This is a genomic window from Cupriavidus taiwanensis (genome assembly GCF_900250075.1).
In the GTDB taxonomy this organism is placed as follows: domain Bacteria; phylum Pseudomonadota; class Gammaproteobacteria; order Burkholderiales; family Burkholderiaceae; genus Cupriavidus; species Cupriavidus taiwanensis_C.
Map to the genome: position 1 here is coordinate 1,014,570 of NZ_LT977071.1, position 57,671 is coordinate 1,072,240.

Annotated in this window: 46 protein-coding genes (2 of these 46 cut by a window edge); 22 read left to right on the forward strand and 24 right to left on the reverse strand. The window is 67.6% G+C overall.

Annotation, left to right across the window (positions count from 1 at the left end; all coding sequences use genetic code 11):
- The 4 genes from nhaA to CBM2588_RS21045 form a co-directional block, all read right to left on the reverse strand.
- Positions 1 to 113: the 5' end (the start) of a Na+/H+ antiporter NhaA gene (nhaA, locus tag CBM2588_RS21030; protein ID WP_115682306.1), read on the reverse strand. The gene continues 1,246 nt to the left of window position 1, outside the view; 113 of the gene's 1,359 nt are visible here — the first part of the coding sequence; it begins with the start codon at positions 111 to 113; its stop codon lies beyond the left edge, outside the window.
- 56 nt (positions 114 to 169) lie between these two features.
- The gene (locus tag CBM2588_RS21035; RefSeq protein WP_197717969.1) at positions 170 to 817 is read right to left on the reverse strand and encodes a potassium channel family protein; all 648 of its coding nucleotides are present in this window, start codon (positions 815 to 817) and stop codon (positions 170 to 172) included.
- Between the two features lie 40 nt (positions 818 to 857).
- Positions 858 to 2,117, reverse strand: a complete 1,260-nt coding sequence (locus CBM2588_RS21040; RefSeq protein ID WP_231942223.1) for a TrkH family potassium uptake protein — start codon at positions 2,115 to 2,117, stop codon at positions 858 to 860.
- A 210-nt stretch (positions 2,118 to 2,327) separates the two neighbouring features.
- Positions 2,328 to 3,350, reverse strand: a complete 1,023-nt coding sequence (locus tag CBM2588_RS21045) for a class I fructose-bisphosphate aldolase (protein WP_115682309.1) — start codon at positions 3,348 to 3,350, stop codon at positions 2,328 to 2,330.
- Positions 3,351 to 3,632: 282 nt separating this feature from the next.
- Here CBM2588_RS21045 and ilvD point away from each other — a divergent pair, with 282 nt between their 5' ends.
- From ilvD to CBM2588_RS21070, 5 genes are all read left to right on the forward strand, one after another.
- Entirely contained in the window at positions 3,633 to 5,492 is a 1,860-nt protein-coding gene (gene ilvD / locus CBM2588_RS21050; protein ID WP_115682310.1) for a dihydroxy-acid dehydratase, read from the forward strand.
- A 225-nt stretch (positions 5,493 to 5,717) separates the two neighbouring features.
- Positions 5,718 to 8,630 carry a type VI secretion system Vgr family protein gene (locus CBM2588_RS21055; RefSeq protein ID WP_115682311.1) on the forward strand — a complete coding sequence of 971 codons (2,913 nt, stop codon included), beginning with the start codon at positions 5,718 to 5,720 and terminating at the stop codon, positions 8,628 to 8,630.
- 8 nt (positions 8,631 to 8,638) lie between these two features.
- The gene (locus CBM2588_RS21060) at positions 8,639 to 9,586 is read left to right on the forward strand and encodes a DUF4123 domain-containing protein (RefSeq protein ID WP_172583647.1); all 948 of its coding nucleotides are present in this window, start codon (positions 8,639 to 8,641) and stop codon (positions 9,584 to 9,586) included.
- Between the two features lie 69 nt (positions 9,587 to 9,655).
- Positions 9,656 to 10,282, forward strand: coding sequence for a DUF3304 domain-containing protein (locus CBM2588_RS21065; RefSeq protein ID WP_081610667.1), 627 nt, complete (start codon positions 9,656 to 9,658; stop codon positions 10,280 to 10,282).
- Positions 10,279 to 12,405, forward strand: a complete 2,127-nt coding sequence (locus CBM2588_RS21070) for a phospholipase effector Tle1 domain-containing protein (RefSeq protein WP_115682313.1) — start codon at positions 10,279 to 10,281, stop codon at positions 12,403 to 12,405. The genes CBM2588_RS21065 and CBM2588_RS21070 overlap by 4 nt, the downstream gene beginning before the upstream one ends.
- A 77-nt stretch (positions 12,406 to 12,482) precedes the next feature.
- Here CBM2588_RS21070 and CBM2588_RS21075 read toward each other — a convergent pair whose 3' ends face one another.
- The 3 genes from CBM2588_RS21075 to CBM2588_RS21085 form a co-directional block, all read right to left on the reverse strand.
- The gene (locus CBM2588_RS21075) at positions 12,483 to 14,189 is read right to left on the reverse strand and encodes a diguanylate cyclase (RefSeq protein ID WP_115682314.1); all 1,707 of its coding nucleotides are present in this window, start codon (positions 14,187 to 14,189) and stop codon (positions 12,483 to 12,485) included.
- 111 nt (positions 14,190 to 14,300) lie between these two features.
- A complete protein-coding gene (locus CBM2588_RS21080; protein WP_231942224.1) occupies positions 14,301 to 15,944 on the reverse strand; it encodes a mechanosensitive ion channel family protein in 1,644 nt (547 codons plus the stop codon).
- 252 nt (positions 15,945 to 16,196) lie between these two features.
- Complete coding sequence (locus CBM2588_RS21085) at positions 16,197 to 17,150, reverse strand: GlxA family transcriptional regulator (RefSeq protein ID WP_115682315.1); 954 nt, start codon at positions 17,148 to 17,150, stop codon at positions 16,197 to 16,199.
- A gap of 199 nt (positions 17,151 to 17,349) precedes the next feature.
- Here CBM2588_RS21085 and CBM2588_RS21090 point away from each other — a divergent pair, with 199 nt between their 5' ends.
- The gene (locus CBM2588_RS21090; protein WP_115682316.1) at positions 17,350 to 18,555 is read left to right on the forward strand and encodes an MFS transporter; all 1,206 of its coding nucleotides are present in this window, start codon (positions 17,350 to 17,352) and stop codon (positions 18,553 to 18,555) included.
- 113 nt (positions 18,556 to 18,668) lie between these two features.
- On the forward strand, positions 18,669 to 19,826 hold the full coding sequence (locus CBM2588_RS21095) for a CBASS cGAMP-activated phospholipase (protein ID WP_231942225.1): 1,158 nt from the start codon (positions 18,669 to 18,671) through the stop codon (positions 19,824 to 19,826).
- 17 nt (positions 19,827 to 19,843) lie between these two features.
- Here the strand turns inward: CBM2588_RS21095 and CBM2588_RS21100 are convergent, their stop codons facing one another.
- From CBM2588_RS21100 to CBM2588_RS21110, 3 genes are all read right to left on the reverse strand, one after another.
- On the reverse strand, positions 19,844 to 20,338 hold the full coding sequence (locus CBM2588_RS21100) for a DNA-binding response regulator (RefSeq protein WP_115682318.1): 495 nt from the start codon (positions 20,336 to 20,338) through the stop codon (positions 19,844 to 19,846).
- Positions 20,339 to 20,590: 252 nt separating this feature from the next.
- Entirely contained in the window at positions 20,591 to 21,364 is a 774-nt protein-coding gene (locus tag CBM2588_RS21105; RefSeq protein ID WP_115682319.1) for a 4'-phosphopantetheinyl transferase family protein, read from the reverse strand.
- Between the two features lie 20 nt (positions 21,365 to 21,384).
- Positions 21,385 to 24,480, reverse strand: a complete 3,096-nt coding sequence (locus tag CBM2588_RS21110; protein ID WP_115682320.1) for an acetoacetate--CoA ligase — start codon at positions 24,478 to 24,480, stop codon at positions 21,385 to 21,387.
- Positions 24,481 to 24,890: 410 nt separating this feature from the next.
- On the opposite strand from CBM2588_RS21110, the gene CBM2588_RS21115 reads away from it, so the two are divergent.
- On the forward strand, positions 24,891 to 25,322 hold the full coding sequence (locus tag CBM2588_RS21115; protein ID WP_115682321.1) for a hypothetical protein: 432 nt from the start codon (positions 24,891 to 24,893) through the stop codon (positions 25,320 to 25,322).
- Positions 25,323 to 25,331: 9 nt separating this feature from the next.
- On the opposite strand, the gene CBM2588_RS21120 is transcribed toward CBM2588_RS21115, so the two are convergent.
- From CBM2588_RS21120 to CBM2588_RS21140, 5 genes are all read right to left on the reverse strand, one after another.
- Positions 25,332 to 25,829, reverse strand: coding sequence for a hypothetical protein (locus CBM2588_RS21120; protein WP_115682322.1), 498 nt, complete (start codon positions 25,827 to 25,829; stop codon positions 25,332 to 25,334).
- Between the two features lie 82 nt (positions 25,830 to 25,911).
- Positions 25,912 to 28,275, reverse strand: a complete 2,364-nt coding sequence (locus tag CBM2588_RS21125) for an acetamidase/formamidase family protein (RefSeq protein WP_439897473.1) — start codon at positions 28,273 to 28,275, stop codon at positions 25,912 to 25,914.
- Between the two features lie 98 nt (positions 28,276 to 28,373).
- Positions 28,374 to 28,565, reverse strand: a complete 192-nt coding sequence (locus CBM2588_RS21130) for a DUF1427 family protein (protein WP_012355164.1) — start codon at positions 28,563 to 28,565, stop codon at positions 28,374 to 28,376.
- Positions 28,566 to 28,596: 31 nt separating this feature from the next.
- A complete protein-coding gene (locus tag CBM2588_RS21135; protein WP_115682324.1) occupies positions 28,597 to 28,806 on the reverse strand; it encodes a XapX domain-containing protein in 210 nt (69 codons plus the stop codon).
- Positions 28,807 to 28,832: 26 nt separating this feature from the next.
- On the reverse strand, positions 28,833 to 29,858 hold the full coding sequence (locus tag CBM2588_RS21140) for an acetamidase/formamidase family protein (protein ID WP_115682325.1): 1,026 nt from the start codon (positions 29,856 to 29,858) through the stop codon (positions 28,833 to 28,835).
- Between the two features lie 411 nt (positions 29,859 to 30,269).
- On the opposite strand from CBM2588_RS21140, the gene CBM2588_RS21145 reads away from it, so the two are divergent.
- Positions 30,270 to 31,484, forward strand: a complete 1,215-nt coding sequence (locus CBM2588_RS21145; RefSeq protein WP_115682326.1) for a CaiB/BaiF CoA transferase family protein — start codon at positions 30,270 to 30,272, stop codon at positions 31,482 to 31,484.
- A 39-nt stretch (positions 31,485 to 31,523) separates the two neighbouring features.
- Here CBM2588_RS21145 and CBM2588_RS21150 read toward each other — a convergent pair whose 3' ends face one another.
- The 5 genes from CBM2588_RS21150 to CBM2588_RS21170 form a co-directional block, all read right to left on the reverse strand.
- Entirely contained in the window at positions 31,524 to 32,861 is a 1,338-nt protein-coding gene (locus CBM2588_RS21150) for a sensor histidine kinase (protein WP_115682327.1), read from the reverse strand.
- Positions 32,862 to 32,912: 51 nt separating this feature from the next.
- The gene (gene cqsA / locus CBM2588_RS21155) at positions 32,913 to 34,142 is read right to left on the reverse strand and encodes an alpha-hydroxyketone-type quorum-sensing autoinducer synthase (protein WP_231942226.1); all 1,230 of its coding nucleotides are present in this window, start codon (positions 34,140 to 34,142) and stop codon (positions 32,913 to 32,915) included.
- Between the two features lie 495 nt (positions 34,143 to 34,637).
- Complete coding sequence (locus CBM2588_RS21160; protein WP_115682329.1) at positions 34,638 to 35,816, reverse strand: acyl-CoA dehydrogenase family protein; 1,179 nt, start codon at positions 35,814 to 35,816, stop codon at positions 34,638 to 34,640.
- Between the two features lie 41 nt (positions 35,817 to 35,857).
- The gene (locus tag CBM2588_RS21165; RefSeq protein ID WP_115682330.1) at positions 35,858 to 36,868 is read right to left on the reverse strand and encodes a tripartite tricarboxylate transporter substrate binding protein; all 1,011 of its coding nucleotides are present in this window, start codon (positions 36,866 to 36,868) and stop codon (positions 35,858 to 35,860) included.
- A gap of 141 nt (positions 36,869 to 37,009) precedes the next feature.
- Positions 37,010 to 37,855 (reverse strand): IclR family transcriptional regulator, encoded by an 846-nt coding sequence (locus tag CBM2588_RS21170; RefSeq protein WP_439897455.1) that lies wholly within the window; start codon positions 37,853 to 37,855, stop codon positions 37,010 to 37,012.
- A 124-nt stretch (positions 37,856 to 37,979) separates the two neighbouring features.
- On the opposite strand from CBM2588_RS21170, the gene CBM2588_RS21175 reads away from it, so the two are divergent.
- The 3 genes from CBM2588_RS21175 (at position 37,980) to CBM2588_RS21185 (ending at position 42,074) form a co-directional block, all read left to right on the forward strand.
- Positions 37,980 to 39,215: a CaiB/BaiF CoA transferase family protein gene (locus CBM2588_RS21175; RefSeq protein ID WP_115682332.1), complete on the forward strand. Its 1,236-nt coding sequence runs from the start codon at positions 37,980 to 37,982 to the stop codon at positions 39,213 to 39,215.
- Between the two features lie 299 nt (positions 39,216 to 39,514).
- Complete coding sequence (locus tag CBM2588_RS21180) at positions 39,515 to 40,189, forward strand: response regulator (RefSeq protein ID WP_115682333.1); 675 nt, start codon at positions 39,515 to 39,517, stop codon at positions 40,187 to 40,189.
- A 7-nt stretch (positions 40,190 to 40,196) separates the two neighbouring features.
- Positions 40,197 to 42,074, forward strand: a complete 1,878-nt coding sequence (locus CBM2588_RS21185; protein ID WP_115682334.1) for a sensor histidine kinase — start codon at positions 40,197 to 40,199, stop codon at positions 42,072 to 42,074.
- Positions 42,075 to 42,087: 13 nt separating this feature from the next.
- Here the strand turns inward: CBM2588_RS21185 and CBM2588_RS21190 are convergent, their stop codons facing one another.
- Positions 42,088 to 43,308 (reverse strand): MFS transporter, encoded by a 1,221-nt coding sequence (locus CBM2588_RS21190; protein WP_115682335.1) that lies wholly within the window; start codon positions 43,306 to 43,308, stop codon positions 42,088 to 42,090.
- 106 nt (positions 43,309 to 43,414) lie between these two features.
- On the opposite strand from CBM2588_RS21190, the gene CBM2588_RS21195 reads away from it, so the two are divergent.
- The 3 genes from CBM2588_RS21195 to CBM2588_RS21205 all read left to right on the forward strand — a co-directional run bounded on the left by CBM2588_RS21195 (position 43,415) and on the right by CBM2588_RS21205 (position 47,949).
- Entirely contained in the window at positions 43,415 to 44,437 is a 1,023-nt protein-coding gene (locus CBM2588_RS21195; RefSeq protein ID WP_115682336.1) for a LysR family transcriptional regulator, read from the forward strand.
- A gap of 109 nt (positions 44,438 to 44,546) precedes the next feature.
- Positions 44,547 to 45,809, forward strand: coding sequence for a phospholipase D-like domain-containing protein (locus tag CBM2588_RS21200; RefSeq protein ID WP_115682337.1), 1,263 nt, complete (start codon positions 44,547 to 44,549; stop codon positions 45,807 to 45,809).
- Between the two features lie 187 nt (positions 45,810 to 45,996).
- The gene (locus CBM2588_RS21205; protein ID WP_115682338.1) at positions 45,997 to 47,949 is read left to right on the forward strand and encodes a methyl-accepting chemotaxis protein; all 1,953 of its coding nucleotides are present in this window, start codon (positions 45,997 to 45,999) and stop codon (positions 47,947 to 47,949) included.
- Between the two features lie 16 nt (positions 47,950 to 47,965).
- Here the strand turns inward: CBM2588_RS21205 and CBM2588_RS21210 are convergent, their stop codons facing one another.
- A complete protein-coding gene (locus tag CBM2588_RS21210) occupies positions 47,966 to 48,175 on the reverse strand; it encodes a DUF2905 domain-containing protein (protein WP_115682339.1) in 210 nt (69 codons plus the stop codon).
- A gap of 441 nt (positions 48,176 to 48,616) precedes the next feature.
- Here CBM2588_RS21210 and CBM2588_RS21215 point away from each other — a divergent pair, with 441 nt between their 5' ends.
- Entirely contained in the window at positions 48,617 to 49,996 is a 1,380-nt protein-coding gene (locus CBM2588_RS21215; RefSeq protein WP_115682340.1) for an MFS transporter, read from the forward strand.
- A gap of 15 nt (positions 49,997 to 50,011) precedes the next feature.
- Here the strand turns inward: CBM2588_RS21215 and CBM2588_RS21220 are convergent, their stop codons facing one another.
- Entirely contained in the window at positions 50,012 to 50,965 is a 954-nt protein-coding gene (locus CBM2588_RS21220) for a LysR substrate-binding domain-containing protein (protein ID WP_115682341.1), read from the reverse strand.
- Between the two features lie 94 nt (positions 50,966 to 51,059).
- On the opposite strand from CBM2588_RS21220, the gene pcaH reads away from it, so the two are divergent.
- From pcaH to pcaDC, 4 genes are all read left to right on the forward strand, one after another.
- The gene (gene pcaH / locus CBM2588_RS21225; protein WP_115682342.1) at positions 51,060 to 51,761 is read left to right on the forward strand and encodes a protocatechuate 3,4-dioxygenase subunit beta; all 702 of its coding nucleotides are present in this window, start codon (positions 51,060 to 51,062) and stop codon (positions 51,759 to 51,761) included.
- Between the two features lie 4 nt (positions 51,762 to 51,765).
- Positions 51,766 to 52,347, forward strand: coding sequence for a protocatechuate 3,4-dioxygenase subunit alpha (gene pcaG / locus CBM2588_RS21230; RefSeq protein WP_115682343.1), 582 nt, complete (start codon positions 51,766 to 51,768; stop codon positions 52,345 to 52,347).
- A gap of 94 nt (positions 52,348 to 52,441) precedes the next feature.
- Positions 52,442 to 53,830 (forward strand): 3-carboxy-cis,cis-muconate cycloisomerase, encoded by a 1,389-nt coding sequence (locus CBM2588_RS21235; RefSeq protein WP_115682344.1) that lies wholly within the window; start codon positions 52,442 to 52,444, stop codon positions 53,828 to 53,830.
- A 27-nt stretch (positions 53,831 to 53,857) separates the two neighbouring features.
- Positions 53,858 to 55,033: a bifunctional 3-oxoadipate enol-lactonase/4-carboxymuconolactone decarboxylase PcaDC gene (pcaDC, locus tag CBM2588_RS21240; protein ID WP_115682345.1), complete on the forward strand. Its 1,176-nt coding sequence runs from the start codon at positions 53,858 to 53,860 to the stop codon at positions 55,031 to 55,033.
- Between the two features lie 9 nt (positions 55,034 to 55,042).
- Here the strand turns inward: pcaDC and CBM2588_RS21245 are convergent, their stop codons facing one another.
- Positions 55,043 to 55,930, reverse strand: a complete 888-nt coding sequence (locus CBM2588_RS21245) for a helix-turn-helix domain-containing protein (RefSeq protein ID WP_115683680.1) — start codon at positions 55,928 to 55,930, stop codon at positions 55,043 to 55,045.
- Positions 55,931 to 56,056: 126 nt separating this feature from the next.
- Here CBM2588_RS21245 and pobA point away from each other — a divergent pair, with 126 nt between their 5' ends.
- Together pobA and CBM2588_RS21255 are read left to right on the forward strand one after the other, a co-directional pair.
- Complete coding sequence (gene pobA, locus CBM2588_RS21250; RefSeq protein WP_115682346.1) at positions 56,057 to 57,226, forward strand: 4-hydroxybenzoate 3-monooxygenase; 1,170 nt, start codon at positions 56,057 to 56,059, stop codon at positions 57,224 to 57,226.
- Positions 57,227 to 57,464: 238 nt separating this feature from the next.
- A protein-coding gene (locus CBM2588_RS21255) for a Bug family tripartite tricarboxylate transporter substrate binding protein (protein WP_115682347.1) crosses the window boundary here: on the forward strand, positions 57,465 to 57,671 show its start. 780 nt of this gene lie beyond the right edge of the window; only the first 207 of its 987 coding nucleotides appear in the window; its start codon is at positions 57,465 to 57,467; its stop codon lies off the right edge, out of view.

Below are 57,671 nucleotides of genomic sequence, written 5' to 3' on the forward strand. Positions count from 1 at the left end.
AGCACAAGGCCACTGACCGCTTCGATATGAAGATAATGGTCGATTGCCGAGAATGCCTTTTCTGCCAGGATCTGGGCGCGGGGCACAGCTTGCCGATGGGCGGGTTTGTTCATGGTTCCATGGTTTCCCGAGACGGAGGGCTTGCCGGCGCACCAGCCGGGGAGGCCCGCTACTGCTTCCTGGTGGCGCCGGCGAAGCGCTCGATCTTGCTGGTCGCCCCGGAGACGACCAGCAGGTCGCCGGCCTCGATCATGGTGGACGCGGTCGCATGCATGAATTCCTCGTTCGCGCGCTTGACCCCCACCACGGTGACTCCAGTCTGCTCGCGCACGCGCGACTCCGTCAGGCTTTTGCCGTGCGTGAAGGACGGTGCATGAATCTTTGCAATGGCAAAGCCGTCGTCGAACTCGATGAAATCGATCATCCTGCCGGTGATCAGGTGGGCCACGCGCGCGCCCATGTCGGCTTCCGGATAGACCACGTGGTGAGCGCCGATGCGCTCGGCGATTTTGCCGTGTTCGGTGGTGAAGGCCTTGACCCAGATGTCCTTGATCTCGAGTTCGGTGAGCGCCATCAGGGTCATCAGGCTGGCAGACATCTCTGTGCCGATACCAACGATGGCGTGCGAAAAATCTGCCACGCCAAGCTGACGCATGACGCTGACATCGGTGGAATCCGCCTGGACACAGTAAGTCAGGGTGTTCGACCAGCGCTGTACCAGGTCCATGTCCTTGTCGATCCCCATGACATCGTGGCCCAGGCGCATCAGCGACTGGGCCACTGCGCTGCCGAAGCGGCCGAGCCCGATCACGACCACGCTGTCTCCTGCGGAGAAGGCGAACTGCTCGGTAAAAAGTCTAGCCAACAATGGGATGCTCCTCGGGATAGCGATAGGGCGAGCGGTGTTCGCCCATTGCCAGCGAAACCGCCAGCGTGATGGTGCCAACTCTGCCTGCATACATCAACACAATCAACGTGAGCTGGGCGCCTGGCGGCAGCTCCGGCGTGATGCCGGTCGACAAGCCAACCGTGCCGAAGGCAGAGATCACCTCGAAGATGACGCTGCCGACGGGAAGGTTGGTCAGCCGTAGTATCGCCAGTGTGCCGATCGTGATCAGCGCGCTGCCAAGCACCAGCACGGTGATCGCCTGGCGCTGCGCCGACGGACTGACGCGGCGCGCGAAGGCTTCGCTGTCAGTGCGGCCGCGGATCTCGGCAATCACCAGCAAGGCCAGGATGGCGATGGTGCCGACCTTGACGCCCCCCGCCGTGCTGGCACTGCCGCCGCCAACGAACATCAGCAGATAATGCAGGGCCAGGCTCTCCTGCGTCAGCGCGCCGATATCGATGGCATTGAATCCGGCCGTGCGGGCCGAGACGGAGGCGAATGCCGCGGCCAGCAGCTTCTGCGGCACCGGCATGGGCCCCAGGGTCCGGCTGTTGCCCCATTCGAACAGCAGCAGCCCGGCCAGGCCGAGCGCCAGCAGCAGGCCGGTACCCAGCAGGGTGAGCTTGCTGTGCAGCGACCAGCGCCGCGGCTCGCGCAGCTTGCCATGCAGGTCGTAGAGAACCGGGAAGCCGAGGCCGCCGACCACGATCGCCAGCATGACGGGCAACAGGATCGCCGGCGCGGCGGCATACCGGGTCAGGCTGTCGGCATGGATCGAAAAACCCGCATTGTTGAACGCCGAGACCGCATGGAACAGGCCGCTCCATGCCGCCTCGGGCCACGGCAGGGCGTGGCCGAAATGCAGTTCGGCCGCCAGCCACAGCGCGATCGCAAGCTCGCAGCCGAAGGTCACGATCAATACCAGCCGGGCAATGCCGGTAATGTCGCCCAGCCCCAGGGCACGTGTTTCAACCTGCGTGATCAACCGCGTCCGCAGGCGCAATGAGCGGTTGACCATCAGGCCCAGCAGCGTCGAGGCCGTCATCATGCCGAAGCCCCCCAGCTGGAACAGGGTCATGATGACTGCCTGCCCGAAGCCCGACCAGTAGGTGCCGGTATCCACGACGACCAGCCCGGTGACACAGACCGCGGACACGGCGGTAAAGAAGGCAACCAGCCACGGCGCATGGCCACCCTCGGCCCTCGACACCGGCAACATCAACAGCATGCTGCCCGCCACTATGGCCAGAAAAAATACCAGGGCCACGGTCCTGGTGGGATGCAGAGAGGATTTCATCCCGACATTGTAGGGGCGGCGTGATCCTCTCCATGCGCGGGGCACGGCGCGTCCGCCGCCGTGTCGGGGACCGGCCGTGGCGACGCGTCCTGCTGCCGCGCATCCTGCCTGAGTTCTCCCGACATCCTGGCCTGGTCGGCGTTACCCCGCGGCGCCCTCCAGTGCCGCATCATATTTCCCCAGGCAGGCCATGCCATTCAGCCGGGAGCGCAGCAGCAGCGCCTGTTGCGCCTGCGCGGCGTTGGCGGCGTCGCCGCGCCAGGCCAGCAGCGGCGGTTCCTGCAGCGCGCGCCCATAGGAGAAGGACAGCCGCCACGGCAGCGGCGCCAGGCGGTTCATGGCGTCGAGGTTTGCGGTGGCCTCGGCGGGAGTCTGTCCGCCAGACAGGAAGAAGATGCCCGGCACCGCCGCGGGCACGGTGCGCTTGAGCACCTGCACGGTGTGCATCGCGACCTCCGACGGTGGCGCCTGGCCGGCGTCCTTGCCGGGCAGCACCATGCTGGGCTTGAGCAGCATGTGTTCCAGCGCCACCCCGTAGCGATGCAGGGCGTGGAAGACTTCGTGCAGCACGGCCTCGGTCACCTGGGCGCAACGGGCCATGGAGTGGCCGCCATCCATCAGCACTTCGGGCTCGACGATCGGCACCACGCCGGCCTGCTGGCAGATCGCGGCGTAGCGGGCCAGCGCCTCGGCATTGGCCTGCACGGCGGCGCGCCCGGGCAGGGTGTCCGACACGTTGTAGACCGCGCGCCACTTGGCAAAGCGCGCGCCCTGTTGGCGATAGGCGGCCAGCCGCTTGCCCAGCCCGTCGAGGCCCTCGGTGATTTCGTCGCCGGGGGCCAGCGCGAGGGCGAGCTTGCCCTTGTCGACCTTGATGCCGGGCACGATGCCCTGGCGCGCGGCCAGTTCGGGCAAGGGCGTGCCGTCGTCCGCGCGCTGGCCCAGCGTTTCCTCGTAGAGGATCACGCCGCTGATGTACTCGCCCAGCCCCGGCGTGCCCAGCAGCAGTTGGCGCCACGCGCGCCGGTTCTCCTCGCTCGATTCCACGCCGATGCGCTCGAACCGCTTGGCAATGGTCGGACCGCTCTCGTCGGCGGCCAGCAGGCCCTTGCCCGGCTGTGCCAGCGCATCCACGGTGGCTTGCAATTCACTTGATGTGTCCATGACGTTGCTCCGCGCAGGTGACATAAGCGCAAGCATTTCCCCGAAACGGCGATCGCGCAAGGGCGTCGGGGACAAATGGCGCGCTCCCATGGTGGCCGCCCGAACATTGCGCGGCGTTTGCGCACACCGGACGCCACGGGCGGGACGGCATAACCTGCCCGGCCGGCTGTGGGATAATCGCGGCTTTGCCCATGGCGCAGCTCAAGAGGTTGTTCGCACGGGCATGCCTGGGCCCTTATTCCCGCGGCCCGCTTCCTACCGCGATACTTCTAAAGCAAGACCATGCCCACATACCGTTCCAAAACCTCCACCGCCGGCCGCAACATGGCGGGGGCGCGCTCGCTGTGGCGCGCCACCGGCATGAAAGACGAAGACTTCTCCAAGCCCATCATCGCCGTGGTCAACTCCTTCACGCAGTTCGTGCCGGGGCACGTGCACCTGAAGGACCTGGGCCAGCTGGTCGCGCGCGAGATCGAGGCCGCGGGCGGCGTCGCCAAGGAGTTCAATACCATCGCGGTCGACGACGGCATCGCCATGGGCCATGACGGCATGCTGTATTCGCTGCCCAGCCGCGACATCATCGCCGACTCGGTGGAATACATGGTCAACGCGCACTGCGCCGACGCCATGGTGTGCATCTCCAACTGCGACAAGATCACCCCCGGCATGCTGATGGCCGCGATGCGCCTGAACATCCCGGTGATCTTCGTCTCGGGCGGGCCGATGGAAGCCGGCAAGACGCGCCTGGCCAACCCCGTCACCAAGGCCATGGAGTTCAAGAAGCTGGACCTGGTCGACGCCATGGTGATCGCCGCCGACAGCGCGTATTCCGACGCCGACGTGGCCGAGGTGGAGCGTTCCGCCTGCCCGACCTGCGGCTCGTGCTCGGGCATGTTCACCGCCAATTCCATGAACTGCCTGACCGAGGCGCTGGGCCTGTCGCTGCCCGGCAACGGCACGGTGGTGGCCACGCATGCGGACCGCGAGCAGCTGTTCAAGCGCGCCGGCCGCCGCATCGTGGAACTGGCGCGCCAGTATTACGAGCAGGAAGACGCGCGCGTGCTGCCGCGCGCGGTGGGCTTCAAGGCGTTCGAGAACGCCATGACGCTGGACATCGCCATGGGCGGTTCGACCAACACCATCCTGCACCTGCTGGCGATCGCGCGCGAGGCGGAAATCGACTTCGACATGACCGACATCGACCGCCTGTCGCGCGTGGTGCCGCAGTTGTGCAAGGTCGCGCCCAACACCAACAAGTACCACATCGAGGATGTGCACCGCGCCGGCGGCATCATGGCCATCCTGGGCGAGCTCGAGCGCGCCGGCAAGCTGCACACCGACGTGCCGACGGTGCACGCGCCCACGCTGAAGGACGCCCTGGCGCAGTGGGACATCACCCGCACCGAGGACGAGGCCGTCAGGCAGTTCTACCTGGCCGGCCCGGCCGGCATTCCCACCCAGGTGGCGTTCAGCCAGAACACGCGCTGGCCCAGCCTGGACCTGGACCGCGCCGAAGGCTGCATCCGCTCCTACGAGCACGCCTTCTCCAAGGAAGGCGGCCTGGCGGTGCTGACCGGCAACATCGCGCTCGACGGCTGCGTGGTGAAGACCGCCGGCGTCGACGAAAGCATCCTGGTGTTCGAGGGCACCGCCCACGTCACCGAATCGCAGGACGAAGCGGTCGAGAACATCCTCAACGACAAGGTCAAGGCCGGCGACGTGGTGATCGTGCGCTACGAAGGCCCCAAGGGCGGCCCCGGCATGCAGGAAATGCTCTACCCCACCAGCTACATCAAGTCCAAGGGGCTGGGCAAGGCCTGCGCACTGCTGACCGACGGCCGCTTCTCCGGCGGCACCTCGGGCCTGTCCATCGGCCACTGCTCGCCCGAGGCCGCGGCCGGCGGCGCCATCGGCCTGGTGCAGGACGGCGACAAGATCCGCATCGACATCCCTAACCGCACCATCAACGTGCTGGTGTCCGACGAAGAACTGGCGCGCCGCCGCGAAGCGCAGAACGCCAAGGGCTGGAAGCCCGCCAAGCCGCGCCCGCGCAAGGTGTCGGCGGCGCTGAAGGCGTATGCCAAGCTGGTGATGTCGGCGGACAAGGGCGCGGTGAGGGATTTGTCGTTGTTGGACGATTGATGCGAAGGCGGGCTGGGTGTCCGCTTGCGTCAAGGGGAAAGCCGCTCTTTTGAGCGGCTTTTTTTGTTAACCGAAGCGGGCAGAGGCCCGCATGACGGTTTCTTTAATCTGATAAAAATAGATATAAATATCATTTAATACATTTCTGATGGACTTCCGTACGGTTTCGCGGCAAATTCGCATGTTCCGCCCATCGGTGATTGCGCTGCCCTGGTTGTACGGAAAATGGACCTTGCCACGCTCTATCAGCATCTTTTTTCATCGCACCACCGTCTGTACAGGCTGGACGGCAGCTCGCCGCTCGAGGAGCTTGCCGTCGAGGCATGGATCGGCCGCGAAGGTATCTCGATGCTTGCGGAATCACGCATCATCGCGCTCAGCGCCAATGCAGGCATCCCGCTCGACAGCTTGCTTGGGCAGCGCGTCACGCTACTTACCGCACTTGCAGATGGCAGGGAGTCGCGCCGTACCGGCCTGATCCGGCAGGCCGAGAAGCTCGGCGCGGATGGCAGCCTGGCGCGCTATCGGCTGACCGTAGTGCCGTGGCTGTGGCTGACCACGCAGCAGCGCAACAGCCAGGTCTTTCAGAACCGTCGCCTCGACAGCATCATCGAGGCGATCCTGCAGCCATATTCGCCCTACGCGCAGTGGCGCTATGCCGCCGGCGCCGAGGCCCGCATCGCAGCGATCGGCGAGCGCACCCACGTAGCGCAGTTCCGCGAGACCGACTACCAGTTCCTGTCGCGCCTGCTGGCCGAGGCCGGTTTGGGCTACACGGTGGTGGAAGACAACGAAGCGGCCGGTGGGCACGCGGTAGTGATCTTTGCCGACAGCGCGCAACTGCCCGAAGACGCCGAGTCGGCGGATGGCGGCGGCATCCGTTTCCACCGTGCGCATAGCCAGGAAGCTCGGGACGCGATCCAGCAGTTGGCATGTGAAACATCGGTCGGCGTGGGAGGCGTCGCCGTGTCCGCGTGGGACACAGAAGCCAAACGCACGATCCGGGCTCACGCCCCGGCGCGCTTCGCTGGCCATGTGAACCGCGCCGCGAGCCCGGATCCCTATCTGTCGGTGAGTCTGTCGCTGGCGCCGGACGCAGCCAGCGCCCAGCGGGTCGCCGAGCAGGTCATGGAAGCGATCGAAGTCCGGTCGCTGCGCTTCACCGGACGCGCCTCGGTGCGCTCGCTGCGTAGCGGCACGCGGCTGACCGTCAAGGGCTGCCCGCACCTGCCGCCGCTGGATGACGATGCCTTCGGCTATCCGCTGCTGGTCGACGCCGTCGAGCACTGCGGCATCAACAACCTCGCCGCCGACAGGCGTGCGGCGCTGGCCGACCGGTTGGGACCGCTGGACGCGGCACTGTGCTTCGACACACCGCTACCGGCCCCCGATATTGCCGAGCTCACGCTTGGCTTGCCCGACCCCTTTCCGCTGTCCGAGGCTGACCGGCTCAGCCCTAGCTCGGAGCTGAAGGCGGTAGCGCAACAGCAGGGCTACGCGTGCCTGTTCCGCGCCTACGACGCGCGGCGGCCATGGCGCGCGCGCGTCCTGGGCGCTGATTGTCCGCGCCTTTACAGCCGCGCCACCCCGCTCGGCGTTCATGCGGCGATCGTGGTCGGCCCCGACGGGCAGATGCAGCCGGACGGCAATGCCGAACATCACGCCAGCCCGCGCGGGCACATCCGCGTGCGCTTTCCCTGGCAGCGTGGCGAGCGCGCCGACGACCGCAGCAGTCGCTGGGTGCGCGTGGCGCAACGGCAGGCTGGGGCCGGCATGGGCTGGCAATGGCTACCTCGCATCGGCCAGGAGGTGCTAGTCAAGTTCGCGGATGATGACATCGACCAGCCGTTCGTCATCGGCGCGCTTTACAACGGCCAAGGCGAAGCCGGCATCCCACCCACGCCGGGCGGCAAGTCCATGAACGGCAGCACGTTCTCCCAACCCTATGACGCCAGTGGCATCTATGCGCTTGGCTCTGACAGCCAGTCGAGCGCGCAAGGCAACCTGGCCGGTGGCAACAGCCCCGCGTGGCATGGCATGGGCGCCGACCCAGACGGACACCGTAATGCCGCGGCGCTGACCGGTTTCAAGAGCCAGGAACACGGCGGCACGGGCTACAACCAGTTGGTGCTTGACGACAGCGACGGGCAGCTGCGCACGCAACTGGCTACGACGGAACAAGCTACCCAGCTTAACCTCGGCCATCTAATTCATCAGCAGGACAACCGCCGCGGCAGCTTCCGAGGCCAGGGATTCGAGTTGCGGACCGATGGCTACGCCGCGGTACGCGGCCGGGCCGGGCTGTTGTTGACGACCTATCGCGATGCCGCCACGGGCCACGTACTGCCAACGGGTGACAACGCTGCAGGCATCGCACTGCTGCGGCAGGCAGGCGATCTGGTCAGGACGCTGAGTGATGGCGCTACCACCCATCAAAGCCACGCCCTTTCGACCGCGAAGGATGACGATTCACCGCTGGTGAGGCAAGCAACGGCCACGGCAGGCATGGTAGATGGACAATCGCTCGAAGCAGCAAAGGAGGACGCGGCTAGCGGCAATACCAGCACGCCGGGAATGGTGCCGCACCAAATCGAGCCGATGGTCCACCTCAACGGCCGGGCTGGCGTGGCCGTCGTCGCGGGACAGGACTTGCAGATCGCTAATGGGGAAAGCGTTGTAATGGCCAGCGGGCAGGACAGCAATGTCGCCGTCGCAGGGCAGGGGCGCATCCATGCGGGTCAGGCGATAGGCGTGGCGGCGGGACTCTCAGTTGCCGGCGACGGAAACGTCGGCCTGCAACTGACGGCAGGTCAGGGCGATATCGATTTCCAGGCGCAGCAGGATCTGCTTAAGTTGGCGGCGCGTGAGGACCTGACCATTGTGTCGGCCAACATGAATGTGGACTTTGCCGCGGCCAAGCGGATTCACATTGCGACGGCTGGCGGGGCTGCCATCACGATTGAGGGCGGCAATATTACCTTCGAATGTCCCGGCCCGATTACCTACAAGGCGGCGCAGAGGAAGTTCGAGGGGCCGGTGAGTCAGTCTTATGGCATTCCGCTATTCCCTTCCAGTGTTTGCGTTGAGTGCGCATTGGAGGCCGCCAAGCGCGGAGCGCCGTTCTCGATGTTGCAATGAGGAAGGCCGTGGACTTTGCTGTCGACGTCCTGAAGCCTGAAGCTGCGGCGGCACAAATTGCGCAGTGGCAGTTGGCACAAGACGGTCTTTCACAGTGGCTATTGATCGATGCGATGCTCGTCGATTTTGCGAGAATCTGCTCCATTGCGCGAAAGGATGCCTGGCCAATCCATAATGTGCTGGCTCACTCTAGGCTCGCGGCATTTGGCGATGTGGCACCGCACTTAGTCGAGTTGCCCGCCAGCGATGCAAGCGCGAAAGCGCGTGTCAGTCAAATCATTGCGGCAGGGGCTTCCGCTCCTGCGTTCAGTTGGCTGTCTTCCTCAAAGTGCGCCGAGGAGGTATGTCAAACGCTTTCTTACCTGGCGATGGCTCAGATCGACGGCGACATGGAACTCCACTGTCGGTTTGCCGACACGCGCATATTGCCCGAGTTGTGGCGATTGTTGACGGATTCCCAACGTCTCAGGGTGGCGCAAGACATAGCATCGTGGAGTTGCTTGGACCGGACAAATGCGCCTTGTCGGCTGAACCCTGTCGTCACGAACAGTTATGAAGTTGCCGATCAGCATGAATTTCTACATCTCACCGGTGGCCAGTTTGCCGCAATGCTTGATGCCAGTGAGGGCGACACCATGTTCAGCCTCCTTCTCGACACAACGCCTGAATTGGTTCCTGTCGAACAACGGGGGGAGTTCCATGCAACTCTAATGGATCATATCGATCGTGCCACGAAGCTAGGAATAGGAGCGCCGGCAGACAAGCTTCAGTTCATAGTACTAAGTCTGACCTGTACTGAGGCGTTTTATCGATTGCCGGAACTGGCGGATACCTGGAGACGGGTGGCTGGTGGAGAAAGTCTCAAGGACTGCATGACGCAATGGTCTGATGCCATATGGAACGTACTGGAAGGGAAGGTGGCGGGTAGTACTGCTATGAGTCCGGCAATACGGTGAAATCCCCGGAATAGTGCGTAGGTGAGCAATGCGTGGACATAAGACAAAACGGTGAAGGACGGAAATGGTATGAAGCTGAAGCGCACGACATTGATGACGGTTATCCTGGCAGCGCTGACCATGATGATTGCGGCATGCAGCAAGAGTGAAGGGCGGGCGGATGATATGGCTGCTTCAAGTATCACTGCTTACAATCATACGCCCGACTATATCCATCAGTTCTACGTCAACGACGCGTGGGGAGGCAATTCCTTCGCCTATGGCGGTGGGGGAGGCTTTGTTTGTTGTGTGACCTACCCAAGGAAGTGGCATGAAGGACTGACTGCAACGGTACGCTGGACGACCTCGAGTTCGGATCCGAATGCGACCGGGGACGCGGCAGTAGGTAAATGGCACGAAGCGATCGTTTCAATCGAAAAGTACGACAAGCCCGGCAACGTTAACGTCCATTTTCTACCGAACGGGAAAGTCAGGATCATCATCTCAAGCAAGGGGGCAGGCCATCCCGACTATCCCGGGCCAGATTATCCGGTAATGCCACCGGACTTTCATTTCGAACCGTGGCGTGGTGCGGCAAGCGAGGCCGAAGCTCGTGCCCGATCTCGGGAGGCACACCGTGCGCTGCAGGTTAGTCCTGACGATTCGCCATCACTTCCCCCGGAGCAGATGCCCCTATACCCGAAGGAGCGACAATGAGCGCTTTTCAGCCCGGCTGGTATGAACTTGATTTCAATGCCACGACGCGTGATGTGCGGTGTGGATACTTTAAGACCGCGACAACGTTGACAGCCGAATGCCTGGTCCAGAGTAGCGGTCATCAAACTCTGTTATGGCTCGATTCATCTGGATTGAATGGGAATGGCAGGCCTTCGGTATGGTCACCACATTTTCGTCGGCTTACCCCTGCAGCGACCACCGATTGGTGGAATGAACCACCGGGTGGTGCAACGTTTCGGCCTTTGCTGCCGATCGCAGGGCCACGGGCAACGCGTGCTCCCACGCCGCGCGAGTTTTGCCAACGTGTGGGCACCGCCGCCGTCAATGAAGGCATTCTAAGCTGTACGCGGGAAATTCACGTTGGTCTTTTTTTTGATGGCACTAATAACAACATGGTGCGAGATATGCCTACGAACAGCCACTCCAATATCGTAGCCCTCCACAATGTTCACCTTAATGATCGTGTGGAGGGATTTCGTTACTATATGCCTGGCGTCGGAACAAAATTCCCTCAGATCGGTGAGAATTCGGAATCTGGCGGGGGCAAAGCTTTTGCCAGCGGCGGAGAGGCGCGCATCCATTGGGCGATGTTACAGGTCTTCAATGCACTGCATCGCTCCGTGACAGACGATGACTTGCTCGATGAGCAGGAGATGCTTACGCTCACGACAAGTGCAATGCATGGCCTTCGCACGAGCTGGCGCTTGGGCGATGGGAAAATGATCGGTATTTTCGGCGGTCTTCAAAATCGCTTGCTAAAAGCAATCGAAGGAAAGCGCCCAAGAATCACCGCCGTCCGTCTTTCGGTTTTTGGCTTTTCACGCGGCGCAGCAGAAGCCCGTACGTTCTGCCAATGGATTCGCAAGGCAACCGGCATGAAGGTCGGCAACGCCACGCTCGATCTCCGTTTCCTGGGGATTTTTGACACCGTCGCCTCGGTTGGGGTGGCCGATTCAATGCCTATTGCCAAGGGCTTGATGGACTGGGCTGACGGCACTATGGATATCGAGAATGTTGGCAAGGTTGTCCACTACGTGGCGGCTCACGAAATCCGACAATCCTTTCCACTGTCCACCGCGCGCATCGGTGCCAGGGCCTACCCATCCAACACAAAAGAGTTCATCTATCCTGGCGCCCACTCGGACCTGGGGGGTGGATATGGGCCAGGAGATCAGGGCAAGTCAGTCAGTGGTAGATCGGCACTGCTGTCGCAGATAGCCTTGAATGACATGTACTTTGAAGCGCGCAATGCAGGCGTCAAGTTGTTGCCTAAAGACAAGATGTTGCCTGAAGCGCGTGTGGACTTCGATATCGCTCCAGAGCTGGACAATGCATTCAATGCATATTGCGACTGGACCAGATTCGTCGAGAAGGAAAGCGTAAGCGCTGGAAATGGTCCTCCATGCGAGAACCGCATGCAATATCACATGCAACTCTATTGGCGTTGGCGTGCGCAGGTATCTCCTGATTCAAAGTTCAAAGGTCTGTCCAGCTATCGAAATTCCAGCGCCCAGGACAAGACGGATCTGTGGGAATCGGAGTTGGACTGGCGCAAGGATGTCGCACGCGCCCAGGAGGCAAGCAAGCCGCGAAGGGTTTTCAATCCCAGAATCGGTTATGTTGACCTACCGCCGCCAGCGGACGCTGTGCAACGACAGATAGTGGCGGAAGTGAACGCGGCGTCCAGGGTCCCTGCCGCGGTGAGTGAGTTCTTCGACAAGTTCGTGCACGATTCACATGGGGGGTTCTGGCTCCTCGGTCCGATTACCAAGGACGACAGAGCAATATTCATCGCTGAGGTCAGGAAGAAGAAGGCGATGTATGACAAATTGATGGAGAGCGCGGAGAAGTCGGGCAATCCAGGGTACGCCAACAATATGCGCCGTAGAGCGTTGGCTTATGAATTGAATGCCTTTGAACGGCGCGTTCTCGAAGAAAATAAAAAGACCCCAGGTGGCGTTCCCCTGATGACGGATGCTGATGCAGCGGATCTTCGGGCAATCGCGGGAATGAGTACGGAAGCGGTACTTGCAGTAATGGGAACAGCGACGCGCCGCGAGCCCAAAGGTCACGGACGTTATCGTAGGGTTTTCGACAGTTAGGAGGATCTCGTAATGTCTCGGCCCAGCGTCTCGACCGCAAGCTCTCTTTAAGTCTGGCGATTCGCACACGCTGCCCGCTACCGCGCCACCACCTGGTTGCGGCCGTTGGCCTTGGCTTCATACAAGCGCCGGTCGGCAGCCATCAGCAGCGCATCGAGGTTGGCACGATCCCCGGGCGCGGCCCCGGCCACGCCAAACGAGGCGGTAAAGCGGATGGGTTCGGTACTGCCCGCGTCGGGCGCCGGCTCGCAGCGCAGGCCTTCCAGTCGCTGTCGCAGGTGCTCGGCCACCGCGGCGGCATCATCGACGCCGGTGCCCGGCAGCAATACCGCGAATTCCTCGCCGCCAAGCCGCGCGGGCAGGTCGTCCTGGCGCACGCCGCCGCGCAACGCATCCGCTACCCCGCGCAGCACCACGTCACCGCTGGCATGTCCCCAGCGATCGTTGATGGACTTGAAGTGGTCGATGTCCAGCATGACCACGGCGATCGGCCGCTGCTCCGCCGCGCAGCGCGCCGATTCCGCCTCGAACCGCGCGGCGAAGACACGGCGGTTGGCCAGGCCGGTCAGCGCGTCGGTTTCCGCCAGGGTGCGCAGCGCCTCGCCGCGCGCCAGGTAGTGCCGGAACAGGCTGTGGACCACCGCCAGCGTGGCACACAGCAGAATGCCCAGCGCGGCCGCGCCCGCGCCAACCACGCCGCTCAGCCGTGCGGCACTGGCCCGCCACAGCTGGTTCACCGGAATCTCGTCGACCAGCGCCAGGCCGCCATTGCCCAGCCGGCGGAACATCAGGTCGTTGCCACCGCCGTTGCCGCCGCTCACCAGGCCCGAATCCGCATGGAAGACCGTGTTCAGTGTCGCGGCCGGCCATGGCCCCGACAGCGCTGTCTGCATGGTTTCGCCGGCGCGCACATTGCGCGTGCTGGCGCCGACCAGCCTGCCTTCCCGATCGACCAGGTAGCTGCTGGCTTGGTGGAAGGGGGCGGTGCCGAGCTGGTCATCGAGACTGCGCTGGGGCAGCTCGAGGATGGCCACGCCCCGGAGATCCCCACCGGCATAGACCGGCACGCTCAGGAAAAGAGAGACCTGGTCGCGCTCGGCCGTGGCCTGGGCGATGCGCCATTGCATCCGTCGGCCGGGATTGCGCGCGGGCAGGCTGTCAAGGAAATAGGGGGCAGCGGCAAGGCGGTGCACGGCGGACGAGACCTCTTGTGGCGGAATCGAGGGATACGCCGTCAGCACGCCGTTGCGCGAGACATAGGCGATGCGCCGCCGTATCCCGGATCCCTGTGGCGCCGCGCTCAGCAGATGGCTGAGCGAGCGCGCCACGATCACGTCGGCCCCCAGCCGCGCGTCGTTCCGGTCGAAGCCCTCCAGCCCGCGCAGCGCCGCGGCGCCGACGCCGTAGACCGCCGCTGCGTCGTGCGCGGGCACCGGCCACACCGGCTCGTCGCGACGCGCCAGCGCGGCGCGCAGGTCTGCATCCGGCCTGGCCGGCGCGGTAGCCTGGATCTGCAGCAGGTGTTCCGCGAAATTCCTCACGCTGAGCAGACGTTCGGCCTCGCGTTGCAGCAGCGCATCCATGCTCTGCGCGCGCACCGCCTGCATATGCCGCAGCGTTTCGATCTCGCGGCCTTGCGACAGCTGAAGCCCGCGCCACAGCAGCAGCACGAGCAGCATGACGGACAGCGAGAACGACACCACGACGAAGCGATGCGGCCGGCTGGCAAGCCGTTGCCAGGCCCGCGCGGACAACCGATGGAGCGTCGGGATGGGTCGGGTCATGATGGCGTGGCCCCGAGCCGCAGCCTTGTCCACCGCGGCGTGGCCAGCATCGGCTTTTGCCGCGGCCGCGCGGACGCTGGCATCAGCATCCGACCGCAGTGCGCAGGCGATTCAGCCGTCGCTGCGCTGCTGCGCGGGGGGCGCATGCCATTGTTCGGCCGGCACCGTCACCGGCTCCTTCGGTTGCAGCACGAAATGCGGCGACATGATCTGCACGTTGTGGCGATTGAACTCGTCCTGGATCGCGGCATGCAGCGTGGACAGGGCGAAGAAGCGGCGGCGCGGGTCTTCGATGGCGAAGAACAATTCATATTCCACGTAGAAGTCCGACAGTCCGCGCTGTAGCACAAAGGGTGCGGTGGCCGGGTCCAGCCCGGGCACCTGGCGCGCGGCATTGAGCAGCATCGCATGGACCTGGCGCCAGGGCGTGTCATAGCCGATCGTCACCGCCGATGACAGCAGGGCCGCGCTGCCCTGGTGGACGTCGCCGGAGCGCGAATAGTTGTGCACGGCGCTGCCGACCACCACGGCGTTCGGCAGCGTGACCTGCTCCCGGCGCAGGTTGACCAGCCTGACCGACAGCGGACCCAGGTTCTCGACCCATCCCACGGTATCGCCGATGCTGACCATGTCGCCCACGCGCAGCGCGCGCGCATACACCAGCACCATGCCGCTCATCAGCTGGTTCACGACATTGGCCGAGCCCAGCGTCAGCATGAAGCCGAGCAGCACGGACACGCCCTTGAACACGTCGCTCTGCGACCCCGGAATGTAGGGGTAGGCAAAGGTGAAGCCGAGCGCCCACACCAGCACCATGGCCAGGCGGCGCGTCGCCGGCACCGTCTCCGGATGCAGGCCGGGCACCGTGAGGTTGCCGCGTTCGGTGGCCGCGAACACGCTCGAGACCACGGCCTGAACGCCACGCGTGATGAAGAGGATGATGGCGACCACCAGCAGGCCCGGGATGGCGCCGACCACGGCGTTGCCGATGCCTTCCAGCAGCCGCCACAGGTAGGCGCCCATGCGGTCGCCGAGCGGATGCGTCAGCGGAAACTGCAGCAGCGAGAATTCCAGCCAGACAAAGGCGACCAGCGCGAACAGCGCCACCGCCAGGATGCGCACGATGCGGTCGGTCAGCTGGTAGAGCGCGGCGGTCCAGTCGAAGCCGTTGGCGGTGCGCGCCTTCAGGTGCCGCTGCAGCGAGGCGTCCACCACGCGCCCCAGCAAGCGCCGGGTCCTGGTCAACCCCCAGACCAGCAAGACCGCGACCGCCAGCGCGCCGCCCGTGCGCAAGGCGCCGCGAATCAGCGTAGGCCAATGTTGTTGCTGTCGGCGCGCGGCGACGGCCTGGCCGACATTGTCGACGGTCTGCCGGACCAGGGTCTCGAGCGAGGCGGCCTTGTCCTCGGGATCGAGGTCGCCTTCGACCACGGCCAGCAGCAGCCGCTCGCCGATATAGATGGCTTCGCCGCGCTGGCCGGCAAGCTCGCCAGGGCTGGTGCGCACGGGCTGGCGCAGGTCCGACGGGGTCATGGCTTCGAAGCGGTCGAGCGCGCGCCGCGCGCGCACTTCAGGCGTGACACCGGCCAGCGTGGCGCGCAGCACCATGATCGGGCGATTCATCAGGCGGACTTCGACCGGCACGGCCGCCGCTTCGGCGGCGGGATCCGGCGCGGCCCGGACCGCGCCGATGCCAAGCCACAGCAGGATGGCCAGCACGGGAAGCCGCCGCGTCAGCAAGAACACCATGGTCATCCGTCGCTCGCGTGATTTGGGAAACGGCGGTGCCACCGCCGCGCGCGTTCCCCATCCGTGCGGGCCGGGGACAGAGTTGGGTGCATGGTTACAGCTTGCGATTTGCAGCGGAAGTGAAACTTTTTGGGCGGCGAGCTTAGAAAAATCGGCGTGTTCCACTGCGACGCGTGAATCACCTGTCTGGCGGTCGAACTGTCCGTGCACGGCGCGAGAGCTTCCATGCGCAGCCATTCTGCACGGGCGCTGTTGCGTTCAAGCAGGTGCCAGCCCGCGCGTTTCCCTGCCGATGCGGCGGACCGCCTGAGGTGGCTGACCGGTCGTACGAAGGAATGCGCGGCGCATCCTCTCCCGATCGACAAATCCCACTTCTTTCGCGATCACGTCCAGCGAGAGCCGGCCCTTCTCCAGCATCAGCCTGGCGGCCTCCACGCGTAGAAGCTCGATGGCCTTGGCCGGCGACTGCCCGGTCTCCGCGCTGAACGCCCGACTGAACTGGCGCGGGCTCAGCCCTGCAATGCCGGCGAGTTCATCGACGGTCAATGCGTTGCGCAGGTTGGTGCTGGCGTAATCGATAGCCTTCTGGATCCGGTCGGATTTCGGATCGAGATCGAGCAAGGTGGAGAACTGCGATTGTCCGCCGGCGCGCCGGTGGTAGATCACCAGCTTGCGCGCTACCGCGCGCGAGACTTCGGCGCCGTGGTCCTTTTCAATCATGGCCAGCGCCATGTCGATGGTCGCGGTCATCCCTGCGGAAGTCCAGATCGGGCCGTCCACGATGAAAATCTGGTCTTCCTCGACCGTGACCCGCGGAAAGTGCCGCTGCAGGTCGTGCGCGAAGCGCCAATGCGTGGTTGCCCGCCGACCATCCAGCACGCCGGCGTGCGCCAGGATGAAGGCGCCCGTGCAAGGCGCGGCGATCCGTCTCGAGGTCTCCAGGGCCTGCCTGACGAAAGCTGTCAGCGCGGTGGATACCAGGTCGATCTCGACGCCGGAACCGAACATCACCGTATCGAAGGTGGTGTTGCCGAAAGGCTCTGTTTCAACGCGGATGCCTGCCGACGACATCACCAGTCCGCCGTCCTCGGACAGGACCGTCACCCCATAGGCCTGTTCTTCCAGTACGACGTTGGCCAGCTCGAACGCGGTGATTGCCGCCAGACCCATCACATAGAAGTTCGGAAAGACGACAAAGCCGATCGTGTGCATGGAATGTCCCCGGCAGAGGTGCCCTGAATTGATGTCCTGAATTGACCGTATATATGACATTTGAGACGCGGTCAACGTTGGCTATGATCGACTGGCAGTCCTCCCACTGGCCGGCCGTGGCGGTAACTGCACAGCAATTTCACGGCGCAAGCGCCAACTCAGACCCAACCTTCACCGCATTTCGCAGCGGGTTTTCTGTATGGACCGTCGACTACTGATACTGGCCCTGGGCATGTTCGCATTGGGCACCGACAACTTCGTCATCGCCGGCATTCTTCCAAGCGTGGCGGCGTCCCTGCATACCTCGGTCAGCACCGCCGGCCTGATGGTGACGTTTTACGCGTTGACCTACGCGGTGGCCGCGCCCGTGATGGCGGCAGTGGCTGGCGGCTTGCCGCGCAAGCTGCTGCTGGTGGCGGCGCTCGGCATCTTTGTGGTCGGCAACGCCGTCAGCGCGCTCGCCACGGACATGCAATGGGTGCTGCTGAGCCGCGCCCTGGCCGGATTCGGCGCAGCGCTGTTCGCGCCGACCGCGTTGGGCGTGGCTTCGGTACTTGCCGATCCGCGCAAGCGCGGGCGCGCGCTGGCCGCCGTGACGGCCGGCCTGACCGGAGCCACCGCGTTGGGTTCGCCGATCGGCACGCTGATCGGTGGCTTCGGAGGCTGGAGGACGACACTGTGGTTCGTCACTGCGCTGGGCGTCGCGGCGATGATCGGTGTCTGGGCGCTGCTGCCATCCATCGCGCCGCCTGCACCGGTCCGGCTGCGTGAGCGGCTGGCCCCGTTGCGCGACATGCGCGTCGCGCTGACCTTGATGACCTCGCTGTTCGCGTTCGGCGGCTTCCTGATGGTCTATACGTATGCTGGCGTGGTCCTGCAACCGGTGACGCGTGGCGATGGCCGCATGCTCGCGGGCATGTTGCTGCTGTGGGGCATCGCCGCCACGGTGGGCAATCTGCTGGCCGGCCGCCTGGTGGACCGGTTCGAGAGTCGCCATATCGTCAGCGCGATGCTGTGGGTGGCCATTGTTAATTTCTGCGCGCTGCCATGGACCTCCGCGCATCCGCTCAGTGCGGTTATCGCGCTGGTGGTCTGGGGGCTGTGCGGATGGGGGCTCATCGTGCCGCAACAGCATCGGCTGGTGGAACTGTCGCCGCAGGTGGCGCCGCTGCTGCTCGCGCTGAACAATACCGCCACGTACCTTGGCCTTGCGTGCTCGGGGGTGCTTGGCGGGCTCGTGCTCCGGACTACCGACGCGCAGTACCTTGGCGTGGTCGCGGCCTTGCTCATTGCACTGGCATTCGTCTTTACCGTGGCCGCGCATCGCCGTACGCAACGACCCGCTGCTGCCCACGCGTCAATGCCTGCGCTGGCAGCGGACGGTCGCGGGGGCTCTGGCGCATGACAGTGCCGTCGTGCAAATCAGAATGAAATGCCGTCTAATTGCCTGCATGATCGGGCTGCTTCGCCCGCGGCGCTTCTGTAAAAACATGCAGCCGTCGCCTAGTATGGATGCGCATGGCATTGAGGCGGGCGGCATTGCCACGAGGACCAGACGTGGGTCTCCGGCCGTGCGACGACAGTTCATACGGCAGCAGGGGAGAATCCTTGGACGAGTCGGCTCCGGACCGGTTTCAGATTCTCGCGCTCTCGGGCGGCGGCTTTCGCGGGCTGTACACGGCCAGGCTGCTTGCCGACTTCGAGGAGGAAATCGGAGCGCCGATCGCGACCCGCTTCGACCTGATTGCCGGGACCTCGATCGGCGGCGTCATTGCGCTGGCCCTGGCGCTGGAGCTGCCGGCAAGCCGCATCGTGGACCTGCTGACGCGGCACGGCGAGCAGATTTTCCAGCGGCGCTGGTCGCTTGCCGGCATCTGGCGCGCGCCGTTCGGCTCGCGCCGGCTGCTGGAACTGCTGTGTGCCGAGCATCTGTTCGGCGAGCGCCTGCTCGGCGCCTGCGCGCACCGGGTCGTCATTCCCGCGATCAATTACTCCACCGGGCGGCCGCAGATTTTCAAGACGCCGCACCACGTCAATTTCAAGCGCGACCACAAGTTCCGCATCGCGGATATCGCGATGGCGACCAGTGCCGCGCCGGCCTACTTCGCGCGCTACACCTTCAACCACAACCAGTTCGTCGATGGCGGCCTTTACGCCAATGCGCCGGGCCTGCTGGCCGTGCACGAGGCGCAGTATTCCCTGCTGCGCTCGCTCGCCGATGTACACGTCATGGCGATAGGAACAATGTCGTCGAAGTTCACCGTGAACCCGCGCCGCAATCGCGAGGGCGGCACCTATGACTGGGGCGGCATCAATCCCGCCAACATGCCCCGGCGATTGTTCGGCCTGTCGATATCGGTCCAGGAAGCGCTGAGCGATTTCATGCTGTCGCACCTGCTGCCGGGGCGCTATGTGCTGGTCGACGATGACCTGACCGACCAGCGCGCACGCGCGGTGGGCATGGACAGGGCTGACCAAGCGGCGCGGGAGGTGCTGCTTGGCGCGGCCTCGGAGCGGTCCAAGATCTGCATCGGCAGCCGCGAGTTCCAGCCGTTCCTGAGGCATCTCGCTCCCGCCCCGACCTTCTATTACGGCGAGAACGAGAACGCAGGCACGTTCGCGCGCCGCAGCGCCGGAGCCACGGCCCAGGTGCACAGGATCTCGCCGGCGCGATAGGCCCGGATAGCCGCGTCTTACGCGAACGCGTGGAAGGGACGCCGGACTCCGGTCGGCATGGCGTCCGGCCCGGGCCGGGCCGGCGCGGCGAGCGGCAGGTCCAGCAGCGCGCGCACGTCACGTTCGATCGTTGCCAGCGATGCCGAGCGGCACAGGGCGCGGGCAAAGCGCGCGTCCAGGCCGGGCGGCAGGCGCAGCCACATATTGTCCGAGATCAGCAGCAGGCGCCGCGGACGCAGCACCAGGCTGGCCAGCCGCAGCTGGTTCCAGCCTTCGGCCAGCTCCGGCGGCATGCCGAACACCAGCAGCGCCGGCGCCGGCAAGCGCGGGTTGCGCGCCGCCAGGGCCTCGGTCTCCACCGGTTCCACCCGGCCAATGCCCGGCATCTCGCCGAGCAGGCGCGCGATGCCGTGCCGGTACATCGGCATGTCGTCGATGACCACGGCATGCGCCTCGCCGCCGCATTCCAGCACCTGCGCCGGGGCCGGCGCTCCACGGTTAGTCCAGCTCATTCCTTGCTCCGGTTGGTATCCGGCATTGGCCTGGTGGCCAACGCATTTCACCGGAATCAGCAAAGGGGATGCCAACTCCGGCAGGGGCCGGGCCCGCGCGCCCGGTCAGCGCCACGACCCACGCTGGCCGCGGGTTTGCGGCAGGGCGGCCCATGCGGGCCGGCCCGCGCGCATGGCTGGCATCAGGCCGGCGGGCGTTACGTGTCACGTAACGTGTTACGTGGCCAGTCCCTTGCCGAGCCGCGGGACCGGTCAGCAACGGAACCACGTGACGCTTGCTTCCGGCAGCGATACGGCCAGCGCCGCCCTGAACCCGGCACCGGCATCCAGGTCCAGGCAGGTCCAGCCGGACATGGCTATGCCATCTCGCGAAGCCCGCCAATGGCCCGCGCCGCGCCGCCAGTCGTCTTCCGTGGTGTACGCGGTGGGATCGGCCGAGAGGCCGGTGCCGAGCGCTTTCAGCAGCGCTTCCTTGCGCGTCCAGATGCCCAGCAGCGCGTCGGCCGCAGCGGGCGGGGCACGCGCCAGGACCTGCGCTTCCTGCGCGGAAAATATGCCGCGTCCAAATCCCGGGACGGCCGCTACGTTCACGCCGCCGGCACGCCGCTCCACGTCCACGCCAAGGCGGCAATCCCGCGCGAAGGCCAGCAGCGCCAGGCCGTCGGTGTGGGACATGCTGAAGGCCAGCCCGGCCTGCGGCCATTGCAACACCGGCTGGCCGAATGGCGACACGGTCAGGCGCAGCGCTTCGGGCTGGCAGTGCAGGTAGCCGCCGACCAGCCAGCGCAGCAGCCCGCGCCGGGCGACATAGCCATTGCAGTGCCTGGCGTGCCGGTAGGCCAGGGCGCGCGCGCGCTCGTCCGGCGCAAGCGTATGGGCCAGGCGCGCGCATGCCGGGTTGACCTGCGCGTCATCCAGCCGCCATACCTGTACCGCGCCGTCCGGCAACGCCAGGCGCTCCGGTTGCGGCAGCACGAACGGCGCGGTATCCACCGCGCCCCGTGCGGCAACGCCGTCATGCTGCATGCCGTGCCATCTCCGCTGCGTCACGCGCCCGCCAGCCCTTCGTCCAGGATCGCCGCCACCGCCTGCAGGTTGGGTTCGAGCACCAGGTCGAAATGGCTGCAGGGCACCTCGGCAATGGTCAGCCCGCCCAGCGCAACGCGCCGCCACAGCGACAGCGGATCGCCGCGCTGCTGCTGCCTGACCGCGGCGCGCAGGTAGAGCACCGGGCCGGCATGGTACGGCCGCGGCCGATAGGTCGTCATGGCGCGCACCATGGTCTCGCGCACCTGCCGCAGCGCCGGCGGCAGCGATTCGGTAAACGCGTCGGGCTTGCAGGTGATGCCGCCGCGGCGCATGCCGACACCTTCCGCGGCCCGGCGCAGCGCGTATTTCAGGTAGCGCACGCGCTGTGCCGCCGGCACCGCGCGCAGCTTGCGCAGCTGCCAGCCGGGATAGTTCCAGCAGTAGCGCATCCAATTGCGCCACGGCAGGAAGTGCTCGCAGACATAGGTGTCGAGCAGGCACAGCAGCTCGACCTGCTCGCCGGCGCGGGTCAGCTGTTGCGCCATCTCGTACACCACCAGCCCGCCGAACGAGTAGCCGGCCAGCGCGTAGGGACCGCGCGGCTGCAGGCTGCGGATCTGTTCGATATAGCTGGCCGCCATGTCCTCGACACGCCGCTGCGTCGGCTGTTCGCCGTCAAGCCCGCGTGCCTGCAGCCCATAGACCGGGCGCGAGGTGCGCAGCGCGTTGATCATGCCCCAGCACTCCATCACCGAGCCGCTCGCGCCATGCACCAGGAACAGCGGCGAGCCGGTGCCGCCGCGCACGGGCACCAGGTTGGGCGAAGTCCGCGGGGACGCGGCTTCGTCGATGGCCGCGGCCAGGCCTGCAATGGTGGGCGCGAACAGCAGTGTCGCCAGAGGGATCGTGCGGCCGGTCGACTGGTGCACGTCCGCCAGCAGCCGCGCGGCCAGCAGCGAATGTCCGCCGAGGTCGAAGAAATTGTCGTCGCGGCCGATCGGGGCGAAATCGAACAAGCGCTCCCACAGGGCCTGCAGATGACGTTCGAGCTGCTCGCGCGATGTGCCGGGCGCGGGCAGTTCGCGCGCCGCCAGGTTCAGGACCGGATGATTGCGGATGGCGTCGAGGCAGTCCGGATTGCGCAACGCCGCGGCGTTGCCCGCCGGCAGGCCGTTGACCGCATTGCGCGCCGCCGCTTCGGACAGTTTGCCGTTATGCGTGGCCGGCAGCTCGGGCACGGCCAGGATGCGGTCGGGCACATGGGTGGGCGAGGCGCGGCGCGCCAGTTCGCGGCGCACGTGCGCGGCGAGCGCGCCGGTCAGCGCGACGCCGTGCTGCAAGACCAGCAGCAGCACCATGCGTTGCTCGTACCGCTGCGCGTGGGTGCGGTCGGGCGGTGCCGTTTGCGCGCGCTGCTCGACCACCATCGCCTCGCGGATCTGCGGGATATCGCGCAGCACCCGATAGATCTCGCCCGGCCCGACGTTGACGCCGCGCACATTGAGCACGCCGTCGGAACGGCCATGCAGCCGCGCCGTGCCTTCGGGCGGAAACTCGATCCGGTCGCCGTGGGTCCACACGCCCGCGTTGGCCGAAAAATACGCCTTGTGGAAGCCCTGGCCGTCGATGTCGCCATAGAAGCCCAGCGGCCGCGACGGGAACGGGTTGGCGCACACCAGCTCGCCGATGCCGCTGGTGGGCGCGCCGTGTTCCCACGCCTGCACATCGAGCGCCAGGCTCTTGCACTGCGCTTCGCCCGCATAGACCGGCAGGTTCGGATTGCCCAGCACGAAGCAGCCGAGGATGTCGGTGCCGCCGGAGATCGACTGCAACGGCAACGCCTTGACGTGATCGCGCACCCATTCGAACTGCGCATCGAACAGCACCGATCCGGTCGACATCATCGCGCGCAGTGCGCCCAGGTCGAACTGCTGGCCGGGCACCAGGCCGGCGTCCTCGCACATCTTCAGGTAGGCGGGACTGGTGCCGAACACCGTGACGCGCTCTTCCGCAACCAGCCGCCACAACGCGTCGACCGTGGCGATCGGGCCGTCATAGGTGACGATCTCGACCCCGGACGCCAGCGCCGACAGCTGCCAGTTCCACATCATCCACGCGCAGGTGGTGTGGAAGTACATGCGGTCGCCCGGCCGCAGGTCGGAGTGCAGCCGGTGCTCCTTCAGGTGCTCCAGCAGGCTGCCGCCGGCGCCGTGCACGATGCACTTGGGCTTGCCGGTGGTGCCCGACGAGAACATGATGAAAAGCGGATGGTTGAACGCAAAGCGCTGGAAGGAGAACTGCTCTGCATCGCCACGGCCGATCAGGTCCGCCAGCGCATGGACCGGCTGGCTGACGGTGGCCGGCAAGGCGCCGTCGTCGAGCTGGATGATGCCCTGCAGCGAAGGCAGCGCGGCAGCCAGGCCGGCGACGTTGTCCGCCAGCGGGATGCCGGTGTCGAAGGCGCGCTGCGCGGTGTGCGCGAGCAGCAACCGCGGTGCCAGCGGGGCGAAGCGGTCGAGCAGGGTCTCGACGCTCATCTCGGCGGCGGCGGTGGACAGCGTGGCGCCGAGCGCGGTCACGGCGAGCGCGGCGACGATGGCCTCGGCGTCGTTGCGCATCACGGCCACCACGCGATCCCCTTCGCGCAGCCCCAGTTGCGACAAGGCATGTGCCGCGCGCGCGACACGCTCGCGCAGTTCGCCCCGGGTCAGGCGCTCACGCCGGCCATCGGCGTGGCAGGCGGTCAGCGCCGGGGCGTCGGGCCCAGCGACTTCCAGCCCTAGCAGGTTGTCCGCGTAGTTCAGCAACAGGTTCGGGAAGAAGCGGGCATGTTCGCAATCGTCGCCGACGCAGACCGGTTCTGGGCTGCCCGACCACGCCAGCCCCTCTGACCACTGCAGGAAGCAGCGCCAGAAAGTCCGGTATTCCCGTACCGAGAAATCGTGCAGCGCGCCGTAGCGGTGAAACGACTGGCCAGTACACGCCTGCAGCGCCGCGGTAAACGCGGTCATCTGCGACGCCACGGCGCGCTCGGGCGAGCTGGCGTAAATGGGAGTGCGACCCTGGTTGACGCTCGGGCAGAACGAGGCGTCCAACAAATAAAATCGATCCATCCGATGCTCCTGAGAGACCGGCGCACGCCATTCGAAGTGATGGCGCGTTCATGGGGTCGAGATTAATGGCTGGCGAATTCTGGTCTGTGCGTCATCGCACGCATGACCGGCAGGCAGGCGTCGTGCAGGGCTCGCTTGCGCCGCGGCGCGCGTGCCGGCGCGGCGTTCAGGATCGTTCGCTGGCCCGTATCAGCGGATGACCTTGCCCCCGCCACTAGATTCCAGCCCGGTGGCGTGTGATGAATCCGATACCGGATAGTGCGGAGCAACGCGGATTGCCATCGCGCTTCGCTGCCCTGGAAACCGGGCAAGCGGCTTTTGTCGCTGTGGTAAGGTTGGTGAATGGTTTCAACGACATCCATGGACGAGACGCAGGCGGCACCCGTGCGGTGTCAGGAGAGTCATGCAGCGTGAGTAATGGGAAGGAAACGCCGCGGCGCGCACGGCGGACCGACCAGGTTTCGCTCAGCCGGGCCCTGCGCCTGAGCGTGCCGGCCGAAGCCAGGCCGGCGCCGGTCAACCGCAGGGACTGGCTGCGGCAGCGCAAGGAAGAACTGCAGGCGGCCCGTGCCGCCGCCAGGCAGAGACGCAACCTGCTGCGGGCCGAAATCATGTCGGCCGCGCAGGATATTGCGCGCGAGGAACGCAGCGCCGCGCGGCTGGAAGCGGAGCGGCTGAAGGCCGAAGCCAGGTCCGCGCGCACCTACGCGCGCGAAGACGAACGCGCCGCCGCCAAGTTCGAGCGCGGCCAGCCGAAGCGCCCGACTGCCAAGACCAAAACGCTGGCCAAGGAAAAAAGCAAGCTGGTCTCCTACGCCGAGCTGTTGCGGCTGCGCAAGTAACCGTCCGGGCTAGCGAATCTTGTCGAAGCCGCTGGCGGCCCAGCGCTCGGCGCTGTCGCGCGTCAGCCGGAAGTCGGGCCGCACCTTGATGCTGGCCAGCACCTCGCCGAAGGCATCCTCGGCGCTCAGCGTGCCGAAGGGCTCGAACTCGTCGGGCGTGATCGCCAGCTTCACGGTCACGCTGCCGGCTTCGGCTTCGATGCTGACCTGCTTGTTCAGCTGCGCGTGCAGCTGCTGCTCATGGCGCCGGATCACTTCCGAGGCGGTCTTGACCAGGGTCTGGTGCGCGGTGGCGTCGAGCGGCTTGGGGTCGACCTTGTTGCGTCCCATGGTCCAGGGGCCGACCAGCGCCGGCTCGGCGCTGCCGTCGCGGATCATCTCGACCGCCCAGCCTTCACCATCCTCGTTCTTGATCACGCGGGCGGTCCAGCCCTTGTCGCGCCACAGGCGCGGTTCGTGGATGGCTGAGGCTTCGTGCTCGGGAAGCGCGTCTTCGGTGTGTGGCATCAATCTCGTGGTACGGGTCGGGGAACCCGCGAGAATACTATAGGGCCCGGCAGCAGGCCCCCGCGCCCGTCATCGCAGACCCTTACGATCGCGTAAACAAGGCCTTCCTGATGATGGCGTGCACGCCCCAGTTGCCGTTCACTACCTGCGTGATGCCGAAATCCACCGCCACCGAGATCAGCGTCACCGCCTCGTCCTCGCTCAGCCCCTTGACCGTCATCAGGAAGCGGCGCGTCTTGCGGAACGCATCGCGCATGGCGTCGTCGAGCGTGGACTTCAGGTAGATGTGGCTTTGCGCCATCTGGCCCAGCTCGGTCAGGTGGTTGGGCGAGCTGAAGCCGTGCAGGATCCATTCGTCGGCGGTCTCCACCAGCGGATAGCTCAGGTCCGCGAACGGCGCGCCGCGTTCGATCATGGTGCTCTTGTGCAGGATCAGCTGGAACTCACCGGTCAGCGAGCATTCGATGGCGGTGCCGCACAGCTCGGAATCGCCCTGCGAGGCATGCGGGTCGCCGATCGACAGCAGCGCGCCCGGCACCGCCACCTTCAGGTACACGCTGGCGCCGCGCGTGACGCGCCAGTTGTCGAGGTTGCCGGCGAAGCTGGAGGGCGGGATCGAGTCGATCAGGCCGTCCTGCGCGGGCGCGACAGCGATCACGCCGAAGTGCGGCCGGATCGGGATCTCGATATCGCGCAGCACGTCGTGGTTCTTGACGATGGTGTCGTGGTCGACCGGGACGCCGGGATAGTCGATGGTGGGATGCAGCACGCCGAACGGATCGCGCTGCGGCGTCCAGCGGAAGCTGTAGACGGCGCGGGCGCAGCCGTCGGCGCGTTCGCAGTCGATCTCGAACACCGTCACCACTTCGCGCTCGCGCGGCTCGGTCAGCATGTCGCGGTAGTGGAAGCCCCACCACGTCGCGGCATTGCTGCCGAAGGCGCGGCCGGCAAAGCGCGGGTTGGCGCACGGGCGCGGGCGCACGTCGAGGATGCGCACCTCCAGCACGTCGCCGGGCATGGCGCCGCGCACCGCGACCGGGCCGGTGCAGATATGCACGCCGAAGCCCTCGCCGGCACCGCGCCCGTAGACCGAGGCGTCGATCGGGCCGGCGCCCCGGCGGTCGACGTTCTTCTGCTCGGCGGTCCAGTGGAACACGCTTTCGGCGCCGGGGTCGCCGTCGATCATGCGCTCGCGGTCGTCCGACGCGTGCTGGGTCAGCGTTTCGATGGTGACGGTGTCGCCCGACATCACTTCCAGCACGGGCGGCAGTTGGTGGCTCAGGTAGCCCCAGTGCACGGTCTTGTCGGTGGCCTGCAGCCAGTGGTGGCGGCCTTCCGGACGCGCCGCGTGCGAGCGGGCCTGGGTGATGGGGACCACGGACGGCGCGGGCAGCGCACGTGCGCGCGCACCGTCGTTGGCCGGGGCGCGCTGTGGCGCGGGGCCGCGCCTGGCATCGGCCGGCAGCCCGCGCGACACATTCAGCGGCGGGCGTTGCGCAGGGGTGCCCGCGGCCTGCTCGCGGTAGGCGCGCGGCGAGATCCCGAACTGCTCGCGAAACGCGTGGCTGAAGTGCGAAGGATCGTTGAAGCCCCAGCGATAGCAGATGTCGGAGACCGAGAGCTTGTCGTACTGCGCATTGCCCAGGTCGGCGCGGCATCGCTCCAGCCGGCTGGTGCGCAGGTAGGCGGAAAAGCTGCTGCCGGACTTCTCGAACAGCTTCTGCAGGTAGCGCGCCGACATGTGTTCGTCCGCGGCGATGGCGCTGAGGCTGAGCTCGGGCTCGGCCAGGCGCGCGTCGATGCGGCTGCAGACCCGCGCGAACACCGCCGCGCGCGACGGCGTCATGTCCGCTGGCGCGCTCGGCTGGTTGTCAGACAGGGCCGCGCCCAGGCAGGCGACGATGGTGCTGTCGAAGGGCTGCACCGCGCGGTCGTCGGCGGACACCAGGGTGTCGATGCTGGCCGCCATGGACTGCAGCAGGCGCGCGAACAGTTCCGCCGCGTCGCCGTCCAGCACCAGCGCCGAGCGCGGCAACGGCGCGGTGATGCGCGCATGCAGCAGGGCCGGGCCGATATGCACGGTCAGCAGCCGGAAAGCGGTGGTGAGCGCCACCTTGCGCGCCGCGTGCTCGGGCACGCAGACCACCTGGCCGGGACGCAGCGGCTGGCGCAGGTCCGGGCTGGCGAGGTGGGCTTCACCTTCGGTCAGCATCAGCAGCATCAGGCCGCGGCCGTCGCCGGCGGTGATGGCCAGCGTCTGCGGCACCGACGCGATGCAGGTCAGCCCGATGCCGGCGGGCGTGGTGCGCGACTGGATCGTGCCGTGCAGGGTGTGGTCCGCGCACAGGCTTTCGCACTGCAGGCGCGCGGCCCTGAGTTCGTCGCGCCATGCGGCGCCGCGCCGGTTGCGCGGATAGGCTTCGGTGGAAAAACGCTGCAGATGCAATGGAGCCTCCCTGGCGTCTGACTGCCACAGCGCCGGCGCGGCGGACATGGCGGTCCGCCGCGCCGGCGCAACGTTGCTGGCGAAGGCCCGGCGATGCCTTAGCCGATCAGCAGCTGCCCCCGCATCGCGGCTACCAGGACAAAGCCGGCGAAGGTGCCGAAGATGGCGAAGATGCCGCCCAGCACGTTCGGGGCCGGTATCGGCGCCCGTACCGCAGTGTAAAGAAGACCGGTCACCAGGCCAACGGCCGCGGCCTGCAGTTCGGTACTGCCCAATGCGATTTCCACCATGTCATTCCCCCAACGCATGAGTTGCGATGATTCAGTGGCTGGCCGGCGGCCGCCCGAAGGCGATGGTCCGGCGCCACGCGTGCACGATCAGGTAGCCGATGTAGGTGAACAGGATCGCGCAGATCCCGCCGGTGACATTCGGCGCGGGAATCGGCAGGTCGAGCCAGGAATACAGGGTGCCGGTCACCAGCCCGACCACCAGCGCCACCAGTTCGTTGCGGCCTATGTAGACGTATTGCATGCGCGTTCTCCGTCGATGGTGCCGGCTCAGCCCTTGCCCTTGGGCGGGAAGATGGTGCGCGGCATGGTGCAGTGGATGCCCTGGGTGCCATCGACCACCTGGGTCACGCCGAAGTCCGCCGACACGCTCATCAGCGAGTAGGCATCGTCGCGCGACAGCCCCTGTTGCTCGGTCAGCAGGTGAATCATGTCGCGCGCCGCGTTGCGGCCGGCTTCGTCGAGGTCTTCATGGAAGCCATGCACCACCCAGCAGTCCGGTGTTTCCAGCAGCGGCGAGGGGAAATGGAAGTCCTTGCGCAGCACGATCTGGAACAGCACGTTCAGCGAGGCCTCGATCGCGGTGCCGCTGACTTCGCCGTCGCCCTGCGAGATATGCGGGTCGCCGATCGAGAACAGCGCGCCGTCGACCTGCACCGGGTAGTACATGGTGGCGCCCGCGCCGATGCGCCAGTTGTCGATATTGCCGCCATGCAGCCCCGGCTCGACCGTGGTGACGCGGCCGCGCGCGTCGGGTGCGACGCCGGCGGTGCCAAGGTGCGGCCGCACCGGGACACGCACGCCGGCCAGCGCCGGCTGGCGGCAGCATTCGCGCTCGTCGACCACCTTGCCGGGGATGGTCAGCTTGCCGGGATAGTCATAGGCGTAGAGCGCATGCGCGGTGTTGGAGGCCTGGTCCAGCTCGTAGATGGTGACCCGTTCCTTCTCGAACTCCTTGTACAGCTGGCCCCAGCTGGCGGCGACATTGGCGCCGAAGCGGAAGCGCGGAATCATCTGCAGGTAGCGCACCTCCAGCACGTCGCCCGGCCTGGCGTCTTCGACATAGATCGGCCCGGTCATGATGTGCACGCCCGGGTGGCGGTCGTCGTGCGGGATCTTGCGGTAGATCTCGCGGATGGCGTCGTCCATCATCAGGTCGGGGGCGTCGCCGGCATGGTGGGTCACCGCTTCGGCGCGGATCAGGTCGCCGCTCTTCACGGTCAGCGCGGGCGCCTGGGTGGCATCGAAGTAGCCCCAGTGGATGGTCTCCGGGCGGGCGGGCAGGTCGTGCAGCATGGTTGTCTCCTTGGTTCTTTTTTCCGCCGTATCCGCGACCGCAGCCGCAGCCGTTCAGCGGGTGAGCGGCTGGCTTCGACGAGGTGGTCAGGGATGCTGGCGATGCGTGGCAGGCAGGTCTTGCCTGTTCCCGCTGGCGGGGCTTGCGTCGCCGCGGTGAGTCAATACTAGGGATGGCGCGGGCAAGGGCAGTAGGGCGATTCCCCCCAAACTCTTGTGTTGCCGCGCACTAAGGTAAACCCGCTGTACGCCGCCGCCATCTGGCTGGCGGCGGCGGAGTGTTAATTTTTGGTTGACACCGTGTCAATGATCCATGGAATTGTCGACCACGCCTTGACAGTGCAAAATCCGGGCGAAGCCCGGGCCGATCCATCGCAAGCCCGGGAGAGACACACACAAGGAGATCGCCGCATGGCTGACACCAATCAATCCCCGCGCCTGCCGCTGGCTGGCGTGCGCGTGCTGGACCTGTCCCGCGTGCTGGCCGGACCGATGTGCACGCAGGCGCTGGGCGACCTGGGCGCGGAGGTCATCAAGGTCGAACACCCCGGCCGCGGCGACGATACGCGCGACTGGGGCCTGCGCGTGGGCACGCGCAACACCGCCTACTTCAACAGCGCCAACCGCAACAAGCAGTCCATCGGCATCGACCTGCAGCAGCCCGAAGGCCAGCGCATCGTGCGCGAACTCGCGGCGAAGTGCGACGTGCTGGTGCAGAACTTCAAGTTCGGCGGCATCGACAAGATGGGGCTGGGCTACGAGGCGCTGAAGGCGATCAACCCGGGGCTGGTCTATTGCTCGATCACCGGCTACCGCAGCAACGGCCCGGAGGCGACCCGCCCCGGCTACGACCTGGTGGTGCAGGGCGAGGCCGGCCTGATGGCGCTGAATGGCGAGGAAGGGCAGGGACCGCTCAAGTTCGGCACCGCGGTGGTCGACATGTTCACCGGCATGTATTCGGCGCAGGCCGTGCTGGCCGCGCTGTACGACCGCCAGCGCACCGGCCAGGGCCGCCACGTGGAAATGGCGCTGTACGACTGCGGCCTGATGATCACCGCCTACTACGGCCTGGAGGCGCTGCTGATGGGCGAGGACCCGCCCAAGTACGGCAATGCCCATCCGTCGATCGTGCCCTACGGCGTGTTCGACGCGGCCGATGGCCCGCTGGTGATCACGGTCGGCAACAATGCGCAGTTCCAGCGCTTCTGCACCGAGGTGATCGAGCGCCCGGACCTGGCCGCCGACGAGCGCTTCGCCACCAACACCGGCCGCTCGGCCAACCGCCAGGCGCTGCTGCCGGAACTGCGCGCCGAACTGGCGCGCCGCCCGCGCGAGCTGCTGCTGGCACGCCTGAGCGCCGCCGGCATTCCGTGCGGCGAGGTGCTGGGGCTGCTCGAGGCGCTGCGCTCGCGGCGCTCGGCCGAAGCCGGCCTGCTGGCCGAACTGCCCAATCCGGAGACCGGCCGTGTGGAAGTGCTGGCGCCGCCGTACCGGCTCGACGGCGAACGCGTGCCGGTGCGCGCCGCGCCGCCGCTGCTGTCGCAGGACACGGAGCGCGTGCTGGGCGATTTGCTCGGCATGGATGCGGGGCAGGTGGCCGCGCTCAAGGCGGCCGGCGTGGTGTAAGGGCCGGCGCAAGCCGCGCCGGTGGCTGACCGGCGCGGGCTACGACGCGTCAGGCTGCTGCGGCTCCGGCCACTTGCCCTTGCGCGGGAAGCGCATGTCGAACTCGGTAAACACGTGTTCCTCGGAGCGGCAGCTGATGCCGGCGCCCCAGCTGCCCAGCACCTTCTGGCAGAACGCCAGGCCGATGCCGGTGCCGCGGTGCGCGGGATAGGAGAAGAAGGGCTGGAACATCCGCGCCAGCACCTGCGGCGGCACACCGGTGGCGGTGTCGCGGAACACCACGTGGACCGCGTCGGGCTCGACCTCGCAGCGGATATGGATGGTGCCCTTGCCGGCGCGCCGGATTGCTTCCAGCGCGTTCTTCAGCAGGTTGGTCGTGACCAGGCCGAACAGCTGGGCGTTGCCCATCACGTAGGCGCGGCCGGGCAGGTCCACCGTGACCCGTTCCATGTCGCCCGGTTCGAACGGAAAGCGGCCGACGGCGTCGCGGATCACCTCGCCCACTTCGAACAGTGCCTGCGTGGCGTTTTCCGGGTTCTTGGAGTTGGCCACCAGCAGTTCGATGCTGTTGCTGATATGGGCCAGGTCTGACTCCATCCGGGCCACGGCCTGCATCAGGCCGTCGCGCTGCGGCGTGTCCTGGTCCAACGCCGCCGGCAGCCGGGCCTTGAGGCCCCTGGCGGTCATGGCCAGGCTGGTCAGCGGCGTGCGCAGCTCGTGCGCGACGGTCGCCAGCGCGGCGGCCATGCCGCGCCGCTTCTGCTCGGCCAGCAGCTGGCGGTCCATCTTGATCACCACCAGCACCGCGATCACGAAGCCGATCACCGGCAACTGCAGCAGCACCGGCTCCCACGGGATGCCGCCCATGGAGTTGCCGGCCAGCACGAACAGCGCTATCGCGGCCGCCGCGCCCGAGAACAGGGCAATGGTGGCGAAGGCGGTGTTGAAGTGATACAGGATCACCACGGCGATGATCACCGATTCGGCCCACACCATCGAGCCGCCGTTCTCCAGGTAGAAAAAGATAAAGGCGAACGGCAGGCCTATCGTGATGGCAAAGAGCGCATAGGGCGGCAGCCAGCGCCGGCCCGAGAACGCCGAGGCGAACAGCAGCGGCACGAACAGCGCGGTGCAGGCCAGCCGCAGCCACAGGTTTTCATAGGGCTGCGGGAACACATAGGACCAGATCACGTAGTAAAGCGGGTGCCCCACCACGCCCAGCGCGCCCACCATCTGGATCCGCCGCAGGCGGATGACGCTTTCCTCGTCCAGCAGCGTGGCCCGCGCGGCGGTCTCGAACACGGCCTGCCATGCCTGGCGCGCCAGCCCGGCAAGGTTGGGGCGGCCGTCCTCGGCTTGCGCTACCTTTGCATCCATCTCCAGGACTACTCCTCGCGGATTCCTGCGATCGGCCCGCTTGTGGGATTTTCAGGACTTGCGCCGTGCCCGGCGCGTCGAGGACCACTCTTCCAGCCGGACTTCGTCGCGGATGCTGGCGAGCACACCGACCAGGCGGTCGATTTCGGTGGCGCCAAGTTTCGCATGCAGCGTAAGTCGCATCAATGCCCGGTTCTTCGGGGTGGCCGGCGCACAGAATACCGCGCCGAAGATGCCGCGCCGCTGCAGCGCGTCGCGCAGCACCTTCACCTGCGGCTCGGTGCCCGCCTCGAGCCCGATGATCTGCTCGGATCCCTCGCTGATGTTGTAGCCCAGCGCGGCGATCGCGTTGCGGGTCTCGCGGGTGATCGCATGCAGGCGCGCGCGGCGCTCGTCCGCGCCGGCAATGAAGTCCGTCACCGCGTCGAACCACGCGATCTCGTGGCGCAGCAGCCCCGAGCTGAAGATCGCCGGCCGCGATTCCACCGCGTAGAAATCCTTGAAGGCAGTGGAGCAGGCCACGTAGCCGGCGCGCCCGGCAAAGGCCTTGGCCAGCGACGCGGTGCGAAAATGCACGCGCTCGGACAGCCCCAGCGCCGGCACCAGCCCGCCGCCGCGCGGGCCATGCGTGCCCAGCGAGTGCGATTCGTCCACCACCAGCACGCAGCCGGACGCCTCGGCCAGTTCGACATAGTCCACCAGCGGCGCCACGCTGCCGGTGGTGCTGTAGACCGAATCCACCATGATCACGCCCGGGCCGAAGCGCTCCAGCTGGCGGCGTACATGATCGCAATCGTTATGGCGCACCGGCACCGCCTGCGCGCCCGCGGCGATGATGCCTTCCCACAGCGAGGCATGCCCGTTCATGTCGATATAGACCGGAATGCCGGGGCCGGCGATGCACTGCACCAGGCCAACGTTGGCGGCCCAGCCGGACTGGGCGATCAGCCCGTCCTCGGCCTGCATCAGGTCCGCGATCTTGCGCTCGACCCGCCGCTGCGGCGTATCGCCGTGCATGAACACGGACGACATCAGCAGCTCCGGCGCGTCATCGACAAAGGCCCGCGCCTGCGCCTGCGCCAGCGAGGCTTCGCCCAGCAGGCACAGGTAGTCGTTGCTGCTCAGGTGCAGCGCGTCGGGTCCGGGCGTCAGCCCGTGCAGCAGGTGGTCCCCGCCCCAGAGCTTGCCCATGCGTTCCTCGAAATGCTGCGCCATGCGCGTGGTGATCCAGGGCGGCAGGGTCGGGGCCTTGCTGCGGGAGGCATGGTGGCGGGATTGCACAGGCGCGGCTTCGGAGAGCATCGGTCGTCCTTCAACAGATAAATATGAATCGGAGGGAAGCGGCAAGGCTTGCATGGCGTTTGCGCCAAAGCCAGCCGCCCATGCGTGGGGGGTGCCGGGCGCAATGTTCCCTGGTGGCGCGCCGGCTGCCGGCGTGCCATGGGACGCGTTTTCGTGTAGCGACCACTGTGCCAGTCTTAGCCAAGGATTGTGACGGGACTTCCACCAATCCAACGTCTGCATGCAGACTAGGTGGACGGGATAGAACGGTCACGCGGCAGCGCAAGGCGGGCCGGATTCAGCGGGGATTTTTCGCAACGAAATATGCTTTAGTGAGCACTTTCGCGGGCGCGATGCCGGGCGCTGGGCGGCCCGGGGCGCTGTTGTGGAGTGGATTGGCTTGCTGCTGCGCGGCCGTGGTGGCCGCGCGTCGGGCAGGGGGCGCGGCCGTGCACGCGCACAGGCCCGCCCCGCCGTAGTGCATAGATCCGGCAATCAGCCTGCGCCGGCACCCTCCAGCGCGGCGCCGCGCGCTTCCAGGGTGCGGCGGGCAATATTGAGCTGGTGGATCTGCGTGGTGCCTTCATACAGCCGGAACAGCCGCACATCGCGATAGAAGCGCTCGGCGACGGTGCGGGCCATATACCCGCTGCCGCCGAACACCTGCACCGCGCGGTCCGCCACGCGGCCGGCCATTTCGGAGGCGAACAGCTTGCACATCGACGCCTCCATGGTCACGTCCTCGCCGGCATCGCGCTTGCGCGCGGTCTCGAGCACCAGCGCGCGGGCGGCGTGCAGTTCGGTGTTGCTGTCGGCAATCATCTGCTGCACCAGCTGGTAGTCGGCAATCGGCTTGCCGAACTGGCGGCGCTGCGCCGCGTAGCGGACCATCTCGTCGACCAGACGGATCGCCGGCCCCACGCACAGGCCGGCCAGGTTGATGCGCTGCTTGTTCAGGGCCTTCATCGCGGTCTTGAAGCCCGCATTGGGTTTGCCGCCGACGATGGCGCTGGCCGGCACGCGGCAATCCTTTAGGTAGACGTCGCCCACGGGCGAACCGTGCTGGCCCATCTTGCGCTCCGGCTCGCCGGTGCTCAGGCCCGGCGTGCCGCGCTCGACCAGGAAGGCACTGATGCCGTGCGCGCCTGGCATCACGGGGTCGGTGCGGGCGAACACGGTGAACAGGTCGGCGATCGGCGCATTGGTGATAAAGCACTTGCTGCCGTTCAGCACGTAGTGGTCGCCGTCCTGCCTGGCGGTGGTCTGCAGCGCGGTGGCATCCGAACCAGCCTCCGGTTCGGTCAGCGCGAAGCAGCCGGTGACCTTGCCCGACGCCAGCTGCGGCAGGTAGCGCTGGCGCTGCGCCTCGGTGCCGTCGGCCACCAGCGACTCCGAGGCAATGCCGGTGTTGCCGCCGAAACGGGCGCGGAACACCGTGGCCGCCTGCGACACTTCGATGTTCACCTGCGCCAGCTCTTCGGTGGTCAGGCCGGCGCCGCCGTAGGCTTCCGGAATGCTGTGGCCGAACAGGCCGAGGCGGCGCATCTGCTCGACCACGGGCTCGGGGATGACATCGGTCTGGTCGATCTGCGCCTCGAGCGGGATGCAGGTTTCCAGCACGAAGCGGCGGAGTTCGGCAAGCAGCGCTTGCTGGCGGGCGGAGTCGCGGATCATGGAGGGTTTCCGGTGGCGGGTTGAGGGTGGTGGGGGCGCGGCTACTGTGCCGTGATGCCAGCGGTCTTCAGCACGCCGGTCCATTTTTTGGTTTCGGCATCGAGGAAGCGGTCGAACGCGGCCGCGGGTTGCGGGGCCAGGTCCATGCCGAGTTCGCCCAGGCGGCGCGCGGTGGCCGGGTCGGCGGTGGCGCGCGCGGCGGCCTCGGCCAGCTTGCGCACCACCGCGTCCGGCGTGCCCTGCGGCGCCACCAGCCCGAACCATGCGCCCACTTCATAGCCCGGCAACTGCGCCGCCTCGGCCACGGTCGGCACGTCCGGCAGCACCGCCGTGCGTTTGGCCGAGGTCACCGCCAGCGCGCGCAGCTTGCCGCTTTGCACCTGCTGGCGCGCAATGGCGGAGGTCAGCGCCATCATGGACACGCGCGCACCCAGCAGGTCGCTCAGCGCCTCGGGCTGGCCCTTGTAGGGCACGTGGGTCAGCTTGACGTGCGTCATCTGCGCAAGCAATTCCGCCGACAGGTGGTTGGAGGTGCCGATGCCCGCGCTGGCGTAGGTCAGCGTGCCCGGCTTCTTGCGTGCCGCGTCGAGCAGTTGCGGCAGCGTGCGCAGCGGCGACGAGGCCGGCACCACGATCACGTTGGGCACCGCGCCGATGCCGGCCACGGCGCGGAAGTCCTTGCCGCCCTTGCCCTTGCCCTGGCCCTGGAAAGACGGATTGAGCAGCGGCCCGACCACGTAGCTGGGGCTGACCGCCAGCAGCGTATAGCCGTCGGCAGGTGCCCTGGCGACAAGGTCGGCGCCAATGGCGCCGCCGGCGCCGGTCTTGTTCTCGACGATCACTGGTTGCTGCAGCACCTTGGCCATGTTTTCGGCCGTGATGCGGGTGACCGAGTCGACCACGCCGCCCGCCGAGAACGGCACGATGATGCGCACCGGGCGGTCCGGGAAGCGCGCCGCGTCGTCGGCGGCGGCCAGCGTTGCCGCGGGTGTCAGCGCGGCGCCGGCCAGCATGCCGGCAGCGAGCCGGCGCCATGGGTAAAAGGCATCCATCTTGTCTCCTTGGTTGCCTGCGCCCGGGACGTTGCCGGGCGCGAGGTCGGTCTGATGCAGGCCTCTGTCGGGCCGCTGGTCCTGGCCCTGCCGGCGACATTGCCGGCAGGCTGCGCCGTCGCGCCACTGTCCCGTAACGGGTCAGCGCGCGCAGCTCAGTTCGATCTGCCGCACCGCTTCGCGCAACCTTGGCGCCACCTCGCGCTCCAGCAGGTTGTCGCGGTTGCGCGATGCCGCGATGGTGCAGTTCAGCGCGAACGGATCCTGGTGCAGCGACTGGCGCAACGGCGCCGCGATCGCATGGATCTCGGGCCGCCACTCGCCGCGGCTCAGGCAATAGCCGTGCGCGCGGAAGTGCTGCTGGTCCTCCGTCCACATCTGGCGCTCCTGGCTGAAGCGCTGCGGGTCTTCGACCCGCAGCCGGTTCAGCAGCGCCGTGCGCTCGTCCGCGCTGCACGCCAGCAGCACCGCGCGGCCGATCGCGCTGGCCAGCAGCGGGCGCGTGCTGCCGATGTCCGGCTGGTAGAAGTTGCCGGGATCCAGCCGGCAACTGTCGACGTAGACCACCGACAGGCGCTCGCGCATGCCCAGGTTCACGGTGCAGCCGGTCTCGCGCGCGATGGCCTCCATGTAGGGCCGGGCCACCTGGCGGATCGCCAGCCCGGCCAGCATCGGGTAAGCCAGCGCCAGCACCCCGGCGCCGAGCCGGTACTTCTGGTTGCCGGGCACGCGGCTGAGAAAGCCCAGCAGCCCCAGCGTGTACGTCAGCCGCGACACCGTCGCCTTGGGCAGCCCGGTGCGCGCCACGATGTCCTGATTGCCCAGCACCGGGCTGGACGGCGTGAACGCGCGCAGCACCTCCAGCCCGCGCGCCAGGTTGGTGGCGAACTGGCGGTCGGTGGCGAGGGCATCCTCGCTGGCCAGGCCTGGCAGGGGCAGAGGTTCCGGGTGGCGGTCCATGCTGTGCGGTGGTTGCTTGGGTTCCATGCTGGGATCCGGAAAAGGGGGCGTCAACGTTGTAGCACGACCGTTCCGCACAGCGAAACCGTACTTGCGCCCCGGCCGGCCGCCTGCCACCTTGCAGCGGACAACCCTGCCGCCGGAGACCCCCATGCCAGACCAGCACGCCCACCCTGTATCGCCCGCAGCAGCGGGCAACGGCCCGCTCGCCGGGTTGCGCATCCTCGACATGGCCACCGTGGTGGCGGCGCCGTTCTCCGCCACACTGTGCGCCGACATGGGGGCCGAGGTGGTCAAGCTGGAACTACCCGACGGCAGCGATCCGCTGCGCGGACTGGAGCCGGTCACCGAGGACCACGCGCTGTACTGGAAGGTGACCAACCGTGGCAAGCGCGGCATCTCGCTGGACGTGCGCACGCCGCGCGGCCGCGAGATCTTCCTGCGCCTGCTGCCGCGCTTCGACGTATTGGTGGAGAACTTCCGCACCGGCACGCTGGCGCGGTGGGGGCTGGATCTCGCCGCGCTGCATGCGGCCAACCCCAGGCTGATCGTGCTGCGGCTGACCGGCTTCGGCCAGACCGGGCCCGATGCGACGCGACCGGGGTTTGCCCGCATCTTTGAAGCCAGGAGCGGCTTCACCAACCTGGCCGGCACGGCGCAGAGCGGACCGATGCATATGAACTACCCGGTAGGCGACATGATCGCCGGCCTGTTCGGCGCCTTCGCCATCGCCACCGCGGTGGCGGAGCAGCGCGCCAATCCGGGCCAGCCCGGCCGCGAAATCGACCTGGCCGCCACCGAGGCGCTGTTCCGCCTGCTGGATCCGCTCGCCATCGAATACGAACAACTCGGCCATGTGCGCCAGCGCGCCGGCAACCGCACCACCTACGCCGCGCCGTCCAACATGTACCGCACGGCGGACGATACCTGGGTCACCGTGGTGGCCTCGTCCGACGCCACCTTCCGCCGGCTGGCCGAGGCCATGGGCGCGCCGCATCTCGCCCAGTCACCGGAGTACGCCAACAATGCCGGTCGCGTGCGCCATATCGAAGCCCTCGACGGCTGCATTGCCGAGTGGTTCGCCGCGCAGCCCTACGCCGCCGCCGCGGCGCGGCTGGAACAATGCCAGGTGCCGTTCAGCAAGGTGTTCAGCATCGCCGATATCGTCGAAGACCCGCAGATGGTGGCGCGCCAGGCCATCGTCAGGCTGCCCGATGCGGATTTGGGCACGGTGCCGGCCCCTTGCGTGGTGCCGCGGTTTTCGGGCTATGCGCCGACTTCCCCGCGTACCGGGCCGGATGTGGGGGAACACAATGCGGAGGTTTACGGGGAGTTGGGTATTGGGGAGGAGGAGTTGGCGCGGTTGCGGGGGGAGGGGGTGGTTTGACGTTGGCGGCCTATTGCTATACCGGAACTGGGCAACAGCCTGCAGGGGGCTGTTTCGCCGCGATCATAGGAGCAGCCCGGCGCGCCGCCTCCCCAGAATATGGGATGGGCAACACCGTGCGGCCGTGCGATGGGTACGGGCGGCGGCGTTTACCCTGAACGGACCCGCCGGGCCGTCCGCGCGCGGGCGGGATATGTCAGAATCCGCCGTCGTGCCGGCGCAACTTGCCCAACCAGCGCACCGCGCGGCAACACAGAGGGGCAGGGGCTCGCATCGCGGCGTGGCTCGGGAATACAGGCATGGCAAGCACAACAAGAGTCCTCATCGTCGAAGACGACCCCCTGGCGCTGCGCCGGCTGGTGCAGGCCGTCGACCTGCATGCGGCGGATGCCGTGGTGGCGGCCTGCGCCTCCACCGTGGCGGAGGCGCAGGCGTGGCTGGCGCAGCACCAGCCCGACGTGCTGCTGTGCGACCTCGGCCTGCCCGACGGCAGCGGCATCGACGTGATCCGCAACGCGCGCGAGCGCTATCGCGCCTGCGACTGCATGGTCGTGACGGTGTTCGGCGACGACCAGCATGTGCTGGCCAGCATCGAGGCCGGCGCCATCGGCTACCTGCTCAAGGACGAAACCACCGACCGCATCGCCGCCTCGATCGGCGAACTGCGCGCGGGCGGCTCGCCGATGAGCCCGCTGATCGCGCGGCAGGTGGTGAACCGGCTGCGCGGCACGCCGCCGGAGGCGGCGGCGCGCGATGCCGCGGCCCCTGGCGCGGTAGTGCTGTCGGCGCGCGAGAACGAGATCCTGGACCTGATCTCGCGCGGCTATACCTACGCCGAGACCGCGCGCTACCTGGGGCTGAGCGTCCATACCGTGCAATCGCACATCAAGAACATCTACGGCAAGCTGGCGGTGCGCTCGCGCGGTGAGGCCGTGTTCGAGGCGGCCAAGCTCGGCCTGCTCAAGTCCCTGTAGGCGCGCCATGCCGTCCTGGCCGCCGTCTCTGCGCACCGTGCTGGGCCTGCTGCTGGCGTGGACCAGCCTGCTGCTGCCCGGCATGGCGGCCGCGGACACCATGGCGCTGGCCGCGGCCACGAGATCCGCCACGCTCGCCGACGGCACCGTGCTGCCGGCGCTCCCGCTGACGCTGCCCGACTACTGGGACCGGGTGATGCCGGGCAAGTCCGGCACCGTGGTCTACGAACTGCGCTTCGACCGCAACTGGCCCGCGGCGGCGCCCGGCGGACTGTTCGTACCGTGGGCCGGCGGCAGCTACGAGGTACGCCTCAACGGCGTGCTGATCGCCGCCGGCGGCCGCCTGGACGCGCCGGCGTCGGCGCTGGCCAAGCGCCCCTACTACGTGGCCGTGCCGCCCGAACTGGCGAACGCGCACGGCAACCTGCTGCGCATCACCGTGGCCGCGCGCGCCTATGCGCGCTCGGGCCTGCTGCCGGTGACGGTGGGCCCGGCCGCCGAGGTGCGCGCGCAGTATGAGCGGGCCTTCCTGCTGCGCGTGGTCGGTCCGCTGATCGCGGCGGTGCTGAGCGTGGTGCTGGGCGGGCTGGCGCTGCTGATCTGGTGGCGCCAGCGCGATCCGCTGTTCGGCCTGTACGGGCTGGCCGAGGTTGCCTGGAGCGTGCGCCTGCTCGACTACTTCGTGGATGACCTTGCCATCCCGGCGGAAGTGCGCGGCTATGTCGTCGCTGCCGCGCGCGAGGTGTTCCTGGGCGCCATCGCCAGGTTCTGCCTGCTGGTGATCCGGGTGCCGTGGCGCTGGCTGCATCGCACCCTCAACGCTTACCTGTGGCTGGCGCTGCCGGTGCTTGCGCCGCTGGCCGCCATTTCCAGTCATCCGCTGGTGTTTCCGCTGAGCTGGCTGGTCAAGGTCGGCATCATCCTGACCGTGGCCGGCGCGATGGTGTGGGGCGCGCTGCGCCGGCCCAGCCGCGAGGCGACGCTGCTGGCCGTCACCGTGGGCGTGTCGGCGGTGCTGTTCCTGGCGGACTGGATCAAGGTCTGGCTGACCGGCGACTATTACTGGGTCCATTCGATGACCCGCTATGTCTCGGTGCCGTTCAGCGTGGTGATGGCGTGGATGCTGGTGGAACGCTACACCAGCGCGGTACAGAGCCTGCAGAACGCCAACCAGGTGCTGACCGAGCGCGTCGCGCAGCGCGAGGCGCAGCTGCGCGCGGCCTTTGCGCGCACGCAGAAGATTGCCGCCGAAGAAACCGCGCTGCGCGAACGCGGGCGCATCCTGCGCGACATGCACGACGGCCTGGGCAGCCAGCTGGTCACGACCTTGTCGATGCTGGAGTCGGGCAAGGCCAGCGGCCCGGAGGTGGCGACGCAGGTGCGGCATGCGCTGGATTCGCTCAAGCTTTCCATCGATGCGATGCAGGACACTGGCGGCGACCTGGCGGCGGTGCTGGGCAACCTGCGCTACCGGCTCGGGCCGCGCATCGCCGATGCCGGGCTGGAGATCCGCTGGGAGGTCGAACGCCTGCCGGCGCTGCCGCATTTCTCCGCGCGCAAGGTGCAAGAGCTGCAATACCTGCTGCTGGAAGGCATCACCAACGTGCTGCAGCATGCTGCGGCGCGCACGCTGACCGTGACCGCCCAGGCGGACACGCAGGCGATCCGCATCACGCTGGCCGACGACGGCCGCGGTTTCGATGCCGAGGCCACGCGCGGCGGGCGCGGGCTGCGCAATATGCAGGTGCGCGCCGCGGCGATCGGCGGCCGGCTGCAGATCCGCTCGGCGCCCGGCGGCACGGCGCTGACGGTGGAGGTGCCGCTGGCGCCGGCGCAGGGCGATGAGGCTGGCAGGCCAGGCGAAGGGGCCGCTTCCGTGGCATAGGGCCGGTTCCGGCTTACTGCGCCGCGCCCTTCGGCAGCAGCCGCACCGCCAGCGCAGCCAGGGCAGCGGCGGTGGCCAGCGCGGCCACGCCGGTCCAGCCGAAGCGCGCCAGCGCCAGGCTGCCGAGCGCCGCGCCGGCGGCCATGCCGGTGAACATGCAGACGAACAGCACCGCATTGAGGCGGCTGCGCGCGCCCGGGTCGATGCCATAGACGATGGTCTGGTGCGCGACCAGCGCCACCTGCACCCCCAGGTCGAATCCGATGGCGCTGGCGCCGATCAGCCACAGCTGCGCCTGCGGCGGCACCAGCGGGGTCAGCAGCATGGCGGCAAACGACAGCGCCGCCAGCGCCGCGCCCGCGCGGGTCACCCGTTCCGGGCCGCCGCGGTCGGCCAGGCGCCCGGCCAGCGGGGCCCCGAGCGCGCCGGCAGCCCCGGCCAGGCCGAACGCGCCGGCGGCCTCGCTGCCCAGGTGGAAGGGCGCGCCATGCAGCATCACCGCCAGCGTCGACCAGAACGCGCTGAAGCCCACCGCAAGCAGCCCCTGCGCCAGTGCCGCGCGGCGCAGCGCGCCATGCTGCCGCCACAGTGCCGCCAGCGAGGCCAGCAGGGCGCGGTACGGCAGCGTCGTTGCCGGGGCAAAGCGCGGCAGCTGGCGCCGCGCCACCAGCGCGACCGCGGCGATGCTGGCCGCCGCCAGCATGAACATCGCGCGCCAGCCGAAGTGCGCGGCGACGAAGCCGCTGACCACCCGCGACAGCAGGATGCCCAGCAGCAGCCCCGTCATCACGGTGCCGACCACCTTGCCGCGCTGCGCGGCCGGCGCCAGCGCGGCGGCGGCCGGCACGATGTCCTGGGCCAGCGTGGCGGACAGGCCCACCACCAGGCTCGACACCAGCAGCATGCCGATGCCCGGTGCCAGGCCCGCCAGCAGCAGCGCGCCGACCAGCGCCGCCGCCTTGGCCACGATGATATGGCGGCGGTCATAGCGGTCGCCCAGCGGCGCCAGCAGCAGGATGCCCAGCGCATAGCCGAGCTGCGTCAGGGTGGGGATGGCACCGGCGGTGGCATCCGTGGCGTGCAGGTCGGGGGCCATCACGCCGAGCATGGGTTGGCTGTAGTACAGCGAAGCCACCGCCAGGCCGGCGCCGGTGGCAAGCAGCAGGACCAGGCGGCCAGGCAGAGCCGGGCTGGCCAGCCCGGCGGCGGGCAAGGTTGCGGGAACAGGGGACATGGCGGGTTTGCGCGGTTCGCAATAGGGTTGGGATGGCCCGAAGTGTTGTCCACGCGCGCCGATTCTGGTAGACGTGCGGGATGAACAATGGCTATACGAGACGCGTATGAAAGGCCAGCCAGCCACCAACCCGAGCGCAGCCCCTGCCGCCGCCATCCGCGGTGCGCCCGGCGCTGATCGCATCGACCTGATGCAGACCTTCGTGCGCATCGTCGAGGCCGGCAGCCTGTCGCTGGCCGCCGCGCAGCTGCAGACCACCCAGCCCACCATCAGCCGGCGCCTGCAGACACTGGAGCGGCTGCTGGGCGTGCGCCTGCTGCAGCGGTCCACGCATGCGATGAAGCTGACCGAAGACGGCGCGCGCTGCTACGAGCGCGCGCGCGAACTGGTGGCCGACTGGGCCCGCTTCGAGGCCGACGTGCGCGGCGTCGGCCACGCCCCCAGCGGCACGCTGCGCGTGGTGGTGCCGCACGCGTTCGGGCAGGAGGTGCTGGTGGGCCCGCTGGCGGACTACCTGCGGCAATATCCGCAGGTCGCGGTCGAATGGCTGCTGCACGACCGGACCCCGGATTTCATCGCCGAAGCGATCGATTGCGCGATCCACGTGGGCGAGGTGCATGAACCCGGCCTGGTGGCCGTGCGCCTGGCGGAAGTGCCGCGCGCGGTCATCGCCGCGCCATCGCTGTTCGACGGCAAGCCGCTGCCGCGCCGGCCGCAGGACCTGGAAGGCCTGCCCTGGCTGGCGCTGCGCACGTTCTACCGCAACGAGATCGTGCTGCAGAACCTGCAGACCGAGGCGCGCCAGGGCCTGTCGTTCGCGCCGCGCATGAGCACCGACAGCCTGTACGCGCTGCATGCGGCAGCCCGGCTGGGACTGGGCGTGGCCGTGGGCTCGTCGTGGATCTTTGCCGACGACATCGCCAGCGGCCGGCTGTTGCACCTGCTGCCGCAATGGCAGGCCGATCCGCTGCCGATCTACCTGGTCTATCCGCATGCGCGCTTCTATCCGGCCAAGCTGCGCCTGTTCGCCGACGCCATGCGGCAGGCCATCCCGACCGCCGGCATGGTCGAACGCAGGCGCGTGCCGCGCGGGCGCGGCGCGGGCCGGATGCCACAAGCGCGCCGATAACGCCTATCCTGTATCGGCCACTACATCCGCCGCGGGCAACCCCGCGCTCCGACATCATGGTGCCTGCGTGATCCGCCGCGTCTTTCCCAGGTTTCGGACAAGGGGCCGCATGTTCGCGTTTGCCGCCGCCATCGTGTTGCTTGCCCTGGCGGGCATCGTCGCCTACAACCTGGTCGGCGCCGAGAAGCGCATCGAGCGCCGCCTCGACCGCCTCTACAGCCTGGAAGACCCGCAGTTCGCGCGCGAGCTGGGCGTGTTGCTGGGCCCGCCGGTGGTCGATGGCAACCGCTACCGCGTGCTCAGGAACGGCGACGAGATTTTCCCGGCGATGCTGGGCGCGATCCGCGCCGCGCAGAAGACCATCAACTTCGAGTCGTATATCTACTGGTCGGGCGATATCGGCCATGATTTCGCACAGGCACTGGCCGAGCGCGCCAGGGCTGGCGTCAGCGTCAAGGTGCTGCTGGACGCGGTCGGCAGTTCCAAGATCGACAAGGGCGCGCTCGAACTGATGACCCGTGCCGGCGTGGATGTGCGCCGCTACCATCCGGTGCGCTGGTACACCATCGGCAAGCTCAACAACCGCACCCACCGCAAGCTGCTGGTGGTCGACGGCCGCATCGGCTTTACCGGCGGCGTCGGCATCGCGCCGGAGTGGACCGGCCATGCGCAGGACCCCGACCACTGGCGCGATACGCATTTCGAGGTGGAAGGCCCGGTGGTCGGCCAGATGCAGTCGGTGTTCCTGGACAACTGGATCAAGGTCAGCGGCGCGGTGCCGCACGGCCCCGACTACTTTCCCGAGCTGGCGCCGGTCGGCAATGGGCGGGCGCAGATGTTCAGCAGCTCGCCGACGGGCGGCAGCGAGAGCATGGCGCTGATGTACCACCTGGCGATCACCGCCGCGGCGCGCACCATCGATTTGTCCGCGGCATATTTCGTTCCCGACGCGCTCACCGAGAAGGCATTGCTGGCGGCGCTGGCAAGAGGTGTCCGGGTGCGGGTGATCGTGCCGGGCGAGCATATCGACTCGGAAACCGTGCGCTCGGCGTCGCGGGCGCGCTGGGGCGAACTGCTGAAGGCCGGCGCGCTGATCGCCGAGTACGCGCCGACCATGTACCACTGCAAGGTGCTGATCATCGATGACCTGCTGGTCTCGGTGGGGTCCACCAACTTCGACAACCGCTCGTTCCGCCTCAATGACGAGGCCACGCTCAACATCCTTGACGCGACGTTTGCCGCGCAGCAGACGCGGATCTTCGAGGAAGACCTGAAGCGGTCGCGGGCGATGACCTATGAGGCGTGGCGCAACCGTCCATGGCGGGAACGGCTGCGCGACCGCCTGGCCTCGCTGATCGGCGCTCAGCTGTAACCCGCCGGCGATGCCCGAAAAAACGCCCGCCAACAGGGCGGCATGCCCCTGATCGGCGCGCGTTCTGCCCAACTTCAGCGCTTTGGTCGCACCGCATTTGCGCATGGTCAAAAACCCGGACATCTGCGCTTCAGCACCGCCAAGCCGGGCCGATAGCAGGGGAAACCCAGCCCCTCCGAGACCATCGATGCCCCCCTTCTTCCTTCCCGCCGAACGCCTGATGGCGCGCCTGAATATCCGCCGCAAGCTGGCCTTGATTGCCGTGCTGTTCCTGGTGCCGCTGGTCGGCGCGCTGTCCGTGGCGCTGCGCGACGCGGCGCAGGCGCGCAGCGCCACCAGCCAGGAGATACGCGGGCTGGCGGTGGTCGGGCACGCGCTCGACTTCATGCGCGAGGTCCAGGTCCGGCGTGGCGCCGCGAATGCGGTGCTGTCCGGCAATGCCGCCTTCCGCGCCACCTTCGACAAGGCCGATCGGCAGGCAGCGGCCAGCCTTGCCGCACTGGCGCGCAGCATTGCGCAGAATCCCGACTTTGCACTCGCCCCCGGCATGGGCCAGCTGGAGCAGGACTGGCAGCAATTGCGCGGGCCTGGGCTGGACACCGCGGCGGGGCCGCTGTTCGAGCGCCACAGCGCGCTGGTTCGGCAGACACAGGCGTATATCGCCGACGTGGCCGAGCGCTCGCAACTGGCGCTGGACAGCGAGGCCGGCTCGTACTACCTGGTCAGCCTGCTGGCGGGACCGCTGCCGCAACTGGCGGAACAGAGCGCGCTGGCGCGCGGGCGCGGCGCCGGCATCATCGCGCAGGGCGGATACGCCAACGCCGCGCAGCAGGCGGGACTGGGTGCCTTGGCCGAACAGATCCGCGCAGGGCTGGACACGATACGGCGCGATATCGCTCGCGTCGGCAAGGCCGCGCCCGCTTACCGTACGCGCATCGATGCCGCGCTGACACGGCTGGAGGCGATGGACCGCTTCCATCGCACGCTGCAGGTGCGCATGCTGGGCGCGGCCGGCATCGACATCGAGGCCAGGGCCTATTTCGACGAAGCCACCGCCGCTATCGAAGGCGTGGCGGAAGCCAGCCGCGAATTCGCCGCGATTGCCGCCGGGATGCTGGCACAGCGTGCCGCGGCGCAGGCCCGGCAGATCGCGTGGCTGGCCGGCATTGCGCTGGTGACGGTGGGCGCTGCGTTCTACCTGTTCATCGGCTTCAGCCGCGGCATGCGTGCCGACGTGCGCGAGGTCGCCGCGATGGTCGCGCGCATCAATGCGGGCGACCTGACCGCGCGCCTCGCGGTGAACGGGCGCGACGAGCTGAGCGAGATCAAGCGGCACCTGCTGGCGCTGGCCGCTGGCTGGCGCACGCTGATCGGCGACACCAAGGCCGGTGCGCACAACGTGCTGGCCGCGGCCGCCGATATCGCGCAGGGCAATATCGACCTGTCGCAGCGCACCGAGCAGCAGGCGTCGTCGCTGGAGCAGACCGCGGCCAGCATGGAGCAGCTGACCGCCACCGTGCAGCAGAATGCCGGCAATGCCGCGCAGGCCAGCGCGCTGGCGCGCGAGGCGTCTGCCGCGGCGCGCGCCGGCGGCGACGCGGTCGGCCGCATGCAGCAGACCATGCAGGCGATCGACGCCGACTCGAGGCGCATCGCCGACATCATCGCGGTGATCGACGGCATTGCCTTCCAGACCAATATCCTGGCGCTGAACGCGGCGGTGGAAGCGGCGCGCGCCGGCGAGGCCGGCCGCGGCTTTGCCGTGGTGGCCAGCGAAGTGCGCGGGCTGGCGCAGCGCACCGGCGCCTCGGCCAAGGAGATCCGCATGCTGATCTCGCAATCCGGCGAGCGCGTGGCCGCCGGCAACACGCTGGCGCTGGACGTTGCCGGGACCATGGCCGGCACCGTCGCCGCCATCGGCCGGGTCACGGCAATGATGGATGAGATCAGCCAGGCCTCGCGCGAGCAGAGCAGCGGCATCGGCCAGGTCAACCAGGCGGTGGCGCAGATGGACCAGGTCACGCAGCAGAACGCGGCGCTGGTGGAGCAGGCCGCGGCCGCGGCGCAGTCATTGCAGGAGCAGGCGCTGCAGATGCAGCGGGCGGTGGCGGTGTTCCGCACCGAGGCGCAGGCGGACTGATGCCGTTGGCGCAGGCTTAGCGCCGCAGCAGCCAGATCACCACCGAAACCACCACCGACACCAGGATGCAGGTCGTGATCGGCAGGTAGAAGCTGAAGCCGTCGCGGACGATGTGGATATCGCCGGGCAGGCGGCCAAGGCGGTCGAACGGCAATTTGGCGAGCCAGGGCCAGGCGGCGCCGGCGGCAAGAAGCACGGCGCCCAGGATGAGTAACAGGCGTTGCATGGGATGGGAGATGGTGAGGCCAGCTTGAGCATTTGACCGGCGGATGGACGCGTTGATTCCGGCCTGCTGGGGGCGCCAGGTTCCTGATTTCACGGATTCCCGGAATGTAAATTGAAGGCTGGCGCTTTCGATATGAAATTTCCTTATTCATCAGCCCCGGTCCGGTGGAAAATTTCACGATCACACCAGGTCATGGAAAAAAATATCTTCCAATTGTCCTGGGAGTAGATTGAGAGCCGCATAAGGCCGGAATTGCTGGTGAATCCTGGCTCCGAAATCTGACTGCTTTTGCCGGGTTAACGCCAATTCTTGGCCCCGATCCCCGTTGCCTAAGATGCGTTCAATTAGAGAACGTTGGTTCGCTATTAGAACAAATTCCTAGCGCTGGTCGTGCCTGCTTACAGGCCGACTGCGCGAGTTCCAAGGCAGACGGAGACAACAGTGCCTCAATCCCTCCCCTCCAAGGCTGGCGTCGCGGACGTCCAGGCCCTGATCGACGGACAGCGATTCACTGGCTACCAGTGGCTCATTCTTGTGCTGTGCTTCCTGGTGGTTGCCGTCGACGGTTTCGATACCGCCGCCATCGGGTATATCGCGCCGGCGCTGGTGCAGGACTGGGGGATCGAGAAATCGGCGCTCGGGCCCGTCATGAGCGCGGCGCTGTTCGGCCTGGCTTTCGGCGCGATCTTTGCCGGTCCGCTGGCCGACCGCATCGGCCGCAAGAAGGTGCTGGTGCTGTCGGTGTTCTTCTTTGGCGCCTGCAGCCTGGCCACGGCCTACGCGCCCACGCTGGGCTGGCTGACGGTGCTGCGCTTCCTGACCGGCCTGGGCCTGGGCGCCGCCATGCCCAATGCCGTGACGCTCACCGCCGAGTTCGCGCCGCAACGCCGCCGGGCGGTGCTGGTCAACACCATGTTCTGCGGCTTTCCGCTCGGCTCCGCCGCCGGCGGCTTTGTCGCCGCCGCGATGATCCCGCACTTCGGCTGGCACAGCGTGCTGCTGCTCGGCGGCATCGTGCCGCTTGCGCTCGCGCTGCTGCTGGTGGCGCTGCTGCCTGAGTCGGTGCGCTACATGGTGGTACGCAACTATCCCGCCGACCAGATCCGCCAGCTGCTGCGGCGCGTGACCGGCGCGGACGTGGGGGCAGCGAATGCCTTCATCGTCGGCGAGCAGGCGCCCGCGACCCGCTCCGCCATTGGCACGGTGCTGGCGCCGGGCTATCGCCTGGGTTCGGCGATGCTGTGGTGCACCTACTTCATGGGCCTGGTCATCTTCTACCTGCTGACGAGCTGGATGCCCACGCTGATGAAGGACGCCGGCTTCTCGATCCAGCACGCGTCATTCCTGACGGCGCTGTTCCCGCTCGGCGGCGGCATCGGCACCATCGCGGCCGGCTGGTTCATGGACCGTTTCAATCCGAACAAGGTGATTGCCATCACCTACGCGGCCACCGGCGTGCTGATCTACGCCGTGGGCCAGGGCACCGGCAGCCAGGTGCTGCTAGGCGTGCTGATCTTCCTCGCCGGCACCGCGATGAACGGGGCGCAGTCGTCGATGCCGTCGCTGGCGGCGGCGTTCTACCCGACACAGGGCCGGGCCACCGGGGTGGCGTGGATGCTGGGCATCGGCCGCTTCGGCGGCATCACCGGGGCGTTGCTCGGTGCCGAACTGCTGCGCCTGCATCTCGGCTTCGACACCATCTTTACGCTGCTCGCCGTGCCGGCATTCCTGGCCGCCGGTGCGCTGGTGGTCAAGCATGTCAGCGGCAGCCGTGCGCCAGTTGCCGATGCCGCCGGCAGCGCCGGCGTGGCCGCTCACTGAGACCTCACTGAGCTCTCACTCGGCGGCAAGCGGCCTGGCCGCGGCGCGGATGCAGTCGGCCAGCGCTTCGGCCATCGGGCTCAGCGTGCGGTCGCCGTGCCGCAGCAGGCCGATCGGTTCCTCGGTGCCCTGCGTATCGAGCGGCAGCAGGACCAGCTCATCCTCGGCCACCGCGCGCCGCGCGGCGGACAGGGGCGCCGCCCACACGCAGTCGCTGTGGCGGGCCAGCAGCCGTCCGAGGTAGGCATCCGACGTTTCCACGCATCCGCCCGGCAGCGGCAGGCCATGGCGGGCGAGCAGGCTTTCGGTGTTGTGGCGGGGAATCGAGCCCGCGGCGGGGATCACCAGCGGCCATGCCAGCACGTCGAGCAAGGTCGGCCGCGAGACGGCGGCAAGCGGATGCTCGGGGCGTACCGCCAGGGCCAGCGAGTCGGGCCCGAGCGATTCGAACCACAGGCTTTCCATGGCCACCGGGTCATCCATGCGGCCAATGACCAGGTCCAGCACATCGGCCTTGAGCTGGTCGATCAGGCTGCGGTTCATGCCGGTCTGGACGGCAAGCCCGACCTCGGGGTGCGCGGCACGGAAGCGCAGCAAGGCATCGGTGAGCACCGCCGGTACGACGCTGGGCAGCGCCCCCAGCCGGATGCGCTCCCGGGGCTGCGCTTGCTCGCCGGCCATGCTGTCGGCCGCCGCATCGATATCCGCAAGGATGCGCAGCGCGTGACGCAGGAAGCGCGTGCCGGCGGTGGTCAGTTCCGTGCCCGCACGCTGGCGCACCAGCAGGCGGGTGCCGGTCAGCTCCTCCAGTTCGCTCAGGGTCTTGGACACGGCTGGCTGTGTCAGCCCGAGGCGGTCGGCGGCGCGGCCCAGGTGCTGCGTTTGCGACACCGCCACGAAGCAGTAGAGATGCCGCAGCCGAACGCGGTTGCGGAAGATTTCAAGCGCGGGCCGGGCGGGGGTTTTCATGCGAGAAAGTTATCGTAGTTATCAGAAAACTTAATTTACATGACTTTATGTGTTGCCTAAAGTCCTGCCATGCCAACGACAAGGAGACTGCGCAATGACCCGTCTTGCCCAATATCGCCGTCCCTACTGGGACACCCAGCCCGAATACCGCTTCGACCCCTACGCTTCCACGCAGAAGCGCTCGCCGGGCCAGCCGCTGATTGCGCTGCCCCAGTCGCTGTCCGAAGTGACCGGTCCCACCTTCGGCGCCGAATTCGTCCGCGAAGGCGATAACGACCTTACCGCCGGCAACGGCGGGGAGCCCATCGGCGAGCGCATCCTGGTGACCGGCCGCGTGCTCGACGAGAATGGCCGGCCAGTTCCGAACGCGCTGATCGAGGTGTGGCAGGCCAACGCCGCCGGCCGCTACGTCCACAAGCGCGACCAGCATGACGCGCCGCTGGACCCGCATTTCTCTGGCGAGGGCCGCACCGTTACCGACGCCAACGGGCACTACCGGTTCAAGACCATCAGGCCCGGCGCCTATCCCTGGCGCAACCACCACAACGCCTGGCGGCCGCAGCATATCCACTTCTCGCTGTTCGGCAATGCCTACGCCACGCGGCTGGTGACGCAGATGTATTTCCCCGGCGATCCGCTGCTGCCGTTCGATCCGATCTTCAATTGCGTGCCGGACCAGAAGGCGCGCGACCGGCTCATCGCCAGTCTCGACTGGGAGACTACCCAGCCCGAATACGCGCTGGGCTACCGTTTCGATATCGTGCTGCGTGGCCGCGATGCCACGCCGATGGAGTAAGACCATGCTTTACGCCACCGCATCCCAGACCGTCGGTCCTTATCTTCATATCGGCCTGAGCGGGCTGAACTGCGCCGACCTGACCGCCAGCGCCCCGGACCTGGCCGGCCAGCGCATCGTGATCGAAGGCCGCGTCACCGACGGCAATGGCGAGCCCGTGCCCGACGGCATGGTCGAGATCTGGCAGGCCAATCCCGCCGGTCGCTACCGCCACGCCGAAGACACGTGCGAGCTGCCGCTGGTGCCCGGCTTTACCGGCTTCGGCCGCGTGCCGACCGAGGCCGACGGGTCGTTCCGCTTCGTCACCGTCAAGCCCGGCGCCGTGCCCGGGGCCGACGGCCGGCAGCAGGCGCCGCACATCATGGTGTCGGTGTTCATGCGCGGGCTGGTCAAGCACGTTGCCACGCGCATGTACTTTCCGGACGAGGCCGCGGCCAATGCGGCGGATCCGGTGCTGGCGCTGGTGCCGGCCGAGCGGCGCGGCACGCTCGTTGGCATCGATTCCGGCAACGAGGCCGGCAACGCCACGCTGCGCTGGAACATCGTGCTGCAAGGTCCGGACGAGACGGTGTTCTTCGATATCTGACCCGCGGCGCCGGCGGCCGGGCATCTGCCGGCCGCCGGCGACAGACGCATAATCAGGTGGTCGTCATCGCCACGACCCCCTACCGATCGCCCCCATGCCAACCGTCACGCGTCTTACCGATCCCATGTTCGGCAGCCCCGCGGTGCAGGACATCTTCTCCGACACCGGCACCGTGCAGCGCATGCTTGCCGTCGAGGCCGCGCTCGCGCGCGCCGAAGCGCAATGCGGCGTGATCCCGGCCGCTGCCGCGACCGTCATCACCGAAGTCTGCCGCGACGTCGGCGCCATCGACCGCGATGCGCTGGCACAGGCCGCGGTCGCTGCCGGCAATCTTGCCATTCCCTTCGTCAAGCAACTGACCGCCGCCGTGGTTGCGCGCGATGCCGATGCTGCGCGATTCGTGCACTGGGGCGCCACCAGCCAGGACATCATCGACTCCGCGCTGGTGCTCCAGCTCGGAGACGCGCTGCGCGTACTCGATGCCGACCTGGTCCGCCTGGGTGAATCCTGCACCGCGCTGGCCAGCGCGCATCGCGCCACGCCGATGGTGGCGCGCACCTGGCTGCAGCATGCTCTGCCGACCACCTTTGGCTGCAAGGCCGCCGGCTGGCTCGACGCGCTGCGCCGCGACCTCGCCCGCCTTGGTGCAGCGCGCGCGCAGGCCCGCGCGCTGCAGTTCGGCGGCGCCGCGGGCACGCTCGCGAGCCTGGGCGACGCCGCGCCCGGCGTGACCGCCGCACTGGCCCGCGAACTCGGCCTGGTCGCGCCCGTGCTGCCGTGGCATGCGCATCGCGACCGCATGGTCGAGGTGGCCACCACGCTCGGCATGCTGACCGGCACGCTCGGCAAGATGGCTCGCGACATCTCGCTGCTGATGCAGACCGAGGTGGCGGAAGTGGCCGAGCCCGCCGGGCCCGGCCGTGGCGGTTCCAGCACCATGCCGCACAAGCGCAATCCGGTGGGTTGCGCGGCGGTGCTGACGGCGTCGGTGCGGGTGCCGCCGCTGGTGGCCACCATGCTGTCAGGCATGGTGCAGGAACACGAGCGTGCGCTGGGCGGCTGGCAGGCGGAATGGGACACGCTGCCGCAGATCGTCGCGCTGGCCGCGGGCGCGCTGCGCCAGATGGGCGAGGTGGTGGCGGGGCTGCAGGTCGATGCGGCGCGCATGCGTGGCAATCTCGATCTCACGCATGGGTTGATACTCGGCGAGGCCGCGATGCTGGAACTCGGAGGCACGATCGGCCGGCTGCAAGCGCACCACGTGGTGGAGAGCGCCTCGCGCCGCGCCGTCGCCGACGGCACCAGCCTGCGCGATGCGCTGGCCCGTACGCTGCAGGAAGAACCGGCCCACGCGGGCTTGCTCGACGACACCACGCTCGACCGCCTTGCCAATCCTGCCAACTATGCGGGCCAGTCATCGGCTTTCGCGGATGCGGCGGTGCAGGCGTGGCAATCCGCGCTTGCCGAACGTGCCGCACGGTAACTCGCCAAGGATTCTCAGGAGACTGCATTGCCCTATCTCGATCATGCCGGTGCCCGGCTCTTCTACACCGTCGACGGCCCCGAGGCCGCACCGGCCATCATCTTCTCCAACTCGCTCGGCACCGACCACACCATGTGGGCGCCGCAGGCCGCCGCGCTGGCCGGGCGCTTTCGCGTGGTGCGCTACGACACGCGCGGACACGGCCGCTCGACCGCACCCGGTGATGCCTTCACGGTTGAACAGCTCGGTCAGGATGTGGTCGCCATCCTGGACGCATTGCGGATTGACCAAGCGGTGTTCTGCGGCCTGTCATTGGGCGGCCTGACAGGGATGTGGCTCGGCATCCATGCGCCCGAGCGCTTCTGCCGCATCGTGCTGGCCAATACCGCGGCAAAGATCGGCAACGCAGAGGGATGGAACACGCGCATCGACACCGTGCTGCAAGACGGCATGGCCGGGATGGTCGCGCCATCGATCGAACGTTGGTTCACGCCCGGGTTTGCCGCCACCTCGGACCGTGCGCTGGATGGCCTGCGCGGCGTGCTGGCAGGACTCGATCCGCGCGGCTATGCGGCCAGCTGCGCGGCGGTGCGTGACGCAGATTTCCGCGAGACGGTGTCGTCGATCACGGTGCCGGTGCTGGTTGTCGCCGGCAGCCAGGACCCGTCGACCACCGCGCAAGAGGGCCGCGCGCTGGCCGATGCCATTCCCGGTGCGCGCTTCGTCGAACTGCCTGCCGCGCATATTTCCAGCTTCGAGCAGCCAGGCCGCTTCACCGCTGCACTGGTGGACTTCGTGCAAGGCCGCCTGCCCGTGACTGACGACCACGCGCGCTATGAGGCCGGCCTTTCAGTGAGGCGCCAGGTGCTCGGCAGCGCGCATGTCGATCGTTCGCTGGCGCGGCTGACGCCGCTCAACGAAGAATTCCAGAACCTGATCACGCGCTATGCCTGGGGCGAGATCTGGACGCGCGAGGGCCTGCCGCGCCATACGCGCAGCCTGCTGACCATCGCCATGATGGTGGCGCTGAACCGCCCGGAAGAACTGAAGCTGCATCTGCGCGCCGCGGCCAACAACGGCGTCACGCGCGACCAGATCAAGGAAGTGCTGCTGCAGACCGCGATCTATTGCGGTGTGCCGGCGGCGAATTCGGCCTTCCACCTGGCCGAGGAAATCTTCGCCGCGATGGACCAGCCGGACTGATCGGATCGATCAGCGCACCGCGAACGCCGGCAGCCGCGCCCGTCCCGACTGCCGGAACTCCGTGGGCGCCTGCCCGACCAGCCGGGCGAAGAAGCGCGAGAAGTACGCCGCGTCGGAGAACCCGAGCGACAGCGCGATGTGCTTGATCTCCAGGTCGCTGAAGAGCAGGTCGCGCTGCGCTTCGGCGAGCACGCGCGCGTGGATCATCTGAAGCGCGGTCTGGCCCGAGGCCTGGCGGCATACGCGGTTGAGCTGCGTGGGCGTAATGCCGATCGCCCCGGCGTAGTGCCCGATTTCCTTCTGCTCGCGATAGTCCGATTCCAGCAGTTGCTGGAAGTGCTGGAAATGCCGCGCCGGACGACTGCTGCTGCGCGCGGCTGCCGGCTGATCGGCATTGGCCAGCCGCGCGATACCGATCAGCACCAAAGTCAGCAGCGCCGACAGCGACGCCCCGCGCCAGGCGGACACGGCTTCCATCTCCCCACGAAACAGCGCCAGCGAACTCGCCAGCACGTGGCCGCGCCGCACGCGGTCATGGCGCGGGTGTTCGAACAGCGGCAGCGCGTCCGGCACACCCGCCAGCAGCGTGCGCAGGTGGCTGTCGGTCATGGTGACGACCATGCCGTCAGTGTCCGGCGTAAACACGAAGCCGTGGATATGCCGCGGCGGCATCGTCACCAGCGAGCCGCTGCGCAGCGGCTCGCGGCGTTCTTCGAGCAGGGCTTCGCCGCCACCCGCATGGATGTACAGAATTTGCAGGAAGCGCTCATGCCGGTGAGGCTTGATCTCCCACCCGTGCAGGCGGCTGCGCGCGGCGATGGACTCGAAATGCAGCTGGTCGGACAGCGGCTCGGACGAATTCACGCCATACAGGGAGTAGGTCGGGACAGGTTTCACGGGGGCGTCGGTGTTTACCAGCAATGTTCCGATTGTCCTGTCATTGGTTCCGTCTGTCCATTCCGTAGCGGGTGTGCGGCCACTATCGTTAGCGCCATCAGAGCGATACGCAAAAGGAGACAAGTCATGCGCACCCAGGTCGCCATCATCGGCGCCGGCCCCGCCGGCCTGTTGCTCGGGCAGCTGCTCGCCAGGGCGGGCATCGACAACGTGATCGTCGAGCAACGCAGTCCGGAATACGTGCTGGGGCGCATCCGCGCCGGCATCCTCGAGAGCGTGACCGTCGATGCGCTGAAGCGCGCGGGGGTGGCGGCGCGGCTGCAGGAGGAAGGGCTGGTGCACGACGGCATCGAGCTGTCGTTCGATGGCCAGCGGCATCGCATCGACCTGCACGCGCTGGTCGGCCGCAGCGTGACCGTCTACGGCCAGACCGAGGTCACGCGCGACCTGATGGCGGCACGGCAGGAAGCGGGCATCACCACGGTCTACGAGGCGCAGGAGGTCAGCCTGCATGATTTCGATGGCGCCAGGCCGGTGGTCCGTTACCGCAAGGACGGCGTGGCGCACGAGATTCACTGCGACTACATCGCCGGCTGCGACGGCTTCCATGGCGTCAGCCGCCAGAGCGTGCCGCTTACCGCCACGCAGCTGTTCGAGCGCGTCTATCCGTTCGGCTGGCTTGGCATCCTCTCGGACACGCCGCCGGTGGCGGAGGAACTGATCTATGCCAGCCACGAACGCGGCTTTGCGCTGTGCAGCATGCGCTCGCGCACGCGCAGCCGCTACTACGTGCAGGTGCCGTCGAGCGAGCGCGTGGAGGACTGGTCCGATGACCGCTTCTGGGACGAACTGCGTTGCCGCCTCGATCCGCGCTCGGCGCAGTCGCTGGTGACGGGCCCGAGCATCGAGAAAAGCATCGCGCCGCTGCGCAGCTTTGTGTGCGAGCCGATGCGCTTCGGCAACCTGTTCCTGGCCGGCGATGCCGCGCATATCGTGCCGCCTACCGGCGCCAAGGGGCTCAACCTGGCCGCCAGCGACGTGCTGACCCTGGCCGACGGACTGGTCGCAGCCTACCGGCATGACGACAAGCGCGAGCTGGATGCCTATTCGGCGCGCTGCCTGCGCCGCATCTGGAAGGCCGAGCGCTTTTCATGGTGGCTGACTTCGCTGATGCATCGCTTCCCCGATGCGGATCCGTTTGCTCTGCGCATGCAGCGGGCCGAGCTCGATTACCTGGTGGGTTCGGAAGCGGCTTGCCGGGCGTTGGCGGAGAATTATGTGGGGTTGCCTTACTAGGCGCTGAACGGGAGCCACTGCCGCCAGCGAAGGCTCCCCTGTCCCGCGAAGTGGGAAAGGGCAGCAAACCGGCAGCGCGCCAGCGTTGTCGCGACCCCATGCCACTGCAGTGGTGCGGCGTCATGGTGGGTCGGCGATTGCCGTTGTCCGATTTCGGATCAAGGCCTGTCGCCTGCCGGTTTGGCCGCTGGCTGCGCCGTCCCTAGACTCAAGCCGTTCGAGTCAAGGAGAACGCGCCATGGCAAACCTGCCACCCATCTTTCCCAATCTGCACGCCTGCCTGCTCGGGGTTCTTTGCCTGGCCCCGGCCGGCGCTGCCGTCGCCCAGGACTGGCCCATCAAGCCGGTCACGCTGGTGGTTCCGTTCCCGGCCGGCGGCGGCACCGACCTGCTGGTCCGCACCATCCAGCCCCGGCTGCAGGCGGCGCTCGGGCAGCCTGTGGTG

What these genes read in the sequence shown, in the direction of transcription:
- CBM2588_RS21040 (WP_231942223.1), bottom strand. Translation starts at nt 2,117, where the DNA reads ATGCTGTTGATGTTGCCGGTGTCGAGGGCCGAGGGTGGCCATGCGCCG.
- CBM2588_RS21045 (WP_115682309.1), bottom strand. Translation starts at nt 3,350, where the DNA reads ATGGACACATCAAGTGAATTGCAAGCCACCGTGGATGCGCTGGCACAG.
- ilvD (WP_115682310.1), top strand. Translation starts at nt 3,633, where the DNA reads ATGCCCACATACCGTTCCAAAACCTCCACCGCCGGCCGCAACATGGCG.
- CBM2588_RS21055 (WP_115682311.1), top strand. Translation starts at nt 5,718, where the DNA reads ATGGACCTTGCCACGCTCTATCAGCATCTTTTTTCATCGCACCACCGT.
- CBM2588_RS21065 (WP_081610667.1), top strand. Translation starts at nt 9,656, where the DNA reads ATGAAGCTGAAGCGCACGACATTGATGACGGTTATCCTGGCAGCGCTG.
- CBM2588_RS21070 (WP_115682313.1), top strand. Translation starts at nt 10,279, where the DNA reads ATGAGCGCTTTTCAGCCCGGCTGGTATGAACTTGATTTCAATGCCACG.
- CBM2588_RS21075 (WP_115682314.1), bottom strand. Translation starts at nt 14,189, where the DNA reads ATGACCCGACCCATCCCGACGCTCCATCGGTTGTCCGCGCGGGCCTGG.
- CBM2588_RS21080 (WP_231942224.1), bottom strand. Translation starts at nt 15,944, where the DNA reads ATGACCATGGTGTTCTTGCTGACGCGGCGGCTTCCCGTGCTGGCCATC.
- CBM2588_RS21085 (WP_115682315.1), bottom strand. Translation starts at nt 17,150, where the DNA reads ATGCACACGATCGGCTTTGTCGTCTTTCCGAACTTCTATGTGATGGGT.
- CBM2588_RS21090 (WP_115682316.1), top strand. Translation starts at nt 17,350, where the DNA reads ATGGACCGTCGACTACTGATACTGGCCCTGGGCATGTTCGCATTGGGC.
- CBM2588_RS21095 (WP_231942225.1), top strand. Translation starts at nt 18,669, where the DNA reads ATGGCATTGAGGCGGGCGGCATTGCCACGAGGACCAGACGTGGGTCTC.
- CBM2588_RS21100 (WP_115682318.1), bottom strand. Translation starts at nt 20,338, where the DNA reads ATGAGCTGGACTAACCGTGGAGCGCCGGCCCCGGCGCAGGTGCTGGAA.
- CBM2588_RS21105 (WP_115682319.1), bottom strand. Translation starts at nt 21,364, where the DNA reads ATGCAGCATGACGGCGTTGCCGCACGGGGCGCGGTGGATACCGCGCCG.
- CBM2588_RS21110 (WP_115682320.1), bottom strand. Translation starts at nt 24,480, where the DNA reads ATGGATCGATTTTATTTGTTGGACGCCTCGTTCTGCCCGAGCGTCAAC.
- CBM2588_RS21120 (WP_115682322.1), bottom strand. Translation starts at nt 25,829, where the DNA reads ATGCCACACACCGAAGACGCGCTTCCCGAGCACGAAGCCTCAGCCATC.
- CBM2588_RS21130 (WP_012355164.1), bottom strand. Translation starts at nt 28,565, where the DNA reads ATGGTGGAAATCGCATTGGGCAGTACCGAACTGCAGGCCGCGGCCGTT.
- CBM2588_RS21135 (WP_115682324.1), bottom strand. Translation starts at nt 28,806, where the DNA reads ATGCAATACGTCTACATAGGCCGCAACGAACTGGTGGCGCTGGTGGTC.
- CBM2588_RS21140 (WP_115682325.1), bottom strand. Translation starts at nt 29,858, where the DNA reads ATGCTGCACGACCTGCCCGCCCGCCCGGAGACCATCCACTGGGGCTAC.
- CBM2588_RS21145 (WP_115682326.1), top strand. Translation starts at nt 30,270, where the DNA reads ATGGCTGACACCAATCAATCCCCGCGCCTGCCGCTGGCTGGCGTGCGC.
- CBM2588_RS21150 (WP_115682327.1), bottom strand. Translation starts at nt 32,861, where the DNA reads ATGGATGCAAAGGTAGCGCAAGCCGAGGACGGCCGCCCCAACCTTGCC.
- CBM2588_RS21160 (WP_115682329.1), bottom strand. Translation starts at nt 35,816, where the DNA reads ATGATCCGCGACTCCGCCCGCCAGCAAGCGCTGCTTGCCGAACTCCGC.
- CBM2588_RS21165 (WP_115682330.1), bottom strand. Translation starts at nt 36,868, where the DNA reads ATGGATGCCTTTTACCCATGGCGCCGGCTCGCTGCCGGCATGCTGGCC.
- CBM2588_RS21170 (WP_439897455.1), bottom strand. Translation starts at nt 37,855, where the DNA reads ATGGAACCCAAGCAACCACCGCACAGCATGGACCGCCACCCGGAACCT.
- CBM2588_RS21175 (WP_115682332.1), top strand. Translation starts at nt 37,980, where the DNA reads ATGCCAGACCAGCACGCCCACCCTGTATCGCCCGCAGCAGCGGGCAAC.
- CBM2588_RS21180 (WP_115682333.1), top strand. Translation starts at nt 39,515, where the DNA reads ATGGCAAGCACAACAAGAGTCCTCATCGTCGAAGACGACCCCCTGGCG.
- CBM2588_RS21185 (WP_115682334.1), top strand. Translation starts at nt 40,197, where the DNA reads ATGCCGTCCTGGCCGCCGTCTCTGCGCACCGTGCTGGGCCTGCTGCTG.
- CBM2588_RS21190 (WP_115682335.1), bottom strand. Translation starts at nt 43,308, where the DNA reads ATGTCCCCTGTTCCCGCAACCTTGCCCGCCGCCGGGCTGGCCAGCCCG.
- CBM2588_RS21195 (WP_115682336.1), top strand. Translation starts at nt 43,415, where the DNA reads ATGAAAGGCCAGCCAGCCACCAACCCGAGCGCAGCCCCTGCCGCCGCC.
- CBM2588_RS21200 (WP_115682337.1), top strand. Translation starts at nt 44,547, where the DNA reads ATGTTCGCGTTTGCCGCCGCCATCGTGTTGCTTGCCCTGGCGGGCATC.
- CBM2588_RS21205 (WP_115682338.1), top strand. Translation starts at nt 45,997, where the DNA reads ATGCCCCCCTTCTTCCTTCCCGCCGAACGCCTGATGGCGCGCCTGAAT.
- CBM2588_RS21210 (WP_115682339.1), bottom strand. Translation starts at nt 48,175, where the DNA reads ATGCAACGCCTGTTACTCATCCTGGGCGCCGTGCTTCTTGCCGCCGGC.
- CBM2588_RS21220 (WP_115682341.1), bottom strand. Translation starts at nt 50,965, where the DNA reads ATGAAAACCCCCGCCCGGCCCGCGCTTGAAATCTTCCGCAACCGCGTT.
- pcaH (WP_115682342.1), top strand. Translation starts at nt 51,060, where the DNA reads ATGACCCGTCTTGCCCAATATCGCCGTCCCTACTGGGACACCCAGCCC.
- pcaG (WP_115682343.1), top strand. Translation starts at nt 51,766, where the DNA reads ATGCTTTACGCCACCGCATCCCAGACCGTCGGTCCTTATCTTCATATC.
- CBM2588_RS21235 (WP_115682344.1), top strand. Translation starts at nt 52,442, where the DNA reads ATGCCAACCGTCACGCGTCTTACCGATCCCATGTTCGGCAGCCCCGCG.
- pobA (WP_115682346.1), top strand. Translation starts at nt 56,057, where the DNA reads ATGCGCACCCAGGTCGCCATCATCGGCGCCGGCCCCGCCGGCCTGTTG.